This is a genomic window from Hydrogenophilus thermoluteolus, from assembly GCF_003574215.1.
Classification (GTDB): Bacteria; Pseudomonadota; Gammaproteobacteria; order Burkholderiales; family Rhodocyclaceae; genus Hydrogenophilus; species Hydrogenophilus thermoluteolus.
In genome coordinates, this window is record NZ_AP018558.1 from 1151266 (window position 1) to 1208936 (window position 57671).

Sequence of the window (57671 nt, forward strand, 5' to 3'; positions counted from 1 at the left end):
CCAAGTCACGAATCGAGAAAGGAGTGCCAGCCCGGTTTCACCGCTTTTTTCCGGATGAAATTGCGTCGCGATCAGATTGCCGGTTGCCACCGCGCAGGTAAAGGGAATCCCGTATTCACAGGTAGCGAGGGTGACCGCGTCGTCCTCCGGAACGACGACGTAGCTGTGGACGAAATAGTAGCGTTTCCCGGTTTCGCTGGTGGGTAAAACGGGGTGGTCGCGGGTCACGGTGATGGTGTTCCAGCCCATGTGCGGCACCTTGAGGTGCGCATGCCCTGTTGCGAACATCTCGTTTTTGGGAAAGCGCACCACTTTCCCCGGTAAAATACCAAGTCCCGCAACGTCTCCTTCTTCCGAATGGGCAAAGAGGAGTTGCAGACCGACGCAGATGCCCAAGAAAGGACGGTTTGCGGCGGCCCATCGGACCGCGTCGGTAAGTTGCTGCGCGGTCAGAGCCGCAATGCAGTCGGCAAAAGAGCCCTGCCCAGGAAAGACCACCGCGTCGCTTTCATAGAACGCGTCAGCCGTGTGGGCGAGCGTCACTTGCGCATGCGGGGCCACATGTTCGAGCGCTTTTTGCACCGAACGCAAGTTCCCCATCCCATAATCGATCACGGCGATGCGCATCGCAATGGTTCCTCAGCCGGAAAGTGACCCTTTGGTCGAAGGAACCGACCCGGAGCGCCGCTCGTCGATGGCTACCGCAACGCGCAGCGCGCGACCGAACGCTTTGAAGAGCGTCTCTGCCTGGTGGTGGGCGTTGACGCCGTAGAGATTTTCGACATGGAGCGTGATCGCGGCGTGGTTGACGAAGCCTTGGAAGAATTCACGAACGAGCTGCGTGTCGAACCGGCCGATTTTTTCCGCGGTGAACCCGCAATGGAACGTGAGCATCGGTCGCCCGGAGAGGTCGACCACGACGCGGGAGAGCGCTTCGTCGAGCGGGACGTAGGCGTGGCCATAGCGGACGATTCCCCGTTTGTCGCCCAGCGCGCGGGCAAACGCTTGCCCCATCGTGATGCCGACATCTTCGACCGTGTGGTGGTCGTCGACGTGGGTGTCTCCACGCGCTTCGACGCGGAGATCGAACGCGCCATGACGGGCAATCTGGTCGATCATGTGATCCAAGAAGGGCACGCCGGTGGCGATGTGCGCTTTGCCGGAGCCGTCGAGATCGAGATGAACGGTGACGCTCGTCTCAAGGGTGGTGCGCGTCACCTCAGCATTTCGGGCAGTCATCACGTCCTGTATCGGCAAAAAAATCTTCGAGTCGCCATGATACCATTTTCCCGTTTGTCTCTATCCGTGCGCTGAGTATCATGCTCCAACCAAACGCTTCCTCTCCTTACTGGAACCCCCGCATTGCCTCGCTTTCCCCTTACACGCCCGGTGAGCAGCCACGCATTGCCAATCTCATCAAGCTCAACACCAACGAACTTCCCTACCCCCCTTCGCCCCGTGTGGTCGCGGCGATTCAACAGGAGCTGGGTGAGCCGCTCCGCCGTTACCCCGACCCTGAGGCGAAAGCGCTGCGTGAAGTATTGGCCCGACGCTATCGTGTCGATCCGTCATGGGTGTTCGTCGGTAATGGCTCCGATGAAGTGCTTGCGTTCGCCTTTCAAGGTTTGTTGGGCCACAGTGGCCCTGTGCGCTTTCCTGAAATCACCTACAGTTTCTATCCCGTCTATTGCGGGCTCTATGCGCTGCCGTTCGAGACAACCCCGCTCGACGAGGATTTCACGCTCGATTGCGCCGCGCTGAGGGCGGCTGGGCGTGGCGGCGTCGTTTTTCCCAACCCCAACGCGCCAACGGGCATTGCGCTACCCCTTGCCGAAGTGGAACGGATCGTAGCGGCGCATCAGGGAAAAGCGGTCGTGCTCGTCGACGAGGCGTACGTCGATTTCGGTTCGGAGAGCGCCGTGCCACTTACCCACCGCTACGACAATCTTTTGGTGGTCCAAACCTTTTCGAAAAGTCGTGCGCTGGCGGGGTTGCGTGTCGGTTTTGCGATCGGCCAACCGCCGCTCATCGAAGCGCTCACCCGGATCAAAGACAGTTTCAACTCCTACCCGCTCGACCGGTTGGCGCAAGCCGGAGCGATCGCGGCGCTCGAAGACGAAGCCTATTTCGAACAGACCCGGCAGGCTGTGATTGCGGAGCGTGAGCGCCTTGCTACCGCGCTCGCTGCGATGGGTTTTGTGGTGCTTCCCTCGAAAGCCAACTTCCTCTTTGCGCGCCATCCGTCGATCGGTGGCGCAGCGTTGGCGCAATCGCTTCGTGCCCGAGCGATTCTGGTGCGCCATTTCGCAAAACCGGAACGCATCGCGCCGTTTGTACGCATCACTGTGGGGGCACCCGAACAGAACGACGCGTTGCTTGCTGCGCTCAGAGCGATCGGATAATTCACCGGCGCGTCCGTTTCTGCAGCGCAACGCCAGATTCCGGTGCCGAAGCCCTGGCGCGGATCTTATGTTTGAGGTACCACAAAAATCCCACATCGATGAGCGTCAGCACCGCGACGATTTGCCCGATGAGCGAACCGAGCCCAAAAAACGTAACGATTCCGCTTGCAACCAGCAACCACGCCACGATCACTATCGTGATGATGCGCTCCTTCTGGCGCACCGCATCACGCTGACGTTCTTGTTCCTCTGGTCGCGAAATGGTGACGCGCGGTACTGGCTCTGGCGGTGTTTGGGCGCTTTTTGCAAAGGCTTTCGCAAACAGCCAGGCAAAGAGTGGTCCGATCAACGGAACGCCCAATAGTCCCACAGCCGCGCGCCCTTGCACAGCCTCCCACGCGACAGGGCTACTCAGCAAAACCCACAACACGGTGAAAACCAAAAAGAAACGCCGCGTTGCTTCGCGATTGAGCGTCCGCGAATCGGCACTCTGAGCCAAAGCCCCACCGTTGCCGGCAGGATCGGCTGGGTTTTTCGCAGCCAGAATCCAGTAGAACCCAGCAGTAAACAGAATGAAAACGACGCCCACCAAAACCCAAATGATCGACCCCCCTTCGAAGAGTCCAGGAACCAGCACAGCGAAAGCGGGATTGCTCGGGTCATAAAAGACTGTGACCTTCGTCCCGGGTTGATAGCGCGCTACGACTTCTTGTGCCCAACCGCGGGAGGAGCGCCCTTGTTCCTCCACCCAAATCCGGTGCCCCTCGTATTGCACGCCATCGACCGTGTAGCGATAGCGAACACGAGGGAAATAGCTGGCCGAATTGCGGCTCCGATGATAGTCAACCGATGACGCGATGACGGTCCCCACTGTCTGAGGCCATGACTCCGCTTGGTAAGCGATCCAGAGTTGCTGCCCACCATAGGCGATCAATACCAAGCCCACGATAACGAAAAGTAGGAGGAAAAAATCGAGGATTTTCGATTTCGTTCGGCGCAACCCTGGTTGGATCATGAGACTTTCCTTAACGCCAATCCCGAAGGCATCGCGTACCGTTACGTTATACTTTCATTTCGTCGCGAAATCCAAATCCCCACGTTTGTCACCACCGTGCATTTCATCCTCCACGTCAGCAACCGCACCGAAATTCTTCTGGCGCATCTGGTCGATCTGCTCGAGCATGCGCCGCCGCAACCGTTCGAACGCCTGCCCTTCTTGATCGCAGGCCGAGGGATGGAGCGGTGGCTCGAACACCAACTGGCGCGCCACTTCGGGATTTGGGGGAACGGTGAATTCCTTTTTCCCCACCATTTCTTCGACCGGTTGGCCGAAACGTTTGGCGTGACGCTCGATGCCGCGCCGTTGGCTCGGGAACGGACGCGCTGGCGCATCGAGGCAGCGTTGCGCGATCCTGCGTTTGCCGCGACGCTGCCATTCCCCGGGATCGCAGAACCGGATGCCGCGCGGCAGCGTTTTCAGTTGGCCGAGCAGCTCGCCAACCTCTATGACCAGTACCAATTGTTGCGCTCCGATTGGCTCGACGCTTGGTCGCAGGGGCAGAACCCGCTCGCGAACGACCCTCACGCGTCTTGGCAGATGGCGCTGTGGCAAAAGCTTGCGATTGCACCCCACCGCGGGACCTTGTGGCGGCAATTGATCGAACGGCTCGCAGCGCTTTCGGAAGCGGAGGTGGCGCAGCTTCCGCCGCAGATCTTCGTCTTCGGAGTGAGTTATCTTCCTCCGCTCATGCTCGAAGTCTTGCTCGCGCTAAGCGCCCATGTTCCGGTGCACCTGTTCACCCTTTCGCCGTCCGAAACGTACTGGGGCGACATTCCCAAACGGGAAGCGCGGTTTGCTTACCTGAGCGATCCCAACGGCTTACCTGAAGGTACGCACCACCCGTTGCTGATCGCCTACGGGCGGCATGGCGCGTACTTTCAGCGCCTGTTGCTGGAAGCGCAAGCCATGGCCGAACTCACCCATTTCGAACGGCACCAACCCACCGATCGCCCGGTGACCCTGCTCGAGCATCTGCAAAACGACCTCTGCGACAACACGTTATCCCCGCTGCCGCCTGATGTCGAGCGAAACATCCTCTTTCACCGTTGCCATACGCGGCTCAGAGAGGTCGAAGTCCTGCGGGATCGGATCCGAGCCCTGTTGGCGGAGACGCCCGATCTGGTGCTTGACGAAATCGTGGTGATGTCGCCGCAAATCGACCAGTACCGCCCCTTCATCACGCCGCTTTTTGCCGACATTCCGCACACCATCGCCGACCGGACGGTGGTCCATGACGCGCCCGCGCTGCAATGGCTCCTCGATTGGTTCGCGCTGATCCAAGGGGATTTTGCCTGGGACGAGGTATGGGATTTCCTCCACCAACCGTGGGTGATGGCTCGGTTCGACCTCACCGCCGCCGAGCTGGAACTCCTTTCTGAGATGGTCGTCGAGATCGGCGCGGTGCGTTGTGACCTCACGAGCGAGACCCATCGCAACGACTGGCTTTCCGGGCTGCGCCGATTGCTGTTGGGCGCCGTCTGTGATGCACCCGATACCGTTTGGCACGCATTCGCTCCAGTCGGCGCGTGCGAAGGCCAGCGGATGGCGCTCCTTGCTCCGCTTTTCGCGCTGTGGGAACGGATGCGCGAATGGCGCGATCTTGCGCACCACCCAGACGGGTTTTCGCTACCGTTCTGGCAAAAGGAGCTGCGGCGCTTGGCGCAATTTTTCTTTCCTGATGACCCGCAGCGCCTACCGCTCGACGAGGCGATCGAAACATTGGGTGAAGAGGCAGCACCGCTCACCGAAACCGGCACGCCCATCGGGTTTGCCACGATTGCCGCCTGGGTGGAATCTTTGGGGGCGGAACGGCGCAACAGCCGGGGTTTCTTGCAGCGGGGCATTACCTTTTGTGATCTGCTGCCGATGCGTTCGATTCCGGTCCGTGTTCTTTTTCTCATCGGCATGGACGATCAAGCCTACCCCAGGCAACAGCGGGCGCCCGCGTACGATCTGCTGCGGCGCCATTTCCGTATCGGCGACCGCGACCTACGCAGCGAAGACCGCTATACCTTTCTCGAACTGTTGCTGTGCGTGCGCGAACGGCTGGAAATTCTGTGGCAAGGGCTGACCCCGGACACCAACGCCAAGCGGCCGCCTGCACAGGTGGTGACCGAATTGCGGGAAGTGCTGGAATACGGGTATGGGCTGCCGGTTGAGCGCGACGACGCGCTACCTCCGCATACGCTCACCATCAGCCACCGTGCCTTTCCGTTCCACAGCCGTTACTTCGCCGCGGACACCCCGAACGTGCTGCGCGGTCGCGATAGGGACCATTACGCGATCTGCGTCGCGCTGCGTCACGCAGCAGATGCCTCGTTGGCGCCCGCGGTGGGCGATTCCAGACTGCCGCCGTTGCCGTGGCCAACCCAAGCGCTGGCCCTCGAGACGCTCGCCGCTGCGCTCTCCGCACCGATTGCCTGGCGTTTGGCCCAACATGGCGTCGCGACCGATCCCCTTGTGGAACCGCCGATGCCGCGCGCCAAATTGGTGGCGGATGGCCTCGACGAATGGCGTTTGCGCGAACGCCTCAACGAAGGTGCCCAAGCCCGTTCGGCTTCATGCATGGCATGGGACGAAACCCTGCCCAATGCTACCCTACAACGCGCGCAGGCCGAAGGAGTCTGGCCGCTGCACCCAAGTGGCGCGCGCCGCGCACAGGAAGCATTCGCTCACTTTTCGACCCTTTGGCAGGCGTATCGGCACGCCTGTCCGACTTCGCCCACACCACAGACCTATTCGGTGACGATCGACGACTGGACGCTCACCGACACCCTCCCCGTTGCAGGGAATCGGACGTTCGTCGCCTTTCACCCCCACCGAGTCACCAAAAAGAACCGACTTCAGCTCTGGTTGCGCCATCTCCTGCTCTGCGCAAGCGACTCGGGCGGTTGGCACACGCACCTCTACGCGTTCGACCGAACCCCGAAAGCAGACACAGCGGCGATCGTTTTACAACACCCGCCGGTCAGCGCAGCGGAGGCGGCGGCAGAGCTCGCGCAGTGGCTCGCGCTGTTTTCCCGAACGCTTAGCGCCCCCTTACCGTGGCACGCCACGTGGTGGGACACGTGGTGGGACAAATGGCGGTCCTCGCCACCCGAAAACAACGAACGCGATGCGAAGCGGGAAGCAAATTGCCGCGCCGCGTGGTTCGAATCGGCAGAGCGCGCAATGGGCATGCGCCAAGGGCACGATGGGGGAGACCACACCGATCCCTCGCTGCTCTGGGCCTTTGGCAACCGTTCCGAAAGCGCGCTCTATGCGCTATTGCAAGAGAGCTACGCGTTATTGCTACCACGGCTCGAATTTTGGGCACAGAAAAGCCAAGTCATCCCGCTCTCCGGTAGCGCCGAAGCCAACTCGGTTCCAAGCGAAACGGGACGAATGGGGGTGAAACCGTGATGCAGGCTGCGCCGTTCGATCTGTACAACGACCCGCTCCTACCGGGTATCCACGCGATCGAAGCGAGCGCCGGAACCGGCAAAACCTACACGTTGGCTCAACTGCTCGTCCGCCTGGTCGTCGAGAAGGCGATTCCGATCGACCAAATCTTGGTGGTCACCTTTACCCGCGCTGCAGCGGCCGAACTGCGCGAACGGATCCACCGCCGTTTGACCGAGGTGGAACTGGCGTTGCACACACCACTCGACGATCCCTCTATTGTTCCTGATGATCCCTTTTCTCTGTGGCTGGCGCGACTCGATCCCAACGCGGCGCGCGACCGTCTGCGTCGCGCGAAAGGGTTGCTCGATCTGGCGCCGATCACCACGATCGACGCGTTTGCGATGCAGGTAGCGCAAGAGGAAGGGTTCGCGTTGGGCATATCGCCCGCGGCAACGCTGCTCGAGGACGAAGCGCGGTTCGACCGACCGCTCATCGACGCGCTATGGCAAAGGAGCGCCGTGTTGCCGCAACTCCTACAAGACGCGGTGGTTGCGCGTTATCCCACACCGGACAAGCTCGCTTCCGACTTTCGCCGCCTGGGTCCGAACGCGCGGTTCGCCTCCCCTCCCGATTGGCAAACCCTTTGGGAAGCGCATGAGGCGCTGCATGCCGAGTGGCCGCCAGCCCGTTTGCGTGCGCTTGGGGAACTTTCAGAAGAATTGTTATGTAAAATAAACGCGCGCAGCCGCGGAAAAGTCGAACGGGAACTCATCGCGCCCCTTCGTGCTGGCGAATTGCCTATTTTTCGCGACGCCACAGGCGGGGTACTGACGTACCTGGAAGGTACTGCGCTACCCAAAAAGGTCCCGTTCGAGACGGCTTTTTCCCCAGAAAATCGGGCGCATGCCGTTGCCGAATGGCGTGCGCTCGACGCGGCGCTACGCGCCACCCCTCCGCTCGACGCAGTGGTCGAAGCCTGGTTCGCCGCACAATTTCACCGATGGCAGGAGTGGCGTGCCGAAGAGCTGGTCCGAAACGACCGCTTCACGTTCGATTCCCTCAAACGCCGCTTGGCGGATCGACTCACCCAAACACCGCACCCGCCCATCTGCACCCGATTGCAGGAGCGGTTTGCCGCGTGTCTCATCGACGAATTTCAAGACACCGATCCTGATCAGTGGCGGGTTTTTCGCACGATCTTCACGCAGTCCCACCATCGGCTCTTTCTCATTGGGGACCCCAAACAAGCGATCTATGGCTTTCGCGGGGCCAATCTGGAGACCTATTTCACGGCGATCGACACCGCGCACCATCGCCACACGCTCACGACCAACTATCGCTCGCACCCTACCCTGATCTCGGGCTTCAACCAACTCTTCGCAAACGACGCGAACCCGTTCCTCGATTCGCGGTGCGTCGCGCACGAAATCGCCGCTGGGCGTTCGCCCGATGCGCTCGGGTTTCGGCTGGGCGCTACGGAGATGACGCGGATTCGGGTAGTAGCCGTAGAAAACGGCGGCGATAGCAGCGCCGAGGCGCTCCGTCGTGCCGAACTGTGGTGCCTTGCGGCCGATATCGTCACCACGCTCGAAACCGGTTGGTTGTGGGAAACGGAGAACGGCGCCCGGCGTGAACGCCCTGTGCGTCCGGGTGATATCGCGGTGCTCACGCCAACGAACGACAACGCCCTTGCGGTTCAAGAGGCGCTGCGGGCAGCGGGGGTGCCGAGCGTGCTCACCAGCCGCACGTCCGTTTGGCTGAGCGACACCGCCGCGGAACTGATCCGCTTGTTGGAAGTGATCCGCAACCCGGCGCGGTTACCCCAACTCAGAGCGCTGCTCCTGGGGCCGTTTTTCCAGTGGTCGGTAGCGCAGCTCGAAGCCGACGAGGCGGTTGCGACCATTGTCCAAGCGCTGGAAGCAGCGCAGCGCACCTGGCAACGCGAAGGGGTGCTTGCAGCGCTCCTAGCGCTTTTTTCGCAGTGCGGTATTTGGGGGACGCTCGCGCGCTTACCCGATGGCGAACGGCGGGTGGCCGACGCGCGCCACCTCATCGAACTCCTCCAAGAAGAGGCGAGCAGCCGCGGACGAACGCCCGAAGCGCTCCTTAGCTGGGCGCGAGCGCGCCACCATGGGGGTGGCGGCACGGATGACGCGCAACTGCGCTTGGAGCGCGACGACGACGCGGTGACGATCGTCACGATGCACAGCGCGAAAGGACTCGAATACCCGATCGTCTTCCTCTACAACGCCTGGCGGAAGCAGCGATCAGCAAGTACGCCGCTTGCCCTCCCCTTGCCGGATGGCACGCGCGCAAGTTTCACGGAAGCCGACAAAGCGCGCTACAAGACCCTAGCCGAGCAAGAGGCCCGCCGCCTCTTTTACGTTGCGTGTACCCGGGCGCAGCGTCACCTCACGCTCTATTGGCCCCAGCGGTCGAGAGCGGACAACAATCCGTTGGATCAACTGGTCGGCAACCGCCGCTCCCAGCTAGAAGCCTCCTCGGCTTTTTACTTCGAAACGCGGGTTCCCCCCACGCACCTGGCGCGTTGGCAGCACTCCGAAGATCCGGTTACCTTGCAACCGCCAGCGGAACCCCCGCACGAACGCATCACACAAGGCGCGCGGCAACGCACCAGTTTCACTGCGCTTGCGCGCGCGGTCACCCCAGACGAGCGCGAAACCCCGTGGAGCCGCTGGCTGGATGAAGCAACCGACCCGTTTGCGGCAAGTAACGTGGAAAGCGATTCCAGCGGGATTTGTGACCCGCTGCCGGCTGGCACTGCGTTTGGGATCTTTGTCCATGAATGGTTGGAGACCATCGACTTTACCGACCCCGACTGGTCGTGCCTCGAACCTTTGTGGCTGCGCCGCGGCCTCTCTGGCCCCATTCCCGAAGCGGCGCTGCGCACCCGGCTCGCCGCCACTCTCGCTGCCGATTTGGGTGGGTTCACGCTACAGGAGGTGCCGCGTCACGCCACGTTTCGCGAACACCCTTTTCTCTTCGCGGTTGACGCGATCGATCTCGACGCGCTCAACGCTCTGCTTTCGCGCCTCGATCCCGGTTGGCGGCCGTTGCCGACGCGCGACACGCTGCGCGGGTACGTTACGGGGGTGATCGACCTGATCGTCCATCACAAGGACCGCTACTCGATCATCGACTACAAAACCAACCGCTTGGCGCGGTACGACGCCCAAACCCTGGCGCAGGCGGTGGCGCACCACCGCTATACCCTGCAGGCGCTCCTCTACACGGTGGCCGTGGATCGGTTGCTCGCGCGCTTTCAGCCCGGGTACGATCCCCACCGTCATCTGGGGCCTGTTCACTACCTCTTCATTCGCGGAACCGTAGCCGGAACGTCGCACGGAATCCATACGTTCGCGTTCCCACCGCCATTGCTCGACGAAGCGCGGCGGATCCTGGGCGTGGCCGCTGCCGCGTACCGCTAGCGAAAGGAACCCCGATGGAACCGCAAAGCGAAACGACCCAATCGGAACGGGAACGCGAAGAGACGGCAACCACGATTTTGGCGCGCCACCTCGCCCAAACCTTCCAGGCTGTTTCCTCTCCTCCCGCTGGTGCGGATCGAAACGTGGTCGATGAAGCGGAGCGCGCGGGCAAGGCGGTGGAACGCTTCGTGGAGGCGCTTTTGGAAGCCCTTGCCGAGGGCAATACCGCTCTCCAGTTGACTGCCGAAACGGCCGCTTGGTTGCGGCAACAACCGTGGGTTTCGGACGGCTCGCGATTCGCGCCTGTGATCCTTACGGGGACGCTTGCGCAGTTTCACCGCTACTGGCTAGCGGAACAGACCCTGGCCGCTTTTTTCGACGCGCGCGTTGGCATTGGCGCCAATTCCCAAGGGTTACGGAAAGCGGATATCGACCCTGCCGAGACCGCGCCGCTCGATCCCGAATTTCGTGCAGCCGCCGATGCGTTCGCGCTCGAAGCGGAAAAGCGCACGGTGATCGCGCGCGCGCTCACACTGCCGGTGGCCCTCTTGACCGGAGGGCCGGGCACCGGCAAGACGACGACGCTCGCCTGGTTCTTGGCCGCAGCGCTTCGGCGTCATCCTGAGTTGCGGATCGCGCTCGCTGCGCCCACTGGGAAAGCGGCGCAACGGATGGGGGAAGCATTGACGCACGTGTTACCCGAATTGCCGCTTTCGGACGCTGCGAAAGCATGTCTTTGTGCGCTCACCCCACTCACGCTGCACCGTCTCTTGGGCATCGGGCGCAGACCCGAACCGAGCTACCACGCGCAACGGCCACTGCCTTACGACCTGGTCGTGGTCGATGAAGCGTCGATGGTCGATGTGCTGCTTCTTGCGAAACTGGTGCGCGCGCTTCCCGCTACCGCGCAGCTTCTGCTTATTGGAGACCCCAACCAACTCGCCTCCGTGGAAGCCGGCAACGTCTTGGCCGATCTCGTCGCGCGCTACCCGAATTGCCACCTGCCTCTTTCCCGCAGCCACCGCTTCACCGCCGCGATTGGGGCGTTTGCGGATGCGGTGATCGCGGGCAACGGTGACGCGGCGTGGCAGATGCTGTCCCCTGCGGACGAAGCGGTGTTGCGCTCTCTTTTCGCGTCGCATGAGTTCCCCAAAGATCTTCCTCCATTGCGGCTCCAACCGACCGCAGCGGAACTGTTCGCGGCGATCGATCGCGGATTTCAAAGCGTGTTGGCCCACCTTGCCGTTGCGCCCAACGGAAGCGACTTTTCGAGCGTTGCCGCGTACGTGCGCACCCTCTTTGCGCGCTACCGTGTCTTTCGGCTGCTCAGTCCCTTACGCCACGATCGCCGCTATGGCGTGCGTGCCCTCAACGCCCGAATTGCCGAACATTGGCACCGCGCGCACCGCATCCCGTTCGTCGGTACGGGCGCGGGAAGACCGATCCTGCTTGGGCAGCCGATCACGATCGAAAGCAACGACTACAGTCTTTCCCTCTTCAATGGCGACCAAGGGGTGGTCTTTCCGTGGCTAGGGACGCTTTTTGCCTGGTTTCTCGACGCCGACGCGCCGCACGGGGTGCGCCCCGTGCCGCTTGCGCAATTGCCCCATTGGGAGAGCGCGTGGGCGCTCACCGTACACAAAGCGCAAGGGTCGGAATTCGACGCCGTGTTGCTCGTCTTACCTGCCGAGACCGTCACCGTAGCGACGCGCGAACTGCTCTATACCGCGATCACCCGGGCGAAACGCGGGTTCGTTTTCTGGGGTACCGAGGACGCTTTTCGCGCCGCAGTCGCGAATCGGACGGTTCGAGTCAGTGGTTTGGGTGGCGCGGTGGTTGGATCTGGTGCTTCTGCACGTTGATTCTTATGGGCCTTTGGCGGGATTTATTCGTCAAGGCCATGACGGCCAGAGTCACTCGCAGAAGGCGGTCAAAAGCATTGCCGTATCCGGGAAGCAGGTTACCAATTTGCGATCCATGGTCACAAGCTTGATGTCAAGCGCTTTTGCGAGCGCCACAAATTCACAATCATAGGCTGAGCACCCGCTGTGGTGTGTCAGTGAAAGAACGTCCAGCGAGGTTACGTCGTACTCCTTACCCTGAAACAGCGTTTCCATTTCAGCTTGGATTGCCAGCGCCTGGTCGAAACGGATCAACCCTTTGCGCAGGTAGAGCGAAAGCACATTGCGGAATTCGCTGCGCCAGAGAAAAGGAACCACCCAATCCGGGTCTCGAATCAGAAGCCGCTCCGCTGCTTCCGTATAAGGGGACGGCATCACCAGATAGACGATGAGATTGGTATCAGCAACGATCACGGCCGGCCTTCCTCGATCGCCTGTTGGATCTCCTCAGGTGATACGGCAGATTGCGGAATGTCTGCACGAATCTTGCGAAGACGTTCCAACCGTTCCTCGGGTGGTACCTGATGCGGTCTCAGAGCAATCTCAAGACAGTGGATCAACTCGCTGTTGATGGAACGGTGGTTGGCCTTGGCGACGATTTTAAGCCGTTCGTAGAGATCCTCAGGGATATTCTTGAGCGTGATGGTAGCCACAGCAAAAATCTCATCGTCTTATTTGCACAACCATTATGGTTCCACTTCGATGGAAAATCAAGTCTCTTCTGTGCGATCCGATCCCTGCTTCAACAACCCCTCCAACCCCGCTTCCGCGGCGGCGACGATCTCCCGCGGCATGGTGATCGGTCTGCCCCATTCGCGTGTGGTTTCGCCTGGCCATTTGTTGGTGGCGTCGATCCCCATCTTGCTGCCCAAGCCAGCGACGGGGGAGGCGAAATCGAGGTAATCGATCGGGGTGTTTTCGACCACCATCGTGTCGCGCGCGGCGTCGACGCGGGTGGTGAGCGCCCAGATCACCTCCGGCCAGGAACGGATGTCGACGTCGTCATCGACGACGATGATGAATTTGGTGTACATGAATTGGCGCAGGAAACCCCAGACGCCGAACATCACGCGGCGGGCGTGGCCGGGGTAGGCTTTTTTGATCGCAACGAGCGCCAGCCGATACGAACAACCCTCTGGCGGCAGGTAGAAGTCGACGATCTCCGGGTATTGCCGCTGCAAAAGCGGTAGGAAGACTTCGTTCAATGCCATGCCGAGCACCGCCGGTTCGTCCGGTGGCTTTCCGGTATAGGTGGTGTGGTAGATCGCGTCACGGCGCATCGTGACCCGTGTGACGGTGAGCACCGGGAATTCGGCCCGTTCGTTGTAGTAACCGGTATGGTCGCCGTAGGGGCCTTCCTGCGCGGTGTCGCCGGGGTGGATGAACCCTTCCAGGACGATTTCGGCGCGCGCGGGAACTTCCAGGTCGCCAACGCCCGCGGCGGTGAGTTCGGTCTTTTCACCGCGCAGTAGGCCTGCGAACTGATATTCGGAGAGGGTGTCGGGAATGGGGGTGACCGCGGCAAGGATCGTTGCCGGGTCGCAACCGAGCACCACTGCAACGGGAAAAGGTTCGCCCGGGTGGGCTTTTTGGTGTTCGGCAAAATCGAGCGCGCCGCCGCGGTGCGAGAGCCAGCGCATGATCACTCGGTTGCGGTCGATGAGCTGTTGGCGGTAGATACCCAGGTTCTGCCGCTTTTTGTGGGGGCCACGGGTGACGACGAGCCCCCAGGTGATGAGTGGCGCTACGTCCTCTGGCCAGCAGCGCTGGATAGGCAGTTGCGTAAGATCCACCGCGTCGCCTTCCCAGACGACTTCATGCACAGGGGCGCGGCCGACCCGTTTCGGTCCCATGTCGAGCGCGCGGCGCAGAAGCGGCAGTTTTTCCCAGGCGTCGCGCCAACCGCGCGGCGGTTCCGGTTCTTTGAGGTAGGCAAGCAGCCGCCCAAGGTCGCGCAGCGGCTCGCGCCAATCGCCCGATTCGGGGAGCTCTTGCCCCATGCCCCAGACGATGCGTTGTGGCGTGCCGAAGAGGTTGGTGAGTGCCGGAAAATCGTACGCAGTTCCGTCGCTGCGCGCCGGCTGGGTGAAGAGCAACGCCGGCCCTTCCCGTTTGAGCGTTGCGTCGCTCCACGCGGTCATTTCCAGGTCGGGACTGACCGGTTGCGTGACGCGCAACAGTTCTCCGCGCGACTCGAGAAAGGTCAAGAACGCCCTTAGGTCGGGAAAACGGAGTTCATTGGCCATAGCGCTGTTTCGCTTTCGGAACATAGATTTCGATCGGCACGAACCCGATGTTGAGGCCCAGCCGTGTCTGCTGAAGGTTCGCGAACCGGCGGTCGACGAACGCGAGGGTCTTGCGGCGAACCAAGAAGGTGTAGGGCTGTTCTTCGACAAGGATCCGTTCGGCTTGCCGCCACAGTTGCATCCGTTTCGTCTCGTCGATTTTGCTGCGCGCCGCTTCGATGAGGCGATCGAACTCGGGGTTTTGGAACGAGACGAAGTTGTCTCCCCCTGGCCCGGCCTGTGACGAGTGAAAGATTTGATAGAGGTCAACCTCGACGCCAGAGGTCCACCCTAGCGTAATCGCGTCGAACGCCTTCTGGTTGAGGCGTTCGAGCATCACCGACCATTCTGTGGGGTCCGGTTCGAGAAGGATTCCGGCGCGCGCATAGAGATCTTTCAAGAGAAGCACCATGCGGCGCGTATCGTCGTTGTCTTGGAAGAACGTGAGCTTGAAGCGAAAGGGTTCGCCAGCGGCGTTCACCAGGACGCCGTCATTGGCGCGGCGATGCCAACCAGCTTCGGCAAGAAGCGCAAGCGCCCGTTCGAGGTTCGGGGGCTCGGGGCGCAACGACGGGTCGTGTTGTGGACTGCGCGGGTTGAAGGGGCTGACTGCCGGTTCGGCGTACCCGAGGAAGATTTCGCGGATGATGCGATCGCGGTCGGTCAAAAGCGTGAGCGCTTGCCGCACCCGTTTGTCGGCGAAAAACGTCGGTTTGCCGTCGCGAAGTGGGTTCCATGCGATGAAGCTGTAGCCAGCGGTTGGGGCGAGGTATTCGAACCGTGTCGCGCGCGCGGACAAACGCGTGTCGGCTTTCAGGCGTTCGTATTCGACCGGGCGCGCGCCGTAGAGATCGATTTCGCCATTGCGAAACGCGGTAAGCCGCGCCGTTTCGTTGGTGATCACTTTCCAGACGAGGCGCTCGAAAGGTGGCGCCACCGGTCCCCAATAGCGGGGGTTGCGCTCAAGCTCTACGATTCCCAGATCGGGCCGCCACGATTCCGGGTTACGCAAGCGATAGGGGCCGGTGCCGAAGAGCAACGCCCGCGAGCGGTTGAAGGTTTCGGGCTCGGAAAGGTAGCGTTCGTAGTAGTGGCGCGCCAGGATCTCCATCCCGCCTGCGAGCGCGAGTGCGTCGTAATAGGGTTCGCGAAAGCGAAAGCGGACCGTTCGGGGGTCGAGCGCTTCCACCGCTTCGATCTTTTGCAGGTAGGCCCGTGCGCGCGGCGCGGCGATCCGTTCGTCCATCACGAAGCGGAATGTGAAGACGACATCGTCCGCGGTAAGTGGGGTGCCGTCCGAGAAGCGCACGCCCGGACGCAAGCGGAAGGTGAGTGTTGTCCCCGTTTCGTCGAACGACCACGATTCGGCGAGTAACCCCTGCCACGCCAAGGTTTCGGGGTCGCGCACCAAGAGTGACTCCATCACGTAGGATTGCACTTCGGCGGCATAGGCGTCCGACGAAACGTACGGCGTAAGCGTTGCGATTCCCGTTGGTAGCGCCCGGACGAACCAATCCCCTTCGGCAAAATCGGGACGGGTGCGTGCGTGCGCGGCGCGCGCAAATGCGCCGAGCGCTGGCGGAGTTGCTGCGAAATCGTGCGCCGAATCCTGCGCAGAATCCCGCGCATCTGGTGGTGGCGACCCACCGCCCGTTGCCATTGCGCTGACGCTCAACCGGGCAAGCTGTTGGTTGGCGTAGCGCAAGTCCTGTTGCAGCTCGCGTAACTGCCCTTCCAACCGCCCGACCCGTTCCCATAGGCGGTCGTTTTGCCACATCGCAAGGAGCAAAAGGAGCGCGAGCGTCACCCATTCGAGCAGCCGACCCCAGCCGTTCATCGCGCTGGCTCCAAAGTGGCAGTGAGCGGGGTCGTTGTGCGGAGGCGTTGCAGCTGCGGGATGACCCGCAGTGCGTTTTCGGTAGTCGCCGAGGCGATCGCATCAAAGTCCGCTCCGCGCTGTTCGGCCAAAAAGGCCGCGTAGCGCACGAGATCGGCCGGTTCAGTCCGGCGTGTTGGGCGGCTATCGGCCCATGCGGGCGGGATATCGGGGGCGTCGGTCTCGAGCACGATCCCTTCCAGAGGCAGTGTGCCCGCAAGCCGTTGCAGGTGGTTGGCTCGGGGGTGGGTCATCGCGCCGCCAAACCCCAGACAGAACCCGTGCGTGATCAAGTCTTCGGCTTGCGCCACCGAACCATTGAAAGCGTGGATGATACCGCCCGGAAGGTTGGCTTTGCGCACCCGGATGCGAACATCTTCGACGGCGCGGCGTGCATGGCAGAGCACAGGAAGCTGCAGCCGTTCGGCCACCGCCAGTTGCGCCTCGAACCAGACGACCTGCCGTGACCATGCAGGAGTGGTAACGAAGCGGTCAAGCCCGATCTCTCCGATCGCGACAGCGCCGTGCTCAGTAATCCACGCTTCGAGCGCCGCGCACGCGAACGCGGCTGCCGCTGTATCGTCGAGCGGCCGCCCCGCCTCGGCTTCGGCCCAGGCGTGGGCGTGGTCGACGAAACAGGGGTGGATGCCCCAGGCATGCGCGAGCGCCGGAAAATGGGCAAGCCGCGCCCGTTGGCTCGGCCACTGGCGCGGCTCGACCGCCGGGATGACCGCAGCCGCAACGCCCGCGCGCAGTGCGCCTTCCCAGACCGCTGCGCGATCGGTGTCGAACTCGGCGGCGTCGAGGTGCAGATGGGTATCGATGAGGGAAATCGGTGGTGGCATCCGTTACCGCAGCCCCTATGGGTCACACTACGTTTTCGGGTGCAGGCGTGTGCTGGTAGCGCGGGGTCCGTTTTTCGATGAACGCGTCGATCCCTTCTTGGGCATCCGGGTGCATCATGTTGCACGCCATCACTTCGGATGCGAGCTGATACGCCGCGTCGATCCCCATTTCGAGTTGACGATAGAAGAGCGATTTACCCATCGCGATCGAGGCACGCGGTTTGGCTTTGATCGAATCGGTGAGCTTATTGATCTCGTCGTCGAGCGCGTCAACCGCGACGACGCGGTTCACCAACCCGAGCGTCTGCGCCCGCTCCGCGGAGATGAATTCGCCGGTGAGCAGCATTTCCATTGCCGGTTTGCGGCCGATGTTGCGGGAAAGCGCCACTGCCGGAGTCGAACAGAAAAGTCCGACCGTGATGCCCGAGACTGCGAAGCGCGCGACATCGGCGGCAACAGCCAAGTCGCAGGTGGCGACGAGTTGGCAACCGGCTGCGGTGGCAATCCCGTGGACACGCGCGATCACCGGCACCGGTAACGTCATGATCGTTCGCATCACTTTGGTGCAGAGTGCAAAGAGGTCGCGTTGGAATTCCAAGGTGCAGTTCGCGCGCATCTCTTTGAGGTCGTGGCCGGCACAGAAGGCTTTGCCTGCGCCAGCAAGGACCACCGCGCGCACCGCTTCGTCCGTTTTGGCGCGTTCGAGTGCAGCGAGCAATGCTTCGAGCATCGCGCGGGAAAGCGCGTTGAACTGGGCGGGACGGTTGAGGGTGAGCGTCAAGACGCCATCGTCGAGCGTCTCTAACACGAAGGGTGCGTCGTTCATTGGAGCTCCTCCTTGTGGGTTATTCGATCGCTTCTTGCGAACGCGCCTGCTCGCGCAAGATGAATTTCTGAATCTTACCCGTCGAGGTCTTCGGCAGCGGCCCAAAAGTGAATTTCTTGGGAATTTTGTAGCCGGCGAGGAATTGGCGGCAGTGTTGCTGCAACTCCTCAGGGGTGACGGAAGCGCCTTCCCGCAATTCGATGAACGCGTGCGGTACCTCACCCCACTTCGGATCGGGGGAAGCGACGACCGCAACCGCCATCACCGCCGGGTGTTTGTAGAGCGCATCTTCGACTTCGATCGACGAGATGTTTTCCCCGCCGGAGATGATGATGTCTTTGGCGCGGTCTTTGATCTTGACGTAGCCGTCGGGTTCGAGCACGCCCAGGTCACCGGTATGGAACCACCCACCGCGGAACGCCTCTTCCGTTGCGGCCGGGTTCTTGAGGTACCCTTTCATCACCAGGTTGCCGCGGAACATCACCTCACCCATCGTCTGGCCGTCACGCGGCACCGGTTGCATCGTATCGGGGTCGAGCACCGAAATCGCCTCTTGGGCGTGGTACGGCACCCCTTGGCGACCGTTCAAGCGCACCTGCTCGGCAAGGGAAAGCGTCGCCCATTCGTCGTGCTTGGCGCACACTGCGGCCGGTCCGTAGGTTTCGGTGAGGCCATAGACGTGGGTGATTTCGAACCCGATTTCGGCCATCGCTTGAAGGACGGCAGCAGGCGGCGGCGCAGCGGCGATCAGCCCTTTCACGGTTCGGCCCGCTTTGCCGCTCTTCCACGCTGGCGGCGCGGCATTGGCGATCATGCTGTGGACGATCGGTGCGCCGCAGTAGTGGGTCACCCCGTGCGTTTCGATCGCGTCCCAAATCCATTTCGGGTCGACGCGCCGCAAGCAGACATTGACACCAGCGTTCGCAGCGACCGTCCACGGGAAGCACCAGCCGTTGCAGTGGAACATCGGTAAGGTCCAGAGGTAGACCGAATGGTGCGACATCCCCCATGAGACGATATTCGAAAGCGCGTTCAGGTAGGCGCCCCGATGGTGGTAAACCACCCCTTTCGGGTTGCCGGTGGTCCCTGAGGTGTAGTTGAGCGAGATCGCATCCCATTCGTCGTCGGGATAACGGAATGCGAAGTTGGGGTCACCGCCACTCAAGAGCCCTTCGTAATCGAGTGTGCCCAGAAGTTCCCCCGGTCCGGAATATTCGGGGTCGTCGACGTCGATCACCAAAATCTTTCGGTCGATACGCGCGAGCGCGGCTTTGACGGTATGTGCATATTCGCGGTCGGTGATGAGGACCTTCGCTTCCCCGTGTTCCAGGATGAACGCGACCGTTTCGGGGTCGAGTCGGGTGTTGATGGTGTTGAGCACCGCCCCCGCCCCCGGGACCCCGAAATGGCATTCGAGCATTTCGGGGGTGTTGTTGAGCACCACCGCGACCGTGTCGTTCTTCCCGACCCCAAGATGGTGCAACGCAGAAGCCAATCGTCGCGCCCGTTCGGCAAACTGGGCCCAGGTATAACGGCGGTTGCCGTGGATCACTGCCAGCCGATCGGGGTACACGGCAGCGGTGCGTTGCAGGAAGCTGAGTGGCGTGAGCGGCACGTAATTGGCTTCACACCGCTCGAGCCCGACTTCATACGCTTTGGTCATGCGGAGACCTCCTCTGGGTGGGTTAGGCGCAACGAAAAGAGACGGCAGGCATTTTCCGTAGTACGTTCGGCAAAGGTGGCGAAGTCGATTCCGAGAAATTCCGCTAAAAATTCTGCGGTGTGGCGCACAAAGGCGGGTTCGCATCGTTTGCCACGGTGCGGGACGGGCGCCAGATAGGGGGCGTCGGTCTCGACCAGGATCCGGTCGAGCGGAACGTAACGGGCTACCTCCCGGACCGACGCCGCGTTCTTGAACGTGGCGATCCCTGAAAAGGAGATGTAGAAGCCGAGATCCAATGCGGCTTTCGCCGTTTCGCGGCTTTCGGTGAAGCAGTGCATCACGCCGCCGACCGCTTCTGCCCCCTCTTCACGAAGGATTGCGATCGTGTCGTGCGCGGCGGCGCGAGTGTGGATCACGAGCGGCAACTTCAAGGTGCGGGCCGCCTGGATATGGGTACGAAAGCGGGTGCGCTGCCACTCAGGCGCGTCGGTGAGGCGATAATAGTCGAGCCCGGTTTCCCCGATCGCGACGACTTTGGCGTGGTTCGCGAGCGCAACCAAGCGCTCCACGGTCGGCTCCTCGACGCCTTCGTTATCTGGGTGGACGCCGACGGTGGCCCAGATATTGGGGTGGGCTTCGGCAATTTCCAGTACCTCTCGCGCGCGTTCCAGCGTGGTGCCGATCGAAACCGCTGCGACGACGCGGTTTGCTGCCATATTGGCCAGAACTTCGTTCAGTCGTTCTTTGAGTCCGGGGAATTCGAGATGGCAATGGGTGTCGATCAGTTGGGTCATGGTCGTCTTTTCGCTTCCGTTGGGGTCATAACGTGTGGGTGGTTTTGCCGGAGCCGATGAGTGCCCCAAGTTTTTGTTCGATCAGCGCTTTGACTTTGGGCGTGAGTTCGCCATCGTCGAAATGCACGCCTACGCCCTGGACGCGCCCTCCGGCGACGTTCGGCGGGTTGATCCACGCAACGGTACCCGAAAGGAGGATCGGTTCCGGTTCGTCCGGGAGTTGCACGCGAAGAAAAAGGGGATCGCCCAAACCGAATTTCCGGTTGGTCGGGACGAAGAGACCGCCCCGTTTCAGCCAGGGCATATAGGCGGCGTAAAGCGCAGAGACGGCTTCGATGTGCACAGCGAGCACGGTGGCGCGGCTGCTTGCCTTTTCGCCCATTGCGTTGCTGTTCGCTTCACTTGCCGCGTCTGGGGAAACCATCACGAAACTCCGTCGCAGTAATTCAGCCACAGGGTTTCGCAGAGCGACGCCGTGTTGAGGGGATGATCGACCCACGGCGCGATTGCCGTGGCAAGGCGGGCGATGCGAAACCATTCGATGGGCGAGCGCCGTTTGGCCACGGCTGTGATCTGCGCTGCAGCATCGGGAAAGTGTAAGCGTTCCGGACGATTCGCGCAAGCATCTCCCAAGGTGGCGATGGTGAGCAGATCAGCGAGCCAGTACTGGTACCAACGAAAAAGCTCGGCGAAGCGCAGCCCGTTGGGATCCCCCTCTTGCGCTTTGAGGCGCTGCGTCCATTCGCTGGCCACCGCGATCGGTTGCCGCCATGCGCATTCGGCGGCGTCGCGGACGAACGCATCGCGCAGCGCATTTTTTCCGGACGACAAGAAGCGCCATGCCGCAAGCGGCGCACCCCGATGCAGCGCCAAAGCCGCAGCGATCGCCTGTTGGGGGTCCTTGGCGGGTTCTGCCTGCGCGCCGGCCTGCTGCCACGCCGCGCGCAACCACGCTTCGGCTTGCGCGATCGGGGGGGGAAGGATGCGCCACTGTTGGGTCCGACTGAGAATCGTGGGTAACAACCGTCCAGGCGCGTCACTCACCAAGACGAACAGCACCGCCTGCGGCGGCTCTTCCAGAATTTTGAGTAACGCGTTCGCGGTGTAGCGATTCATCGCTTCGGCCGGTTGGATCACCACTGCACGGCGAACCCCGTGCGCAGAAAGCGCAAGGTCCGCTTGCAACGCGCGCACAGCGTCGATCGGTATGCCCTGCGTACCCGATTGCGGGGTCAATTCGAAACGATCGGGATGCGCGGTTTCGTCGTCGAGCGTACAGGCTGGGCATTGGCCACACGGTTCGATTCCGGCTTCGGGGGGGGCAGCGCAGGTCCAGCGACGCGCCAATAAAGCGGCTAGGTGGTGTTTGCCGACCCCTTCGGGGCCTGCCAGCAAAAGCGCTTGCGGCGCCCGCCCCTGACGCCATGCCTGGAAGAAGCGTTCGATCCAGGGCATCAGCCACGGGTAAGCAAAAGCGGCGTCACCCATCGTGCGCCACTCCCTGCGACGGTGATTGTCGGGTCTTGGGTGCAAACCACCGTTGGGCAACGGTCGCCAATACGATTTCGGTGAGCCGCTCGGGTGGTAACTGCGCGTCCAAAACACAGTAGCGTTCGGGGTCTTGCGCAGCGCGCGCCAGGTACGCAGCGCGCACTGCGGCAAAGAATGCTTCCGACTCGCGCTCGAAGCGGTCGCACGCGCTGGGACCGTCAGAGAGATCTCGGTTGGCCCGCCGTTTGGCCGCCGCGGCTACCGGTAGGTCGAACAAGAAGACCAGGTCGGGTTGCCGGCCAGAACGGGTCCATTCGTCGAGTTGGCGAAAACGTTCGCGATCGACCCCTCGTCCGCCAACCTGGTACGCGAACGAGGCATCGGCAAAGCGGTCACACACCACCCATCGTCCCGCAGCCAACGCGGGATCGATCACCGTGAGGAGGTGTTCGCGCCGTGCGGCACAGATCAGCATCAATTCGGTCTCCGCGTGCATATCGTGCGTCAAGACCAACGTACGGATCGCTTCGCCAACGGGGGTGCCGCCCGGTTCACGCGTGGTGACGGTGGCTACCCCCTGCGCTTGCAGCCACTCCGAGAGCGCCGCGATCTGCGTGCTTTTGCCGGCACCGTCGATTCCTTCGAAAACCAAGAAACGGCCGCGCGTGCTCATTGGGTGGACTCCGCATTCCGCATCGCTTGACGATACGCGCGAACCGCGCGATTGTGTTCGGTTAGGGTTCGGGAAAAGATGCTGGTCGCGTCGGTGCCGCTTGCGACGAAGTAGAGATAGTCGGTCTTTTCGGGGTGAGCAACCGCCTGAAGCGACGCCAAACTGGGCAGTGCAATCGGTGAGGGCGGCAACCCCTGCCGGGTATAGGTGTTGTGGGCGGTGTCGTGGCGCAGATCCCGCTTACTGAGCGAACCGTCGTAGCGTTCGCCCAGCCCGTAGATCACCGTTGGATCGGACTGCAATGGCATCCCTTTGCGCAGGCGGTTGAGGAAAACGGATGCGACTTTGCCGCGATCTTCCGGGTGGGCGGTCTCTTTTTCGACGATCGACGCCAAAATCAACAGGGCTTCCGGGGACTCCAGCGGAAGGTCGGGGTCACGTCCTGCCCAAACTTCTGCCAATACGCGACGCATCCGTTCGTGTGCCTGCCGGTAGATCGTCTGGTCTGGCGTCATCCGGTCGAAGAGGTAGGTATCGGGAAAAAACCACCCTTCGGCATACGGAACTTGGGCGCCGATCGCAGAGAGGATCGTCTGTTCGTCCGCGCCTTGCAGGGTATGGGTCAGATAGGGATGCGCGTCGATTGCCGCCTGCATCTGGCGAAAGGTCCACCCTTCGACGATGGTGATGCGGTCGCGGATCACCTCGCCACGAACGACCATCGCGAGCGCCTCTTGCGGCGAGACCGACGGTGGAAATTGGTAATATCCAGCGATCACCCGCTCAGGCCGCTCCCGCCAGACCAGCCAGCGCCACAAAAGCGTTTCGCCGCCAAGCGTTTGCGCCAAGCGCTCCGCGGCGCCGATCACACCGGTTCCGCGGGGAATCTGCACCGAGACCGTTTCGGTGACCGGAAGTGGCGTTGTGCGCCACCGTTCCAGCAGCGTCCAGACGCCACCCAGCGCAACGAGCACAAGAAGGAGCAGTGCAAAACCCAACCGAATGCCACCACGCATCGCAACAGGGGGTGGCGCAACGCACGGTTGGATTTCCAGGTGCGGGCAAAAGCGGGTCGTCATGGGGTCGATTCTAGCGAATTTTGCGATAATACCGTCCCATGGAAAGCGCACACGTTGATTCGACCCAGCCCTTCGCGACGTTGCTGGTCAATGGGCCAGACGCACAACGCTTCTTGCAGAGTTTGACGTGCAATGACGTCACGTCATTGACGACAGATGCGCGGCAGTGGAATGGGCTATGCACCCCCAAAGGGCGGTTGTTGGCCATTTTCTGGTTGGAGCGTGTCGAGGAGACCACTTTTCGGATCCTCATCGATCCCGAAAGTGCGCCGTTTCTCCAAAGCACACTCCTCAAATATCGTTTCCGCAGCAAGGTAACGATCGACCTTGGCGCCGAAACGAGCGGCCTGACGTGGGCAACGTTCGTTGCCGAGGGTTGGCCGTGGATTTTGCCGCCAAACCGGGAGATGTTCTTGCCACAATGGGTGAATCTCGACCTCATCGGTGGCGTCAGTTTCAAAAAAGGGTGTTACCCTGGGCAAGAGATCATTGCCCGTACCCGCTATTTGGGAGAAGTCAAACGACGAATGGTCAAAGTGGTGGGCGCGGGTGACCCACCCGCTGCGGGTACGCCTTGCTTTAGTGCGGCGATGGGCGAACAGACTGCCGGGCGCGTGGTGCTTTCCGTGCCGCACCCGGACGGTTATGCGGCGCTTGTATCGGTCCCGAAATCGGTGATCCCGGAAGGCACCGTGGCGATCGGCGCGCCCGACGGCGCGAAAGCGACCCTCACGCCGCTTCCTTACGCGCTCGACGAGGTCAAAGGATGAACTGGAAGCGCCACGCCAGCCTCATCGGCAACCTGCTCCTTTTTATCGCATTCGTGATGCTCTTTTACTTCGGCGCGCTGTGGGAGCGGTTGGGGGTTGGGGCGTTCCTGCTTTGGATGGCGGTTGCTGCGGCGGGCGTCTTCGCGATCCTCAACGCCGAAACGCCGCACGACCCCAACCTCTGACGCAGTCATGGTCATTGTGGTGACGCTGCGCGCAACACCGTGAGGGGCGGCTGCGCGAGGAGCCCTTTGGCGCGCCACCACCCTAGGATGCCGACCAGCACGGCCACGATCAGCGCAGCAGCCGCAAGCGGCCCCCAGCGTACGGGGAGCAGCAGATCGAAGAGGCGATACGCCAACCACGATCCCAGCAGACTGGCGGCGAGCACCGAAAAGAGCGCGGCAAGCGCGCCAACGGTAGCGGCTTCGCCGAGCAGGAACGGATGGGCAACGCGTTCCTGCAGCCCCAACGCTCTGAGGAGCGCCACTTGCTGCGCGCGCCGCTCGTCTCCAGCAGCCCAACCCAAAAGCAGGACCAGACCGCCTGCTGCCAACGCGAACGCGAAGACGGCTTCGAGTAAGCGGGTGACGTCGTTACTCAACCGTTCGAACTCTGCGCGCAATTGCTCGACGTCGATCACCGTGACGTTCGGAAATTGCGCAACCAGCGTGCGTTCGAATGCTCGCTCATGCGGTGGCAACCGAATCGCAGCCATAAAGATTGCAGGGAAATGTTCCAACGCGGCTGGCGTGGTGATGAAAAAGAAATTGGGGCGCATCGACTCCCACCGCAGCGCACGAATCGAAGTGATCGATACCGTCACCGTTTCGCCTGCGATCCCGAACGTCACCGTATCGCCCACTTTGATGTCGAACAGTTTCGCCAATCCCGCCTCTACCGAGGCTTCGCGCGCCGTGCTGTCACCGTGCCACCGCCCGGCGACGATTCGGTTGTCCTCAGGCAAAGCGGTGGACCAGGTGAGGTTGAACTCCCGATTCGCCAAACGCTCGGCGCGCGGGTTGGCGTCCAAAAGCGCTTGTGGGATCGGTGCGCCGTTGATCGACTGCAATCGACCGCGCACCATCGGCCAAAAGCGCGGCGGAGCGATGCCCGCTTTTTCGAACTGTGCCGTGAGCGGCGCAACCTGATCGGGCATCACGTTGATCACGAAACGGTTCGGCGCATCAGGCGGAGTTTGGTAGCGCCACGCCGCCAGGAGGTCGCTGCGCACGAAGAGCAACAGCCAAATCGCGGTCAATCCCACAGCGAGCGCTGCGACCTGAATCGCCACCGTCAGGGGCTGGCGCACGAGAAAGAGCAAAATGAGGCGAACTGGCGTGGGCGTCCGCTGCGGCAGAAAACGGTAGGCGAAGCGAAGGAGGACAATCGCCAACACACCGAAGCCGCACGTGATCGCAGCAATCACCGCAAGCGCGGTCACTGCGAGCTGCCATTCGCCCGCCAATGCTACCGTGACGCCGGCAAGAGCCCCACTGGTGGCAAGCACCCATCCGAGCCACCCCAAGGGATGGCTGGGCGGCGCGACGTGGCGCAACACAGCGATCGGCGGCAGACGGACCAGCCAGACGAGCCACGGTGTGACAAATGCAGCGACCAGTACGAAACCAAGCAGCGCAGCCGGCCATCCGGCAACGAACGCAGCGGGCGCAAGTCCCGTGTGCGCAACGAGCGCTTGCAGCAATTCGGCAAAGAGCGATTGTGCGCCCCACCCGATCACCAACCCGGCTCCGACTCCCAGTGCCGCCAGAACCAAAAAGCGCAACCCCAAGAGCATGAGGAGGCGCAAGCGGCTGATCCCCAGCGCGCGAACCACCGCAACGCGACGGGTCAATTGCAGTGCGACGCGCCGCGCTGCCAGCGCCACCGCGACTGCGGCAAGTACCACAGCAGCGATGGTACCCAAGCGCAGGAACCGCTGCACCTGCTCGAGGAGCGTCTTGACCGACGGTTGGGCTTCGTCGACTGCGACAAGCCGTTCCCCCGGTTGCAGCAAGGCTTCGATCTCCGCTTTGATCTGGGGTAGCGCTGCTTGCGGCGCGACGATGTGCCAGCGCCAAGTGGCCCGGCTCCCCGGGGCGATCAGCCCCGAACCGTCGAGCGTTTCGGTCGAAACGATGACTTCGGGCAGAAAACTCAAAAAATCGGCCCCTTGTTCGGGAGTCGATTCGAGGATCCCAGCCACCACCACCTCACTGCGCCCCAGGGCGAACGTCATTCCCTCGCGCAATCCCAAGAGCGCTGACAGACGGGCGTCGATCCACGCTTGGTTGCTTGTCAGATTGGCTGCATCGACGATCACGAGTCGAGGATTCTCTTCGGTCGCCGCTTCATCGGTAGATCCCGCTGCACGGAGTCGGATGGTGCCGCGCAGCGGGTACCCTGGTCCAATCGCACGCAGCGCGACGAGTTGTCGATCACCTTGCGGCGTTCGTACCATCGACGTCGTGGTGACCGATTCGGCTACCCGAATTTCCGGATGCTGCGCGCGCCACCCGTGCCAGCGCGCAGCAAAGGGGCGTGACGATGCGATTTGCAAGTCTCCAGCAAGCCACGCTCCGGCCTCGGTCACCAGTGTCGACGTCAAGCGGTCGTTTAGCCACGCAACGGATGCAACGCAGGAGACTGCAACGGCGAGCGCTGCAACGAGCGCCCAGAGTCCACCCGCGCCATCAAGGAGCGCGCGCGACAGCCGCCAATGGTGCCAACCCCGTTGCCACGAACGCATCACCCCTCCGAAGCCAAGCGATCGCGCACCAACCGCCACCAGAACGCTGCGCCCAGGGGCAGGATCGCATCGTTGAAATCGTACCGGCTATTGTGAAGCACGCACCCGCCCTCCCCTGGCCCGTTTCCGATCCAGAGATACGCGCCGGGGCGTTTTTGCAAGAAATAGGCGAAATCTTCCGCCCCCATCGATGGGGGTTGGTCGCGCAGCACACGTTCGGCACCGACGACGGTCGCGGCGGTACGTGCCGCGTTTTCGGCAGCGGTTGCGTCGTTCACGGTCGGCGGATAACCGTCGTGCCAGCGCCATTCGGTTTCGGCGCCGACGCTCGCTGCGATCGCCGTGGCCAAGTGCGTTGCGGTTTCGATGATATGGAGCATCGTCGCGTCGGAAAAGGCACGGACCGTTCCGGCAAGGGTGACGCGATCGGGCAGGACGTTGTACGCGGTTCCCCCGTGGAACTGCGTCACGGAAAAGACCGCGGCTTCTGTTGGCGGGATCCTACGGCTGATCGCACTTTGTACGTACGTGACGAACTGACTGGCGGCAACAATGAGATCGGCACCCAAATGGGGCATCGCTGCGTGGGTGCCCGATGCTCGGAAAGTCAGGTCGAAACTCTTGGTGCCTGCCATCACCGGGCCGGTATGAACCGCAAAGGTGCCAACCGGCAAACCCGGCCAGTTGTGCAGTGCGTAGATCTCGTCGATCGCAAAGGCATCGAGCACCCCTTCTTCGACCATGACGCGCGCCCCCCCGCCCCCCTCTTCCGCGGGTTGGAAGAGGAAAACGACCGTCCCCGCGAAATCGGGTTCTGCAGCGATCGCTTCTGCTGCAGCAAGCAGCATCGCGGTATGACCGTCATGGCCGCACGCGTGCATACGGCCGGGATGGCACGAACGGTGGTCGAAGGTATTGGCCTCTTCGAGCGGCAGTGCGTCCATGTCGGCACGAAGCGCGATCGTAGGCCCTGCACCCATGGTGCCGGTGATCGATGCGACCACGCCCGTTTTCGCCCACCCCGTCTGCGGGGTCAGTCCGATCGCGCGCAACCGTTCCGCGACGAAGGTCGCGGTTGCCTCCTCTTGGAAGGCCAACTCAGGGTGGCGGTGGAGATGTCGCCGCCACGTTTGCCATTCGGCGAACCGGTGGTGCCAGCGGTCATGCCACCGCTGCCATACCGGGCTCTCCAACGTCAAGGGTTCCATCGTCTCCTCCGACTCCGTTCATTCGATCGAGAGGTTGAGTTGCGTCGGTGGCAAACCTTTTTGCCGGCGAACCGCCTCGATCTGTTGCGCAATCGCGGTTTCCCCTTTGCTGAGCGCAAGCGTCACCGCAGTGTATCCGCGGTCAGAACGCGCTTCGGTATCGGCGCCGTGGGTAAGCAGCCGCGCAACGACCGCGGCGTGACCGTTTCGGGCCGCCCACATCAGGGGGGTCATTCCGTTCTCCGAAGCCCGGTTGGGGTTCGCGCCGGCTTTGAGCAACAAGTCGACGATCGCGGTATGGCCTTGCATCGCGGCGTAGATCAGAGGGTTCCAGCCGTCGTGATCGAAGATGGCCCCAGCTTCGATCAGCTGAGCGGCAATCTGGGTATATCCGCCATAAGCCGCCGCCATCAACGCGGTTTCGCCGACGAGGTTGCGTTGATTGACCGAAGCACCGTGACGAAGAAGCGTACTGACGAGCTCCGTTTTCCCTCGACGCGCAGCCCAGACCAGCAAGGGATTGCCTTCACGGTCGCTGACGTTGGGGTCGAGCCCCCGCGCGACGAGCGACGCGACGGTTTCGACATCTTCCTGCGCCAATGCGCGTTGCAGCTGTGCATAGATCGCTGCGCCATTTTCCGCCGTCGCACCGACTGATGCGAAGAATGGCGCGAGGCACGCCATCCAGGTTACGATGATGCGTTTTCCCTCCCAGCGTCTCACGGGGCCTCCTCGTTTTCCTGACCGACGAAAGTAAGCGGTTTGTTCACTTTTTCCCATTGTTCGCGCTCTGCCAGCAACAAGGCATGGGTGAGCGGATGGTTTCTTGCGAAATCGACAGGCAAGCCAATACGATACCCTTTTCCTGCCCGTGCTACTTCGAGTTGTGGAAGCGGCTTTTGGTTTCGCGCGCGCGCAAGGATCACCGCCAACCGGAGCGCCAAGATCGCGTCCCACTCCGGGTCGTACTCGGCCAACTCTTTGAGCCGCGCGAGTTCGCCCCGATGCGCCAAGACCCAACGCGCCAGTCGCGCTTGATCCGATTGCGAAAAACCGGGGAGATCCGCGTTCGCAAGCAAATAGGCACCATGTTTGTGGTAACCACTGTGCGCGACGAAAAGTCCTACTTCGTGCAGCCGCGCTGCCCACGACAGGAATTGGCGCATGGGGTGGTAGGGATCCTGCCATGCGGGTTGTAACTGTCCAGCCAGTCGCAACGCTTCGGCTTCGACCCGCAACGCATGCGGGCGGTCGACCTGGCACCGTTCCATCAACCGTTCGACGCTCGCCTCCCGGATATCGTGATGGTGCGTGCGCCCCAACAGATCGTAGAGCACCCCAAGCCGCATCGCGCCGTTGGCATACCGCGCCTCAGCAATCGCCAACGCTTCAAAAGCCGCTTTCATGATGGCCAAACCTGCAGCGAAGAGATCGGCGCGCTCCGAACGCATACCGGGTAATCGAGCGATGCGCTCGACCGCTTTGGCGTCGAGTATGACGCGTTCGATCTCCTGCAATACCGGCAGCGTGATCGCCTCGTCGGTCAGTTCCATCGCAACCGCAACGTCACGGATCGCGCGGGCCGAACCGCTCGAAACGAAGACCTGCTCCCAGCCGATCGTGCGGTAGGTTTGCGCGATCGCCTCGAGTTCCATGCGCGCAGCGGTGGTCGCTTGAGCGAAACGCCGCGGCGTCACTTCCCCATCGGGAAAAAAGCGAGTGGTGAAACTGACACAACCCATGTAGAGGCTTTCGAGCCATTCGGGCGCAAACCCACGACCGATGATGAATTCAGTGGAACCGCCACCAATATCGAAAATCAAATTCTGCCGATGAGGGTTGGCGATCGAATGGGCAACGCCCAGATAGATGAGGCGCGCCTCTTCGCGACCAGAGATCACCTCGATGGGAAAGCCCAAGAGTTCCTGACCTTCGGCGATGAAATGCGCCGCATTTTTTGCGACACGGAGCGTATTGGTCGCCACGGCACGGAGCGCATCCGGCGGAAAATCGGCAAGCCGCTCCGAAAATTGCGCCAGCGCTTGCCAACCGCGGCTCATCGCTTCCGGCGTCAACCACTTCTCGGCGGTCAGGCCTGCCGCAAGACGGACCGGAACTTTGTATTCGTCACGAGGAAAGACAAGCTCCCCGTCCACGGCGGCGATCGTGAGGCGAAACGTATTGGACCCTAGGTCTACGGCTGCAAGCTTCATCCCGCCATTGTACGCATATCACGGTACAATTGGTCAGAACGCACAGGAGGAGAAGATGCCCACCCCCGTTCCACCACCGGCGAACTACTCAGCCGACCATTTTTTCAACCGCGAATTGTCGTTGTTGCAATTCCAAAGGCGGGTATTGGCGATGGCGGAAAACCCAGCTACGCCGCTCATCGAACGGGTGCGCTATCTCTGCATCGTCTCCAGCAACCTCGACGAATTTTTCGAAATCCGCGTCGCTGGGCTCAAAGAGCAGCAGCACCAAGGACTCACGCGCGCCGGCATCGACGGCATCGCGATCGACGAACTCTTGGAGCGGATCGGCAAAGAGGTCCATTCCCTGGTTTCGCGGCAATATGCGCTGTGGAACGATACCTTGATCCCGGCGCTGGCGCGGGAAGGGGTCGTCTTCGTCCGCCGCAACCACTGGACCGACGCGCAACGGGAGTGGCTCGAGCGCTATTTCGTCGACCAGATCGAACCGCTCCTTACCCCGATCGCGCTCGATCCCGCCCATCCTTTTCCGCGCATCCTCAACAAGAGCCTCAACTTCGCGATCGAACTCGAAGGGAAAGACGCGTTCGGGCGTACCTCGGGCCGGGCCATTTTGCAAGCGCCACGGGCTTTGCCCAGAGTTTTGCGGCTCCCCAAAGGGCTTTCCGAACACCCGTACGCGTTCGTCTTCCTCTCTTCGATCATTCACGCCAACGTGCACCGCCTCTTTCCGGGCATGACGGTAAAGGGGTGTTACCAATTTCGCGTCACGCGCAATTCCGACCTCTTCCTGGACGAAGAGGAGATCAAAGACTTACGGGATGCGCTCTCCGGCGAACTGCGGCAACGCCACTTCGGTGACGCCGTGCGTCTGGAAGTGGCCGACAACTGCTCCGAGCAGATGGCCCGGTTTCTGCTCGAGCAGTTCGGCCTGACCGAGCAGGCGCTCTACCGCGTTCCGGGGATCGTCAATTTGGTGCGGTTGATGGCGATCTGCGACGAAGTCGATCGGCCCGACCTCAAATTCCCCCCCTTCACTCCTCGGGTTCCGAAAGCGTTGGCGCGCCCTCAGGACACCTTTGCCACGCTCCGTCGCCAGGATCTGCTGTTGCATCACCCGTACGAAAGTTTCGAGCCGGTGATCAACTTCCTGCGGATCGCGGCCGACGATCCGAACGTCGTCGCGATCAAAATGACCGTCTATCGCACCGGTATGGATTCGATCCTGATGGAACAGCTGATCCGCGCCGCACAGTTGGGGAAAGAGGTCACCGTGGTGATGGAGTTGATGGCGCGGTTCGACGAAGAGGCGAACATCCGCTGGGCAAGAAGGCTGCATGAAGCGGGCGCCCATGTGGTTTATGGCGTTTTCGGCTTCAAAACCCATGCAAAGCTCTTGTTGGTAATCCGCCGCGAAGGGGGGCAACTGCGTCGCTACTGCCATATCGGTACAGGCAACTACCACCCAAAAACCGCTCGTCTGTATACCGATTTCGGATTGCTCACCGCCAACCCGGAAATCGGCAGCGACGTCGATGCCATTTTCCGATCGATCACGGGCATGGGCGATGCACCGCAATTGCGCCATCTTTGGCAGTCGCCCTTTACGTTGCATGCCAACTTGCTGGCGCACATCCGCGCCGAAGCCGACGCAGCGCAGGCTGGACGTCGCGGGCGAATCATCGCCAAGATGAACGCACTACTCGAACCCCACCTGATCGAAGCGCTCTACGCCGCGTCGCAAGCGGGTGTGGAGATCGACCTCATCGTTCGTGGCCCATGCGCCCTCAAACCGGGCATAGCAGGCCTTTCGGAAAACATCCGCGTGCGCTCGATCGTTGGACGCTTCTTGGAGCATCACCGCGTCTTCTATTTTTATGCGGACGGGGCGCGCAAAGTCTATCTTTCCAGTGCCGACTGGATGGATCGCAACTGTTTCCGCCGCGTCGAAGTCGCGTGCCCGGTGTTGGACCCGGCGCTCAAACGGCGGGTGATCAAAGAGGGTTTGCGCATCTATTTGCTGGACAATGCGCAAGCGTGGGAGTTGGGACCGGACGGGCGCTACCGGCTCAAGCACGCCCGGACGATGCGGCGTGCCGCACAAGAGCTGCTCCTTAGAGAACTCGCGAAAAGCAACTGAGTCAAGACGACTCCCACGTCGCCGGTAATACCCGTTCGGGGTGGACGTGCCGCAGGCGTGCGATCTCCGGACACGCTTGGTGGTGAATGGTGAGCCCGCGGCTGCGGCTCAAAAATGCGACGATCGCATCACCTAGTTGGGGTAAACAACATTTCGCTGGTTGTGCGTAAAAGCCACGCTCCCCGCCGATCACCACAGACGCGACGGCATTCGGGCCCACGTGATCCTGCGGTGCGCGACGGCGCGCTGCGGAAGCCGATTCACTGGCGTCCGGCTTTCCTTCGACCGCTTCGAGCAGCGCTTTGGGCCCTACCTCGCCCCGGGCGAACGCGCGGTAGAGCGCAGCCGGTTCTTTGAATCCCAGTCGTGCCGCCAAATCATCGACTTTGGTCTTCGTTTTCCCAGCACGGGCGAGCGTCTGCTCCACGAGCGTTTTGCCGCGCGCTTCGAGTTGCGCTTGCTCGGCCTGCGCGAACCAGAGTCGAATCTTGCTGCGCGCGTGGCGCGTCACGACAAACCCAGGTTGTAACCAGTCACGCGACGGCCCACCCGTTTTCGCGGTGAGGATCTCGACCGTTTGTCCGGTCGTCAACGGTGTGTTGAGCGGGACGATCTGGCCATCGACCTTCACCCCCCGGCAGCGATGCCCCACGTCGGTGTGGATGCGATAGGCGAAATCGATCGGCGTTGCGCCATACGGCAGGTCGATCACGCGACCTGCCGGTGTGGTCACGTAAATCACCTCCTCTTTGATTGCGCGCTTGACCCGATCGGCCCAAACATTGGCGTCGGCGACCTCGTCGCGCCACGCCAACAACGAACGGAGCAACGCGATCTTTTCGTCGTACGAAGAGGGCTTCGGCGCCCCCTCTTTGTAGCGCCAATGGGCTGCAACGCCGAATTCGGCGGCACGGTGCATTGCGAAGGTGCGAATCTGCACCTCGAGCGGACGTCCGTCTGCTGCGACCACTGCCGTATGGAGCGATTGATAGCCGTTTGCTTTCGGGCGGGCGATATAGTCGTCGAACTCCCCTTCGATCGGCTGGTAACGGGCGTGCACCTCGGCAAGCACGGCGTAACAGTCGGCAACCGTGGGAACCAAGATGCGCACGGCACGCAGATCGTAAATTTCGCGTAGGTCCAACCGTTTGCGCTGCATCTTGAGAAAGATGCTGTACAGATGCTTGGGGCGCCCTGTCACCTCGAACGGCGCAATTTTCATCTGCTGCAACAGCGCGGTAAATTCCGCAATCCGTTCCGTGATGAACGCTTCTCGTTCCACCCGTCGCTCTTCGAGGCGTTTCGCCAACGACTTGTAGGTTTCGGGATCGAGCAGACGGAACGCAAGGTCCTCGATCTCCCACTTGAGTCGCCAAATTCCCAACCGGTTCGCAAGCGGCGCGTAGAGTGTCTGCGATTCGGCCGCATAGGAACGGGCACTTTCGTGCTCCGGGTGCTTCGCAAACCAGCGAAGGGTCATCACCCGAGAGCTCAGCCGCAGTAGCACCACACGGACATCCTCGACCATCGCGAGCACCATCTTGCGCACCGCTTCGATGGTGTCACGCTCCGGCGCGCCGTCGCCACTGCGCAACCGCACCCCATGGAGCCGCTGCAACCCTTTGATGAGCCTCAGGACGTCAGGAGATAAAGATTCTTGAATCGCATCCCACTGTTCCGGTACGCGCGTGGGAACCGGATAGAGCAACGCTGCCAAGCGGCTGGCTAAATCAAGCTTCAGTTCCGCAGCCAATAACGCCATCCCAAGGGCATGGGACCAGACCGGTTCGCCCGTTTCCAGCGTCAAACCCTCCAGCCAGCTCTGGGCATCGCGAGCTACCGTTTCCAACTGTAGGCGCTCTGGCTCGCTCAGCTCGATGCCGAGCGCCGCTTGAGCGGTCTCCCAAGAGGCTACGGCTACGGATGAGGTGGTTGCAACCATGACGATTTGTGCGAAACTTCGATCATGCGATTATCCCATTGCGCTGCAGCTCTGCGTCACGCTTACGCACTCTTGTTTTATACCGTTTCCTTTTGGTCGGGAAACATGGTGTTGGCACGCGCGTTTCGCGACGATTTACCCCCGATCCAGCTCGCGATGGCCCGGTGGGTGATCGCGTTTTTCCTCTGCCTTCCGTTTGCGCTCCCCCTTTGGCGTACGCACTGGCCACAGATAAAAACGCACTGGCGGTTGCTGACCCTTTTGGGCGTGTTGGGGGTCGGTTGCTACAACACTTTTGCGTATATGGCACTGCAATACACGACCGCGATCAACGCCACTTTGCTCAACACGTTGATTCCGATTGCGACGATGCTGCTTGCCGCAGTGCTGGTCCATGAGCCACTCAGCGGGCGCAAAGGGGTCGGCATCGTGCTGGCGTTGTTGGGAGTGGGTACCGTGATCACCCGTGGTGATTGGACGTTGTTTGCGCAACTCGAATTCAACCGGGGTGACCTCTGGATGCTCGCAGCGGTGTTTTCTTGGGCGCTCTACACGGTATTGTTGCGTCGCCGTCCCGCTGGGATCGACCCCCTCGTGCAGCTGCTCTTTTACATCGCGGTTGGTATCGTGGTTTTGATCCCGTTCACGCTGTGGGAACACTACGGGTTGGGCAAAGTCCCCACCCTTTCCCTGACGACGCTTCTGGTGATGGCTTATACCGGTCTCTTTCCCGGTTTTCTCGGCTACATTTTCTACAATGCCGCGGTTGCGGTCGTTGGCGCGAGCACAGGCAGCCTCTTCCTCTACGCGATGCCGGTACTGGCGGCGCTGCTTTCGATTCTCTTTTTGGGCGAAAGTCCGCAGTGGTACCACGCCATGGGGTTTGTCCTGGTCTTTGCTGGGATTCTCATCACCCTTCCTAGGACATCTCCTTCCCGGATAGGGCATTCCCGATGATCCGCTTTTGGCGCGCAACGTTCGGCGCGGTGCGTCGGGCGCTCTTTCCCAGCCGGCAGCAAACAGACGACGGGCGCTTGCCTTATGCAGAGAACGCCACTTTTTGGCGCACGATCGCAGCGTCCTTGCCGTTTGCGGTCACCACGAGTGAATTTGATCGCTTACAACGGCTTGCCGAGGCTTTCCTGCACGAAAAGCGTTTTTGGGGGGCACATGGCTTCGCGATCACAGCGGAAATCGCTGGCACCGTCGCCTGGGGGGCTGCGCTTTTGGCGTATCGTCACGGACTTGCGCTCTATCGCGATTTCGTGGGGGTGATCCTCTACCCGGCCCCGTTCCGAGTCCGCCGCCAGCTCCACACGGAGGCGGGGATCGAAAGCGAATGGGACGATACGCTGGACGGCGAAACCTGGGAACAAGGACCAGTCCTCGTCACCTGGCAGCCTGACCCCACCGAACGCTGGGCGGTGATCCTTCACGAGTTGGCGCACCGCGTCGATTTCGCTTGCGACGGACTCTGGAATCGGCACTGGGAAGCGGCTTGGGATACCGCGCACCGCGCGGTGCGTCAAGGCGGTACGCTGCCGTTCGACGACTACGCGCTCACCGATCCTGCCGAATTCGTCGCGGTAACCGCGGAAGCCTTCTTTTTGACACCCACAAACTTGAAGTATTGGGATGAGCGACTATATTTAGAATGGAGCCGGGTAACCGGGCTCGACCCGGCTCGCAATGGCTCAGAGCCTGTCGTTCCAACGGAAAGGAGTGAGGCATCATGAAAAAAACCTGGGTGGTCGTTGCCAACGCAAGTACGGCGAAAATCTACCAAGCACTGAATGCGAAAGGAGAATTGGCGTTGATCACAACCCTTAGCCACCCGGAAAGCCGATTACGGAATCAAGACCTGGTCACGGACAAACAAAAAGAACACCACAATGGCGGTGCGGCAACGCCGCACGACGGTGAACGGATCTCGCCGAAAGCCGTCGAAGCCCAGCGTTTTGCGCACGAGATCGCCGCGTACCTGAAAGAGGGGCGCGTACAACAACAATTCGAACGGTTGATCGTTGCGGCAGCCCCCCAATTCAAGGGAGTGTTGATCGCAGCGCTCGATGCTGCTACCGCGAAACTCGTCGAAAAGAGCATCGACAAAGACTATACGCAGGAGGATGAGCGCACGCTCGGCGAACGGTTGGCCGAGTCGATCCGGTACGCTGCGTGAACCCTCACCCGAGTACTTCGTAGCGCGCCCCAGCGCGGCCCAGATGCGAACGGTAAAGGAGCGGCCGGATGGGGCGTTGCCAGCGACACGGTGGCAACTCAGGTAACGCGGGGCATGCGCGTACCCCGCGCAACAACGTCAAATGCGGGCGCCAAGGGCGCCCCTTTTCGTCTACGACGCCAAGCGGCTGGAACGCCGCGATGAGCGCCTGGTGATAATCGCGCCAAGCCGCTGGCAACCGATCGGTGGTGAGGACCACGACACGAGCGTTTGACCAAAACGCGATACGATCGAGGACGAGCGGCACGCGCGGTGTCGCAGGTAACCCTTGCACCGTTTCGTGCAACTGCGAAAGCTGAGCGCAGGGCACTTCGCCGAAAAAAAGTAACGTCACGTGCCAATTGCGCGCGGGTACCAGGCGAAAGGTGTGCGCCGCCGTTTGCGCACGAAGCGCTTCGTTCACAAGGCGCACCGCTTCACGGTGCCAAGCGTCCGGTGGGGGAAGCGCCAGAAAAAGACGTATTTTTTCTGAAGCGTCGGGAATCTCCGGTGCCGTCATGACGAAACACCCCGTTACGGCGTTCGCCATAACAGCACTACGGCCTGCGCCGCGATCCCTTCTCCCCGCCCCAATGCGCCCAGCTTTTCGTGCGTTTTCCCTTTGATCTGGATCTGTTCGGTATCGCAGTCGAGCGCGGCAGCCAGTCGCGCCTTCATCGTTGCGACGTACGGCAGGATTTTCGGGCGTTCACAGATCACCACCGCGTCGAGATTCGCGAGCTGCCAACCCAACGCAGCGACACGGCGCCACGCCTGCGTCAGCAGCACAAGGCTGTCTGCGCCTTGCCAGCGCGGATCGTCGTCGGGAAAAAGCGCGCCGATATCGCCCAACGCCGCGGCGCCCAAAACCGCATCGGTGATCGCATGCGCGAGCACGTCGGCGTCCGAATGACCCTTGAGACCGAACGGCGCGGGAATCACGACCCCGCCGATCACGCACTGCCGCCCCGGCACCAACGCGTGGACGTCGTACCCGATTCCCACTCGAAAAGGAGGAGCGTGTACCGGTCGCGCTTCGCGATTCGTTTTGGGATTATCCGACATCAGAAAGCGAATCCTCTTGTAACGACCAAATCGCTTGCGCCAGTTCTAAGTCGCCAGGAAGCGTCACCTTGAGGTTGCTCCAATGCCCTTTCACCAAGATGGGTTGCAACCCAAGGCGTTCGACCGCGCTGGCTTCATCCGTGGCATCGGGAAAACGGTCGAGCGCTTGGCGTAACACGGCCAGACGAAAGAGCTGCGGGGTCTGCGCAAGCCAGATGCGCTCACGTGGCACGGTCCGTTCGACGACGGGGAAACTGTTAGGCGACGTGTGTGGGGTCGCGACCTTGACCGTATCGGTTGCAGGAATCGCGATCAAGCCACCCACATTGCTGTTGCCGACCGATCCGTGGAGATGTTCGATCGTCTCTGTGGTGAGACACGGGCGCGCTGCATCGTGAACGAGCGCCCAATCGTCGTCGCCAAAGCCTTCGGCATGCGCCACGCGCAGGCCTGCACGAACCGAATGGGCGCGCGTTGTACCGCCCAGCCGCACGACGCGGAGCCGTTCGGCGACAGCGAACGCTGGAGGTAGCTGGGCAAGGTGGGGGGTAACGAGCGTATCCCAGTATCGATCATCGGGCGCCAAGACGACGTAACAACGTTCGATCCAGCCCACGCGCAAGAGGCGTGACAGGGTACGCACAAGGAGCGGAGCACCGGCAAAAGGGAGGTATTGTTTGGGAAGCGCTGCGCTCATCCGCGCGCCAATGCCCGCGGCGGGGATCACAGCGAACGTTCGGGTATGCGTCGTCACGACGATTGGGCACAGGTCAAGCGGTGCGGGTGGTGGGTGCTGACGGACTCGAACCGCCGACATTCGCCTTGTAAGGGCGACGCTCTACCAACTGAGCTAAGCACCCGCCGAAAGCCCGCTATTATACCTTAGTGTTTCAAATTTTTGCGTGCACCTCGCTTGCCTTCGTTCCCGCTGGTCAAGACCGCGGAAGACTCTGCCACTTTGGCTGTCAGAGGCTCTTCGACTTTGAGCAGCGGCTCCGGTTTGCGTTCGAGCGCCGCCTCCAAGACCTGCTCGATCCAGCGCACCGGTTGGATTTCCAGCGCATTCTTCACGTTGTCCGGAATTTCCGCCAAGTCCTTGACGTTCTCTTCTGGGATCAGGACCTTGCGGATACCACCGCGGACTGCCGCGAGCAGTTTCTCTTTGAGACCACCGATTGCCAAGACCTCACCGCGCAGCGTGATTTCACCGGTCATTGCGACATCGCACCGCACTGGAATTCCCGTGAGCGATGAGACGAGCGCCGTCGTGATCGCAATCCCGGCCGACGGGCCGTCTTTGGGGATCGCCCCTTCCGGCATGTGGACGTGCACGTCGGTTTTTTCGTAGAAATCCGGCGCAATGCCCCACGCTTCGGCCCGTTTGCGGACGACGGTAAGCGCCGCTTTGATCGACTCCTGCATCACCTCGCCCAGTTTGCCGGTGGTGATCACTTTGCCTTTGCCCGGAAGCGTCACCGCCTCTACCGTCAGGAGTTCGCCACCGACTTCGGTCCAGGCCAACCCGGTCACTTGGCCCACCTGATTCTCTTTTTCGGCGACGCCAAAGGTGTAGCGACGCACCCCCAAGTATTTCTCGAGGTCTTCCGGCGTCACGGTAACCGGTGCTTTGAGCGCTTTGGTAAGGATCCCTTTCACCACTTTCCGGCAAATCTTCGAGATTTCACGCTCGAGATTGCGCACGCCGGCTTCGCGGGTGTAATAGCGAACGATGTCGCGAATCGCTTCCATGGTGACGCTCAATTCGCGCTTTTTCAAGCCGTTTGCTTTCATCTGCTTCGGCAGTAGGTAGCGTTCGGCGATCGCGATCTTCTCGTCTTCGGTGTAGCCCGAAAGCCGGATCACCTCCATTCGGTCGAGGAGCGGTGCCGGAATGTTCAAGGTGTTGGCGGTGGCGACGAACATCACCTCCGAAAGGTCGAAGTCGAGCTCGACGTAATGGTCCTGGAACGCGTGGTTCTGTTCGGGGTCGAGGACTTCGAGGAGCGCCGAGCTGGGATCACCGCGAAAATCCATCCCGATCTTGTCGACTTCATCCAAAAGGAAGAGCGGGTTTTTCACGCCGACTTTGATCAGGTTCTGGATGATGCGGCCCGGCAGCGCGCCGATGTAGGTGCGGCGGTGGCCGCGAATCTCGGCTTCATCGCGCACACCACCCAGCGCCATGCGCACGAATTTTCGTCCTGTGGCCCGCGCGATCGACTGCCCAAGCGAGGTCTTCCCGACACCGGGAGGGCCAACCAGGCAGAGGATCGGCGACTTGACGACGTCGACCCGCTTTTGCACCGCCAGGTACTCGAGGATCCGTTCTTTGACCTTCTCCAGCCCGTAGTGGTCTTCGTCGAGGACTTTTTCCGCTTTCTTGAGGTCGAGCGCCACTTTGGTGCGCTTCGCCCACGGCAATTGCACCAGGGTATCGAGGTAGTTGCGCACCACGGTCGCTTCAGCCGACATCGGCTGCATCAGGCGCAGTTTCTTGAGTTCAGAGAGCGCCTTCTCTTCGGCCTCTTTTGGCATGCCTGCGGCTTTGATTTTCTTTTCGAGTTCGTCGAGTTCCGCCTGTTCGTCGGCTTCGCCCAGCTCTTTCTGGATTGCTTTGACCTGTTCGTTGAGGTAGAAGTCGCGCTGGTTCTTTTCCAACTGCCGCTTCACCCGTTGGCGAATCCGCCGCTCGGTCTCCAGGATGTCGAGTTCGCCTTCGACCAACGCGAGCAGTCGCTCAAGCCGCTGTGCCAAGTCGTCGATCTCGAGGATCTCTTGTTTCTTTTCCAGCTTGACGCCAAGGTGCGCTGCAATCGCGAAGGTGAGCGCTTCGGTCTCTGCGATCTGGCTCACCGAATTGATCAGCTCTTGCGGCAGTTTGTTGTTGAGTTTCGCATATTCGGTGAACGCCGAAAGCAGCGCCCGGCGCAGCGCGGGGATCTCACTGTGGGTTTCGTTGGTGGTCACGAGCGGCTCGATCCGTGCCAACAATACTGCTTCGCTGTCTTCGAGATGAACGAGACGCACGCGCGATTTGCCTTCGATCAGCACCTTCACCGTACCGTCGGGCAATTTCATCATTTGCATGATCTGGCCCAGACAGCCCACACGGTAGAGGTCGTCGAGCGAGGGATTTTCATGTTCTGGCTCTTTCTGAGCGACGAGCACGATTTGCCCGCCTTCCTCCATCGCCAGCTCCAGCGCTTTGATCGACTTCGGCCGGCCGACGAAGAGCGGGATCACCATCTCCGGATAGACGACTACGTCGCGTAGCGCCAACACCGGATAGTGCTCGATTTGCTCGATCATCGTTTGTTCGCTCATCGTGGATTCCTTCTCATCTGTGGGTTCGTTACCCGTTATCATGGGGGTCTGGTTCTCTGAATTCAAGTCGCCCGAAAAGGTTCCGTCGAGGTGTAAAAAGCCCGGGAGCGGCAAGACGCTCTCGGGCTGCGAAAACGCAAATTACCCACGGTGGAAAGGTGCGCCGTTCAACTCGCTTGTCGGTCGGAGGGTGCAGTTGCCGCTTCGGTTTCTGATGACTCCGAGTCACGGGGAATCCGTTTTGGCGGAGCGCCTTCTCGCACCACCGCTTCGTCGATCACGATCTTCGCAATGCCCGTGCGCGACGGCAATTCGTACATTTCGTCCAACAGCAACGCTTCGAGAATGGAGCGCAGACCGCGCGCGCCGGTCTTGCGTTCGATCGCCCGTTGCGCAATCGCGCGAATCGCCCCTTCGGTGAATTCGAGCTCGACCCCTTCCATCGCGAAAAGCGCTTGGAACTGCTTCACCAGCGCATTTTTGGGTTCGACCAAAATGCGCATCAGCGCCGATTCGTCGAGTTCTTGCAGCGGGACGATCACTGGCAGGCGCCCGATCAGTTCTGGGATCAAACCAAAACGCACCAGGTCTTCGGGTTCGACCATGCGCAGGAGTTCATCGCGTTTGCGTTGCTGGCGACTTTTCACCGTAGCCCCGAAACCGATGCCGCCTGCTTCGGCACGTTGTTCGACGATCTTTTCCAACCCCTCGAACGCGCCGCCACAGATGAAGAGGATGTTCGAAGTGTCGACCTGGATCATCTCACCGTGGGGGTTTTTCCGCCCCCCTTGCGGCGGGACGTTCGCAATCGTTCCTTCGATGATCTTGAGGAGCGCTTGCTGCACCCCTTCACCCGAAACGTCGCGGGTGATCGAGGGATTCTCCGATTTGCGGGCGATTTTGTCGATCTCGTCGATGAAGATGATGCCGCGCTGCGCGCGTTCGACATCCATGTCACACGTTTGCAGCAGACGCAACAGGATATTTTCGACGTCTTCACCGACATAGCCAGCCTCGGTGAGTGTGGTCGCATCGGCAATCGCGAAGGGAACGTCGAGTTTGCGCGCGAGCGTCTGCGCGAGCAGCGTCTTGCCGGATCCGGTTGGGCCGATCAGCAGAATGTTGCTTTTTTGGATCTCGACCTCGCTGCCTTGACTTTGGCTACGAAGCCGTTTGTAGTGGTTGTAGACGGCCACCGACAAGACTTTTTTGGCGTAATCCTGGCCGATCACGTATTGATCGAGGTACGCAACCAGTTCGGCAGGAGTCGGCAGCTTTTGTTGCTCGAACGGCGCCGTTGCTGCGCCGCCGTCCAGTTCGCCTTGGCCCAAATCGTCGTCCAAAATCGCCTGATAGGCGTCTTGAACACAGTAGTTGCAAATGTAAAGGCCGCTTGGCCCCGCCAAAAGGTGATCGACTTCGTCTTGGGTGCGGCCGCAGAACGAACATTTGAGGTCGCGGTTTCGAGATCGCGCCATCGTTTACTCCTCGCCGCGGCGGGTGAGCACTTTGTCCGCGAGACCGTACTGCACCGCTTCTTCGGCCGACATGAAGTTGTCCCGCTCGGTGTCGCGTTCGATCTTTTTGATGCTCTGCCCAGTGTGGTGCGCAAGCAGTTCGTTCAACCGTGCCTTGAGTTTGAGGATTTCTCGGGCGTGGATTTCGATGTCGGTGGCCTGCCCCTGAACACCGCCCAACGGTTGGTGGATCATCACGCGGGCGTTGGGCAGCACGAAACGCTTCCCTTTGGCGCCCGCAGCAAGAAGGAATGCCCCCATACTCGCGGCTTGGCCGATGCAGAGCGTGGAGACGTCGGGTTTGATGAACTGCATGGTGTCATAGATCGCCATACCAGCCGTCACCGAACCTCCGGGGGAGTTGATGTAGAAGTGGATATCCTTGTCGGGGTTTTCGGACTCCAGGAAAAGCAGCTGCGCAACAACCAGGTTCGCAACCGCATCGTTTACGGGCCCCACCAGGAACACCACCCGCTCTTTGAGAAGCCGCGAGTAGATGTCGTAGGCCCGTTCGCCCCGACCACTTTGTTCGATCACCATGGGCACCAGGCCCAGGTTATAGAGATCCAATCCCAGAGGTTCGCTCATACCGGTTCACTTTCCTTTCGTTGTTCAAGCGGCGACGTTGGGGTTCATGAACGATTCGAAATCGCGCGGTTCCTCTTTCACCGTCATCCGCTCGAGCGCCCACCCGACGACGTTGTTTTCGATCACCACCGCTTCGGCGTTACCCAGGCGCTGCGGATTTTCATAGTACCACTTCACGAGCGCCTGTGGGTCGTCGTAGTTTTGCGCCATCTCTTCGATGAGCGCGCGCACCTGATCCGGTTTCGCAACGAGTTCGAACTGTTTGACGATCTCCGCAATCAGTAGGCCAAGACGCACACGGCGCTGCGCTTCTTCTTCGAACCACTTGGGATCGACGGGGAGGTTATCCACCTTCATCCCGCGCATTTGAAGGTCGCGCTTCGCGTTTTCGGCCAACGTTTGGGCTTCGCTTGCCACCAAACTTTGCGGGACGGGGAAATCGTGTTTCGCCAACAGGTGGTCGAACACTTGACGCTTGACCTCGCTGTCGATACGCGCTTTGACCTCCCGCTCGAGGCTCGCGCGAATCTCGTCGCGCATTTTTGCGACGTCACCGTCTTCGATTCCGAGCGATTTCGCGAACTCGGCGTCCACTTCGGGCAACTGCGGCGCTTCGACTTTCTTCACGGTCAGTTCGAATTGCGCCGTCTTGCCAGCCAAGTGTTCGGCGCCATAATGTTCTGGGAAGGTGACGTCGAACGTCTTTTTTTCACCCGCTTTGAGACCGACTGGTGCGGTATCGAATTCGGGCAGCAGGCGGCTTTCGCCGATCACGTAAACGTAGTCGGTTGCGCTGCCCCCTTCGAAGGGTTCCCCGTCGAGCGTACCGACGAAATCGACGGTGACGCGATCCCCTTTTTCGGCGGGCCGATCCACTTCGACAAACGTCGCGCGTTGTTTGCGCAGCACCTCGATCGTGCGCTCGACCGCGGCATCATCGACTGTGACCACCGGCTTGACGACTTCGACCTCTTTGAGATCGACGATCTCGATTTCGGGGTAGATTTCGAACGCGGCTTCGACGACGAATTCCCCTTCCGCAGCGGGTTCATCACCCACTGGATCGATTCGATAGCCACCCGCTACCCGGTATTCGCCTTGCTGGATCGCTTCGGTGAGCGCCTTTTCGATCGCTTTGGAGAGCGCCTCCGAACGGGCTTCGCTGCCATACATCCGCTCGACGAGTTTGAGTGGCACCTTCCCGGGGCGAAAACCCGGCATTTTCACACTGCGCGCATACTGTTTGATGAGCCGCTGCGTTTCGTTCGCGATCTGTTCAGCCGGAATGCGAAGCGTCACTTTCCGTTCCAACGGGTTCGCTGCCGCTTCCGCCGCAGGGGCCGCTTCCGTGTTCGGTTCCAAGTTCTGAACGTTTTGGTCTTCCATCCGTTTTTCCTTGCTTTGCGGTATGCTAAGCGGATAATTTTAGCATAAGGAAAATGGCGAAAGTGACGGTGAAACGAGAAGCACGGCTGTTGCTGACGGTGAACGCGATTCGGGCGCTCGAAGCGCGTTTTCTGCCGCACATTCCATTGATGCAACGGGCTGGCGCGGCGCTCGCGAACCACTTGCGCCGGTGGGCCGAACAGGGTCATCGCATCGTCTTGCTTTGCGGCCCGGGCAATAATGGCGGTGACGGACTCGTTGCCGCTACGCGCTTGCACGAGCTAGGGTTTTCCGTGACGGTCGTGGCCCTTGAACCATCCGAACGCATCTCCCCGGAAGCGAGAACTGCCTGGCAGGATTGGCGTGCTTCTGGCGGCGAGACACACAACGCGCCGCCACCACTCGTGGCCGATCGCCCACCGGTAATCGTCGATGCGCTCTTTGGTATTGGTCTGACACGACCGATCACGGGCCCATACCGGGAGTGGATTCATTGGGCATTGAGCCAAACGGCGATTCGGGTTGCGGTCGACGTGCCGAGCGGGCTGGACGCCGACACGGGCATGCGGGTCGGTGATGCCGTTTTTGAAGCCCACGAGACCGTGACCTTTCTTGCCGACAAACCGGGGCTCCATACCCACGACGGGCCGGACGTCGCCGGAGTGGTTACCGTTTACCCTTTGGGTCTGAATGACGAGATCGCCGCACAATGCAGCCAACAACAGTATGCCTTGTTTGCGAATGAGGAATCGTGGGACGAAACCGCTTCGTCCGCGCCAGCCAGTGCAGGAATCCTGCTTGACCGAGCCCTTTTCTCCCCATGGCTGACCCCGCGCAAACGCAATGTCCATAAAGGCTGCTTTGGCCACGCCGTGATCATCGGTGGCGCATCCGGTATGCACGGTGCGCTCCACCTGGCGGCACGCAGCGCTCTTTACCTGGGTTCGGGTAAAGTCTCCGCGATCACTCTGGCAAAAGAGGCTCCGCGTTTCGACCCGACCCTACCCGAGGTGATGTGGCCCACGGCACTTCCCCAAACGGTTTCCGCAATCGCGATCGGACCCGGACTGGGGCAGACGAGCGATGCGGTGCGCTGGCTTGAGGAGGCGCTAGCTGTATCCGTCCCATTGGTAATCGACGCCGACGGGTTGAACCTTCTTGCACAGCACGCGACCCTGCAACGCGCCGTGACCGAAAGACGCGCTCCCACGGTGCTCACGCCGCATCCCGGCGAAGCGGCACAGCTTTTGCAGACGCCGCCGCGTGAGGTTCAGAAAAACCGAATCGCCGCCGCGGTGGCGATCGCGCGCCGCTACCGATGTGTCGTGATCCTCAAAGGGTGTGGGAGCGTGATCGCGACCCCGCACGGTCACTGGGCGATCAACCCCACAGGGCACGGCGGGATGGCAAGCGGCGGGATGGGAGACACCCTCACCGGAATCCTCGTGGCGCTGCTTGCGCAAGGCTGGCCGTGCGTCGCTGCGGCGGCGTTTGCTGCGTACTTACATGGCAGAGCGGCAGAGGATGCTGCGCAAATGGAGGTCGGCCCCGTTGGTCTTACTGCGAGCGAAACGGCGGCGGCCGCCAGACGGCTCTTCAACCGCTGGATTGCTGATGGTGCGCCCAGAGCGCAACCAGTTCGGCCACTTTCCGACACCCCATCTTTTCCATGACGCGCGCTCGATAGACCTCGACCGTTTTGATCGAAATCGCGAGTTCGTCTGCGATCTGTTTGTTGAGATAACCCGAAACGACGCGATCGAACACTTCCCGTTCGCGTGGCGTCAGTTTGGCAAGCCGCGCGGCGAACGCCTCTTTGGCGGCACGCTCCGAACATTCGGCAGCAAGACGCGCCAACGCCTCCTCGATACGGGCCAGCAGCACCATTTCATCGACCGGTTTTTCGAGAAAATCAATCGCACCGGCACGAAGCGCACCGGTAGCCATGGGTACGTCGCCATGACCGGTGAGGAAGATGACGGGGAACGGCACGTCGCGCGCCTTGAGCGCATCGAACAGTTGCAGACCGCTCAATCCCGGCATACGGATGTCACTGACCATACAACCGGGTTCGATCACGGAAAGGGCGTCGAGAAACGATTCGGCGTCCGGGTAGGCGTTCACCGCGTAGCCGGCCCCTTCGATCAGCCAAACCAGCGAATCCCGTAGAGCATCGTCGTCATCGACGACATGCACCGTGCGATAGCAGCACTCATCCTTGCGCGTCATGGCTCGCTCCTCCTTGCGCACGCGGCAACCATACCTCGGCAACCGTACCACCGCCCGGTCTGGCCAACAGTGCCAAGCGTCCTTTATGGGCTTCCAAGATGGCGCGGCAAATGCGCAACCCCAACCCCAAACCGTCCGGTTTGGTCGTAAAAAACGGCGTATCCAGGCGGCTTCGAACCTCTTCGCTGATGCCAACCCCACGGTCGGCAATGCGATAACAGACCTCCTCATCCGTTTCTGAAACCATCAAGGTCAATTCCCGTTGTTTCGGCGGAACGGATTGCATCGCGTCGAACGCGTTGCGAATGAGATTGACCAGCACCTGCTCGAGCAAAATTTTGTCCGCGGAAATCATCACCCTATTCTGAGGCAATTGCGTCCGCACGGTAATCCCACGCCGTTGCGCGTCGACACGCAGCAGTTCGATCGCTTCACGCGCGATCGTCACCGCGTCGACCCACTGTTGTTGTGGTGCCGATTGCCGGGCAAAAGCCCGAATGCGGCGGACGATGGTACCTGCTCGTTCCGCCTGTTCCGCCGCTTTTTGCAACACCTCACCCACCACCTCCGAATCGAGGCGGCCTTGCCGCCACCGTAACAGCGCACCACGACAGTAGTTGGCGATCGCTGCGATCGGCTGGTTCAACTCGTGCGCCAGCATCGAGGCCATCTCACCGAGCGTGATGAGACGCGCCGTCTGGTGGAGTTGCGCCATTTGCTGCAACTCCGCTTCGATCGCTTCACGCTGTGCCGTTATGTCGGTAGCGACGACCATCCGCACCACGCGACCATCGACCCATGCCGTCAATTGTTCGCGCAGATGGTACCAACGTCCGCTCGTGGGGTGCTGCCAGTCTCCTTGCCAAACACCTTCTGGAACATGCTCCGCAGTATTCATCGGTTTCGGCGGATCGCTCTCCGGAGGCGGGATGGCGGGTGCCCCCAGATCTCGCGCGCGTTTCCCTAACGCATCGAAACCGAAGACCCGTTTGAACGCACGGTTGACAAAGAGGAGCTCATCGGTGTGCCAATCGGCAGCGAAAACCAGTGCGTCGACACCATCGAGCACCGTTTCGAACCGCTGTTGGGCCGCTTCCAGTGCCAAACGGGTTCGCTTCTGTTCGGTGATGTCGAGAATTGCCGCCATCCATCCGCTCTGTTTGCCACTCTCGTCGATCAGCGGGGAAACGTAAAAGCGGGCGATACGCCGCTCACCGTTTTTGTGTTTGATGCGCATCTCGTACCCTTCGGGTGGCGTTTGCCCCGCCAACACCATCTGCAGGGTACGTTGGCACAAATCCCAATCCTCTTCAGGCCAGTAGGGAAACGGTGGCATTTTGCCTTCGAGCTCATCGCGGTCGAAGCCCACCATGCGACAAAAGGCTGGGTTGGCAAACGTGATGCGCCCTTCGAGGTCGGTCGCGCGCAGTCCAAGGCTCACCGACGATTCCATGGCTCGGCGAAACGCCATTTCGGAGCGCAACGCAGCTTCTACCTCTTTTTGTTGGGTGACATCGTGGGCAGCGGCAAACCAAACCCCATCGTCTGGCGCCGGGTTGATGTGCCAAGAGAGCCAGCGATGCGCGCCGTTGAGGGTCTTCATGCGAACCGTGAAGGAAGCCGGTTCGCCTTGCCGCAGAAAAGCCATTGCTTCGTCGACGTGCGGCCAATCGTCACGCACCGTGAGATCGAAGAGCGATTTCCCCAGCAGCAACCGCTCGGTATAACCCAACACCCGGGTAAATGCAGCGTTACATTGCTGGAACTCCCCTTTAGGGGTCAAGAGCGCCAACAAATCCAAAGAAAAGTGGAAGAGCCGATCGCGCTCCCGAAGCAGCCGTTGCAGCCGAAGGTGTTGCCGGCGCTGGAGCCAACTCAACCAAACCACGGCCGCCGTCAACAGCGCAATCGCGACCATCGCGAAGGTATCGGGCTGATTCATGCCCATTCCTTGTTACGTCTCATTGCATCATCGAATGGTTTTTGCTTTCGGGTGCCGCGAATCCTATCATGGGGGGCATGGAAACTGCGGCAACGCGATTGCTGCACTGCAGTATTGCATATCGTGGAATTTTGTTTTAGCATACGGAATGACCACCAGTAAGACCTAGGAGGGACCACCATGGCTGAACGTCATCGTCAAATCATTCTGCAAAACGATCCCGATCCTGAAGAGACCCAAGAATGGTTGGAAGCGCTCGATGGCGTGATCGAGCACGAAGGGCCGGAGCGCGCGCACTATCTGATCGAATCGCTGATCAGTGAAGCGCGCGAACACGGTGCCGACATCCCCTATTCCGCCAATACGGCATACGTCAACACGATCCCTGCCGATAAACAACCCCCGTACCCGGGTGACCCGGATCTCGAAATCAAAATCCATTCCTACATCCGATGGAATGCGATGGCGATGGTTGTTCGCGCCAATCGCGACAGCAACGTGGGTGGCCACATCGCCTCGTTTGCTTCGGCAGCGGTGCTCTACGACGTTGGCTTCAACCACTTCTTCCACGCGCCAACCGAAGACCACGGCGGCGACCTCGTCTACTTCCAAGGGCACTCGGCCCCGGGAATCTATGCACGTGCTTTTCTGCTTGGGCGATTGACCGAAGAGCAGATGATCAACTTCCGGCGCGAAGTCGACGGGAAAGGGCTCTCTTCCTATCCGCACCCCTGGCTGATGCCTCAGTTCTGGCAGTTTCCCACGGTTTCGATGGGGCTGGGCCCGATCCAAGCCATCTACCAAGCCCGTTTCATCAAATATCTGATCACCCGTGGCCTGGTCGATCCGGCAAAACACGAACAGCGCAAAGTGTGGTGCTTCATCGGGGATGGGGAAACCGACGAAGTCGAAACCCTTGGCGCGATCGGAATGGCAGCACGGGAAAAGCTCGACAACCTGATTTTCGTGATCAATTGCAATTTGCAACGGCTCGACGGGCCGGTGCGCGGCAACGGAAAGATCATCCAGGAGCTCGAAGCGGAATTCCGGGGTGCGGGTTGGAACGTGATCAAAGTGATCTGGGGTACCCATTGGGACGCGCTCTTTGCTCGCGACAAAACCGGTGCCCTCCGACGGCGGATGATGGAGCTCTGCGACGGGGACTACCAGACGTTCAAAGCGAAAGACGGTGCGTACGTCCGGGAGCACTTCTTCAATACCCCCGAACTGAAAGCGCTCGTTGCCGACTGGACCGACGAAGAGATCTGGCAGCTCAACCGCGGCGGTCATGACATTTTCAAAGTCTTTGCCGCGTACAAAGCTGCGGTCGAACATAAAGGGCAACCCACCGTGATCCTTGCGAAGACAATCAAAGGATACGGAATGGGACAAGCGGGCGAAGCGATGAACATCGCCCACCAGGCAAAGAAGATGGATCACGACGCGATCCGCCGCTTCCGCGATCGTTTCCAACTGCCTGTGCCCGACGACAAACTCGATGAACTGCCGTTCCTGACCTTTGCACCCGACTCGGCTGAATACCGCTACATGCAGGAGCGGCGGCAAGCGCTTGGGGGCTATCTCCCGCAGCGTCGAACGAAATCCGAAATCACCTTGCCGGTTCCCCCGCTCGATGCATTCAAAAGTTTCTTTGCCGGAACGGGACCGGGGCGGGAAATCTCCACGACGATGGCACTCGTGCGCATCATGATCCAACTGATGCGCGACAAACAGCTCGGCAAACACATTGTCCCCATCGTACCCGACGAATCGCGGACGTTCGGGATGGAAGGGATGTTCCGTCAGTTCGGGATCTGGAGCCAAGAGGGGCAAAAATACGTTCCCGAAGACCACGACCAGTTGATGTTCTACAAAGAGTCACGCGACGGCCAAATCCTTCAAGAAGGGATCAACGAAGCGGGAGCCGTCTGCGACTTCATCGCCGCTGGAACGAGCTACAGCGTCCATGGCGTGCCGATGATCCCGTTCTACATCTTCTATTCGATGTTCGGCTTCCAGCGCACCATGGACCTCATTTGGGCCGCAGCGGATCAGCGCACCCGCGGGTTCCTGATCGGCGGCACCTCGGGTCGAACCACGTTGAACGGTGAAGGGCTGCAGCACGAAGACGGCCACAGCCATCTGCTCTCTGCCGCTGTCCCCAATTGTGTAAGCTACGACCCCACCTTCCAATACGAAGTCGCCGTGATCGTTCAAGAAGGGTTGCGGCGCATGGTCGCAGAACAAGAGGATGTTTTCTATTACATCACGGTGCTCAACGAAAACTACGAACATCCGCCGATGCCGGAAAGCGAGACGGTCCGTGAGGATATCCTCAAAGGGATGTATCTCTTCCAGGCCGCGCCGGACAACCTCGACGGTCCGCGTGTCCAGCTCATGGGGTCGGGGGCGATCCTACGCGAAGCGATCGCTGCCGCAGAGTTGCTCGCGCGTGACTGGAACGTAGCCGCAGACGTCTGGAGCTGCCCAAGTTTCACCGAATTGGCGCGCGATGGCCACGACTGTGTCCGCTGGAACCTCCTCCACCCGTTGGAAGCGCCCCGCAAGTCCCACGTCGAGCAGAAGCTCGAGAACCATCCGGGGCCGGTCGTAGCGGCAACCGACTACGTCCGTCTCTTTGCCGAACAGATTCGGCCTTTCGTCAAACGAACGTATCTCACACTGGGTACCGACGGGTTTGGGCGTTCCGATACCCGCGAGAAGTTGCGCCACTTCTTCGAAGTGGATCGACACTGGATCACGATCGCCGCATTGAAAGCGCTTGCCGACGATGGGGAGATCGATCGCAAGCTGGTTGCCGCAGCACTCGTCAAATACGGCATCGATCCTGAAAAACCCAACCCCCGCCTGGTGTAAGGAGGAGCGGCGATGAGCAAATTGGTAACCGTTACCGTCCCCGATATTGGCGACTTTCACGACGTTCCCGTCATCGAGGTTTTGGTCACGCCCGGACAACGCGTCGCTGTGGATGACCCCCTCTGTACGCTGGAATCCGAAAAAGCGACGATGGACGTCCCGTCCACCGTTGCCGGTATCGTCAAAGAAGTGAAGGTGCAGGTCGGCGACAAAGTCAATGAAGGCACGCCATTGGTCGTGATCGAAACCGAGGCCTCTGGGGAGGCCGAATCCGCGACGTCGGCCACAGCGACAGCAGCGCAAGCCAGCGACGCGGCACCAAGCAGCGCAACCGAACCCAGCGCAGTCTCTGCACCCGCCGCATCTGCCCCAGCGTCGGCCGAATCGCCTGCAGCCGCAGGCGCAACCGTACCCCCCTCGACCCAACCGCAAGAAGTCGCGCTCGTGATTCCCGATATCGGGGACTTCCACGACGTACCGGTGATCGAAGTGATGATTGCCCCGGGGCAAAGGGTCGCGGTCGATGATCCGATCTGTACGTTGGAATCCGAAAAGGCCACGATGGATGTCCCAGCTACGGTCGCGGGGGTCGTGAAAGCAGTGCGCGTCAAAGTGGGCGACAAGGTCAACGAAGGGGACGTGGTTGCGATCGTCGTCCCGGACGAAAGCCACGTTGCGCCCCCAGAGGCTTCCCCAAGTACCTCCGCACAACCCAAAACAGAATCTTCGCCAACGCCAGCCACGTCAGCTACGCCAGCGCCCACGCCCGCGCAAACGGTGTCGGCTTCGTCTTCAGTGGGCACAGCCGCCGCACCCGCGTCGCGAGCGCCGGCCGCGCCGTCACTGGCCGAGCCGTTACCCGGCGTTTCGTTGGGTGCGAAGGTCCATGCGAGTCCCGCCGTTCGCGCTTATGCCCGGGAGCTGGGCGTAGACCTGCGCTTTGTCACCCCAACCGGTCCGAACGGCCGGATCCGCAAAGAGGATGTCCGCAATTTCGTCAAAGCGGCGATGACGAGCGGCGTGGTCCCAGGCAAAACCCCCGCGGTAACCAGTGGCGGTTTTGCGCTCGACTTGCCGCCGTGGCCGAAGGTCGACTTCGCCAAATTCGGTCCGATCGAAATCAAAGAACTGCCGCGAATCCGCAAGATCTCCGCAGCGAATTTGGCGCGCAACTGGGTTGCGATTCCCGCGGTCACCTACCATGACGAAGCGGATATCACCGAACTCGAGGCGTTCCGCAAACAACTGAACCGCGAATACGAACGCGAAGGCGTGAAGTTCACGCTCCTTGCGTTCCTCATCAAGGCCTGCGTTGCGGCGTTGAAGCGGTTCCCGGAGATGAACGCGAGCCTCGATGGGCACAACATCGTGCTCAAGCACTATTGGAATATCGGCTTTGCGGCGGATACTCCGCACGGGCTTGTCGTGCCGGTGCTCAAGAACGCCGACCAAAAGAGCTTGGTCGAGATCGCACGCGAAACCGCGGAGTTGGCTGCGAAAGCGCGCGCCGGCAAGCTCGCGCCCGCTGAGATGCAAGGGGCAACCTTTACCGTCTCGAGCCTGGGCGGCATCGGTGGAACGGGGTTCTCCCCGATCGTCAATGCCCCAGAAGTGGCGATCCTGGGCGTCAATAAAGCGGTGATGAAACCAGTCTGGAACGGCGAAACGTTCGTTCCTCGCCTGATCGTGCCGCTTTCGCTTACCGCGGATCACCGGGTGATCGACGGCGCGTACGCCACCCGCTTCACGACATTGCTCACGCAACTCCTTGCCGATTTCCGGCGGGTGCTCCTCTAACCGAGACGGGAGAAGACGATGAGCATGAAAACCCAATTGCTGGTGCTTGGTGGCGGTCCAGGCGGTTACTCTGCCGCATTTCGCGCAGCGGATCTTGGTCTTGAGGTAACGATCGTCGAACGTTACCCCGTCCTTGGGGGCGTTTGCCTCAATGTGGGCTGTATCCCATCGAAAGCACTGCTGCACGTCGCTGCGGTGATCGACGAAGCGCGTCATCTCGACCGAGCCGGCATCACCTTCGGCGCGCCGCAAATCGATCTCGACCGCCTGCGTAACTACAAAGCCCAAGTGGTGCGAAAACTCAACCAAGGCCTGGCGGGAATGGCCAAAGCGCGCAAGGTCAATCACATCCAGGGCATCGGGAAACTCACGGGGCCCAGCACGTTGGCGATCGAACGGACCGAGGGTCCGAACGGCCGACCGACGGGTGAAACGCTCACGCTCACCTTCGAGCAAGCGATTCTCGCTGCCGGGTCGGAGCCGATTCGTCTCCCCTTCCAACCCCAAGACCCCCGTGTGGTGGATTCCACCGGTGCGCTTGCGCTTCCCTTCTTACCCAAGCGGATGCTGGTCGTTGGTGGCGGCATCATCGGGCTGGAGATGGGCACCGTCTACGCCACCCTCGGTGCACAGGTCGATGTCGTCGAAGCGAGCCCCGATCTCATCCCGGGGGCCGATCGTGATCTGGTGCGGGTGTGGGAAAAGGTCAACGGCAAGCGCTTTGCTGGACTCTACCGCAACACCCGCACAACGGCGCTCGAAGCCAAAGACGACGGCATCTGGGCCAGTTTCGAAGGCGCGAACGCACCCGAAGGAGCCCAACGCTACGATCTGGTGTTGGTTGCGGTCGGTCGGCGGCCGAATGGGCGAGCGATCGGCGCGGAAGCGGCCGGTATCACCATCGACGAACGGGGATTCATCCCGGTAGATGCCCAGCGCCGTACCAACGTGCCGCACATCTTCGCGATCGGGGATTTGGCAGAAGCGCCGATGCTCGCGCACAAAGCCGTGCATGAAGGGCACGTTGCGGCCGAGGCTGCGGCCGGACACAAGCGGGCGTTCGACGTATTGCAGATCCCGTCGGTCGCCTACACCGACCCAGAGATCGCCTGGGCCGGTTTGACCGAAACCGAGGCGAAAGCGCAGGGGCGCGCAGTCGAAGTGGCCACTTTCCCGTGGGCCGCATCGGGGCGGGCGATCGCCAACGGCCGCGACGAAGGGTTCACCAAGCTCATTTTCGATGCCGAAACGAAGCGGATCGTCGGCGGTGCCGTCGTTGGGGTGAATGCTGGGGAATTGATCAGCGAAATCTGTTTGGCGATCGAAATGGGCGCAGAGGTCGCCGATATCGCGCACACGATCCATCCCCACCCCACCCTCTGTGAGTCGGTGGGGATGGCGGCAGAGGTAGCCGAAGGGAGTTGTACCGACCTACCGCCCAAACGCAAACGCTAACGAGCCGCTATTGCCACCGTTGCCAGACGGGAACGAGGTCGTCTGGCAACGTGTGGCCCAGAGCGCCCAAATCCCACGGTGATTCCTCTGGCGCGTGGAAGTCGCTCCCTTGGGACGCAGCGAGACCGTAGCGGCGGCAGATATGCACCCAATGGTTGGTGGCGTTTGGATCGTGCGCCGAGGTAATCACCTCGATCGCGTCACCCCCCAGATCGACGAATTCGGCAAGAAGTGCGTTCCATTCGCGTTCGCTCAAGCGGTAACGCCCTGGATGCGCCACCACCGCCACGCCGCCAGCGGCATGAATCCACGAAACCGCTTCTTGGAGTGTTGCCCAGTGGTGGTCCACGTACCCCGGTTTTCCTTTCGCCAAGTAATGGGCGAAAACCGCGTTCATCGACGGAAAATGGCCCGCATGCACGAGGTAGCGCGCAAAATGGGCCCGGCTGATCAGATCGGGGTTACGCACGAACCGCAAAGCCCCTTCCCAGACACCGGCAAAGCCACACGCTTCGAGTGCGGCGGCCATCTTGCGCGCGCGCGCCGTGCGGCCCCGCCGTACTTGCTTGAGCCCCGCAGTCAACGCTGGCGCCGATTCGTCGATACCCAGTCCAACAACGTGAATGGTCTCCCCGGCGAACGAAACGGAAATTTCCACACCCGCGACAAAGGGAAGCCCCAATCTCTTGGCCGTTAGCCGGGCCTCTGCAAGACCAGACACCGTGTCGTGATCGGTGAGCGCAAAAAGGGCCACTCGGTTCTGGGCAGCCCTTTTGACGAGCTCGGACGGGGTCAAAACCCCGTCCGACGCGGTCGAGTGGCTGTGCAGGTCGACGCGCTGCGCCTTCCTCATCGGCCACCCGTCCCGATTTATGCGGCGCGATCAGCCGCCACCAACTCGATTTCGAACGTCAGGTCGTGGCCCGCAAGCGGATGGTTCGCGTCGATCGTCACGTGCGTTTCGGTCACTTCGGCAACCACGACCGGAATCTGCTGGCCGTCTGCGCGCTGCATCACCAGTTGCAGCCCAACCTCCGGCTCGATTTCGGGTGGCAGTTGTTCACGCGGCACTTGCAGCATCGCGCGCTCCGAACGCTGCCCGTAGGCTTCGTCGGCAGGAATCGTAATGGTCTTGCGCTCCCCTACCTGCATCCCTTCGACCGCCTTCTCGAAGCCGGGGATCACCTGTCCAGCCCCCAGTGTGAACTGGAGGGGATCGCGACCTTCGGAGCTATCGAAGACGCTGCCGTCGGCCAGTGTCCCTTTGTAATGCACCTGGACGGTATCGCCCGCTTGGGCGGCTTGTTGCGTGGTCATACTCACTTTCCTTTCAAACAGTCAGATCAACGTGGCGAGCCGCACGTGCGTTTTTTGCCCACCACTTCGCTACAATACTCCTTTCGTTTCTTTTTCACAACCCTTTGAGGCAAAAAAGTGCAGACGACCAACGCCATTGCGGATGACCGGATCTATTTGCCCACGCACCAATGGTTGCAACCCGAAGGCGAAGGGCTGTGGCGTATGGGGATCACCCCTTTTGCGGCCGAACAGCTTGGTGACGTCGTCTTCGTCGAACTTCCGGATCGTGAAGTTCGGGTAAACGAAGACGAAACCCTCTTCGTCGTCGAGTCGGTCAAAACTGCGTCCGACGTCCCGGCACCGGTTGACCTCGAAGTCCTCGACGTCAACCGCGCGTTGCACGACCACCCCGAGTGGCTCAACGAAGCGCCTTTGCACCATTGGATTGTGCTCTTTCGCGCGGAAAAACCGATCGATCCGGAGAAATGTCTCACGGCGGAAACGTATGCGCAGCGAATCGCGGCAGAACGATGAAGCGCCCGCTCCCGTTTTCGCGCGCTCTGGTAGCGCTCTGGTTGCTGGTGGTCGCGTTCTTCGTGGTCTGGTACCACGGTGAAACGGTTCCGCAACCCCTTCCTGATGGGCCTGCGCGTCCCAACGCTGACGCACGCCTTCCCTGTGTCTCGTACAGTCCCTACTTCCGTGCGGGCGTCACACCACTTGACCCCAATACCCAGATCCCACCGGAATGGATCGACCTGGACCTCCAAGCGTTGGCCAAAATCACCCGCTGTGTGCGCACCTATTCGGTCGACCAGGGGCTCGATCGAGTGCCCGAGTTCGCGGCGCGCCATGGCCTCACCGTTTGGCTGGGTGCGTGGATCGGACGGGACGACAAGAAAAACGCGCAGGAACTCGCGCGCGCGATCGCGTTGGCCAATCAATATCGCGGCGTCGTAACACGCCTGATCGTCGGCAACGAAGTCTTGCTACGGCGCGAACAGACACCAGAAAATTTGGCGCGCTACCTGGAACAAGCAAAAACACAAGCGCAGGTTCCCATCACCTACGCCGACGTCTGGGAATTCTGGTTGCGTTACCGCGGCGCTTTGTTGCCGCATGTCGACGTCGCAACGATTCATATCCTTCCCTACTGGGAAGATCGACCGCAGCCAATCGACTCGGCTGCAGAACATCTCTTCCGCATCCGAACGATGGCCCGCC

Annotated in this window: 47 protein-coding genes and 1 tRNA gene (2 of these 48 only partly in view); 16 read left to right on the plus strand and 32 right to left on the minus strand. The window is 61.1% G+C overall.

The window, feature by feature from the left end; genetic code table 11:
• Together hisH and hisB are read right to left on the minus strand one after the other, a co-directional pair.
• Window positions 1–627, minus strand: the 5' portion of a protein-coding gene (gene hisH / locus HPTL_RS05610) for an imidazole glycerol phosphate synthase subunit HisH (RefSeq protein ID WP_119335092.1). It extends 33 nt beyond the left edge of the window; the window shows 627 of its 660 coding nt (coding positions 1–627); the start codon lies at window positions 625–627; its stop codon lies off the left edge, out of view.
• Between the two features lie 12 nt (window positions 628–639).
• The gene (hisB, locus tag HPTL_RS05615) at window positions 640–1239 is read right to left on the minus strand and encodes an imidazoleglycerol-phosphate dehydratase HisB (protein WP_119335093.1); all 600 of its coding nucleotides are present in this window, start codon (window positions 1237–1239) and stop codon (window positions 640–642) included.
• 80 nt (window positions 1240–1319) lie between these two features.
• Here hisB and hisC point away from each other — a divergent pair, with 80 nt between their 5' ends.
• The gene (gene hisC, locus HPTL_RS05620; RefSeq protein WP_119335094.1) at window positions 1320–2402 is read left to right on the plus strand and encodes a histidinol-phosphate transaminase; all 1083 of its coding nucleotides are present in this window, start codon (window positions 1320–1322) and stop codon (window positions 2400–2402) included.
• A gap of 1 nt (window position 2403) precedes the next feature.
• On the opposite strand, the gene HPTL_RS05625 is transcribed toward hisC, so the two are convergent.
• Window positions 2404–3417: a DUF3592 domain-containing protein gene (locus HPTL_RS05625; RefSeq protein WP_119335095.1), complete on the minus strand. Its 1014-nt coding sequence runs from the start codon at window positions 3415–3417 to the stop codon at window positions 2404–2406.
• Between the two features lie 96 nt (window positions 3418–3513).
• Here HPTL_RS05625 and HPTL_RS05630 point away from each other — a divergent pair, with 96 nt between their 5' ends.
• Genes HPTL_RS05630 through recD form a run of 3 tightly spaced genes read left to right on the plus strand, consistent with a single transcriptional unit; the run spans window position 3514 to window position 12157 of the window.
• Window positions 3514–6864, plus strand: a complete 3351-nt coding sequence (locus tag HPTL_RS05630; RefSeq protein ID WP_170141285.1) for an exodeoxyribonuclease V subunit gamma — start codon at window positions 3514–3516, stop codon at window positions 6862–6864.
• On the plus strand, window positions 6864–10295 hold the full coding sequence (locus HPTL_RS05635) for a UvrD-helicase domain-containing protein (RefSeq protein WP_119335097.1): 3432 nt from the start codon (window positions 6864–6866) through the stop codon (window positions 10293–10295). The genes HPTL_RS05630 and HPTL_RS05635 overlap by 1 nt, the downstream gene beginning before the upstream one ends.
• A 14-nt stretch (window positions 10296–10309) precedes the next feature.
• Entirely contained in the window at window positions 10310–12157 is a 1848-nt protein-coding gene (gene recD / locus HPTL_RS05640) for an exodeoxyribonuclease V subunit alpha (RefSeq protein ID WP_119335098.1), read from the plus strand.
• Window positions 12158–12208: 51 nt separating this feature from the next.
• On the opposite strand, the gene HPTL_RS05645 is transcribed toward recD, so the two are convergent.
• The 12 genes from HPTL_RS05645 to mltG are packed head-to-tail and all read right to left on the minus strand — an operon-like array spanning window position 12209 to window position 23728.
• The gene (locus tag HPTL_RS05645; protein ID WP_119335099.1) at window positions 12209–12610 is read right to left on the minus strand and encodes a type II toxin-antitoxin system VapC family toxin; all 402 of its coding nucleotides are present in this window, start codon (window positions 12608–12610) and stop codon (window positions 12209–12211) included.
• Entirely contained in the window at window positions 12607–12849 is a 243-nt protein-coding gene (locus tag HPTL_RS05650) for a FitA-like ribbon-helix-helix domain-containing protein (protein WP_119335100.1), read from the minus strand. The genes HPTL_RS05645 and HPTL_RS05650 overlap by 4 nt, the downstream gene beginning before the upstream one ends.
• Window positions 12850–12906: 57 nt before the next feature.
• Window positions 12907–14442: a 4-hydroxy-3-polyprenylbenzoate decarboxylase gene (ubiD, locus tag HPTL_RS05655; protein ID WP_119335101.1), complete on the minus strand. Its 1536-nt coding sequence runs from the start codon at window positions 14440–14442 to the stop codon at window positions 12907–12909.
• Window positions 14432–16318 (minus strand): peptide-binding protein, encoded by a 1887-nt coding sequence (locus tag HPTL_RS05660; protein WP_119335102.1) that lies wholly within the window; start codon window positions 16316–16318, stop codon window positions 14432–14434. Before HPTL_RS05660 ends, ubiD begins: the two co-directional genes overlap by 11 nt.
• Window positions 16315–17202, minus strand: a complete 888-nt coding sequence (locus HPTL_RS05665; RefSeq protein WP_119335103.1) for a TatD family hydrolase — start codon at window positions 17200–17202, stop codon at window positions 16315–16317. Before HPTL_RS05665 ends, HPTL_RS05660 begins: the two co-directional genes overlap by 4 nt.
• 22 nt (window positions 17203–17224) lie before the next feature.
• Complete coding sequence (locus HPTL_RS05670) at window positions 17225–18028, minus strand: enoyl-CoA hydratase (protein WP_119335104.1); 804 nt, start codon at window positions 18026–18028, stop codon at window positions 17225–17227.
• Window positions 18029–18047: 19 nt separating this feature from the next.
• Window positions 18048–19691 carry an acyl-CoA synthetase gene (locus HPTL_RS05675; RefSeq protein WP_119335105.1) on the minus strand — a complete coding sequence of 548 codons (1644 nt, stop codon included), beginning with the start codon at window positions 19689–19691 and terminating at the stop codon, window positions 18048–18050.
• Entirely contained in the window at window positions 19688–20485 is a 798-nt protein-coding gene (locus HPTL_RS05680; protein WP_119335106.1) for a TatD family hydrolase, read from the minus strand. The genes HPTL_RS05675 and HPTL_RS05680 overlap by 4 nt, the downstream gene beginning before the upstream one ends.
• Window positions 20486–20510: 25 nt before the next feature.
• Window positions 20511–20909 (minus strand): PilZ domain-containing protein, encoded by a 399-nt coding sequence (locus HPTL_RS05685; RefSeq protein ID WP_119335107.1) that lies wholly within the window; start codon window positions 20907–20909, stop codon window positions 20511–20513.
• A complete protein-coding gene (locus tag HPTL_RS05690) occupies window positions 20909–21973 on the minus strand; it encodes a DNA polymerase III subunit delta' (RefSeq protein ID WP_119335108.1) in 1065 nt (354 codons plus the stop codon). Before HPTL_RS05690 ends, HPTL_RS05685 begins: the two co-directional genes overlap by 1 nt.
• The gene (tmk, locus tag HPTL_RS05695; protein WP_119335109.1) at window positions 21966–22649 is read right to left on the minus strand and encodes a dTMP kinase; all 684 of its coding nucleotides are present in this window, start codon (window positions 22647–22649) and stop codon (window positions 21966–21968) included. The genes HPTL_RS05690 and tmk overlap by 8 nt, the downstream gene beginning before the upstream one ends.
• Window positions 22646–23728 carry an endolytic transglycosylase MltG gene (gene mltG / locus HPTL_RS05700; protein ID WP_197713607.1) on the minus strand — a complete coding sequence of 361 codons (1083 nt, stop codon included), beginning with the start codon at window positions 23726–23728 and terminating at the stop codon, window positions 22646–22648. Before mltG ends, tmk begins: the two co-directional genes overlap by 4 nt.
• 38 nt (window positions 23729–23766) lie before the next feature.
• On the opposite strand from mltG, the gene ygfZ reads away from it, so the two are divergent.
• Both ygfZ and HPTL_RS05710 read left to right on the plus strand, forming a co-directional pair.
• Window positions 23767–24498: a CAF17-like 4Fe-4S cluster assembly/insertion protein YgfZ gene (gene ygfZ, locus HPTL_RS05705; RefSeq protein ID WP_119335110.1), complete on the plus strand. Its 732-nt coding sequence runs from the start codon at window positions 23767–23769 to the stop codon at window positions 24496–24498.
• Window positions 24495–24683 carry a hypothetical protein gene (locus HPTL_RS05710; protein WP_119335111.1) on the plus strand — a complete coding sequence of 63 codons (189 nt, stop codon included), beginning with the start codon at window positions 24495–24497 and terminating at the stop codon, window positions 24681–24683. Before ygfZ ends, HPTL_RS05710 begins: the two co-directional genes overlap by 4 nt.
• A gap of 11 nt (window positions 24684–24694) precedes the next feature.
• Here HPTL_RS05710 and HPTL_RS05715 read toward each other — a convergent pair whose 3' ends face one another.
• From HPTL_RS05715 to HPTL_RS05730, 4 genes are read right to left on the minus strand one after another with little or no spacing between them, the layout of a single operon-like run.
• Window positions 24695–27247, minus strand: coding sequence for an ABC transporter permease (locus HPTL_RS05715; RefSeq protein WP_119335112.1), 2553 nt, complete (start codon window positions 27245–27247; stop codon window positions 24695–24697).
• A complete protein-coding gene (locus tag HPTL_RS05720) occupies window positions 27247–28455 on the minus strand; it encodes an amidohydrolase (RefSeq protein WP_119335113.1) in 1209 nt (402 codons plus the stop codon). Before HPTL_RS05720 ends, HPTL_RS05715 begins: the two co-directional genes overlap by 1 nt.
• Window positions 28456–28473: 18 nt before the next feature.
• A complete protein-coding gene (locus HPTL_RS05725) occupies window positions 28474–29178 on the minus strand; it encodes an ankyrin repeat domain-containing protein (RefSeq protein WP_170141286.1) in 705 nt (234 codons plus the stop codon).
• Window positions 29175–30611 (minus strand): Ppx/GppA phosphatase family protein, encoded by a 1437-nt coding sequence (locus HPTL_RS05730; RefSeq protein WP_197713608.1) that lies wholly within the window; start codon window positions 30609–30611, stop codon window positions 29175–29177. Before HPTL_RS05730 ends, HPTL_RS05725 begins: the two co-directional genes overlap by 4 nt.
• 112 nt (window positions 30612–30723) lie before the next feature.
• On the opposite strand from HPTL_RS05730, the gene ppk1 reads away from it, so the two are divergent.
• Complete coding sequence (gene ppk1 / locus HPTL_RS05735) at window positions 30724–32808, plus strand: polyphosphate kinase 1 (protein ID WP_119335116.1); 2085 nt, start codon at window positions 30724–30726, stop codon at window positions 32806–32808.
• Window position 32809: 1 nt separating this feature from the next.
• Here ppk1 and HPTL_RS05740 read toward each other — a convergent pair whose 3' ends face one another.
• Window positions 32810–34750, minus strand: coding sequence for a RelA/SpoT family protein (locus HPTL_RS05740; RefSeq protein WP_119335117.1), 1941 nt, complete (start codon window positions 34748–34750; stop codon window positions 32810–32812).
• Window positions 34751–34774: 24 nt separating this feature from the next.
• Between HPTL_RS05740 and HPTL_RS05745 the strand changes: the two genes are divergently transcribed.
• The 3 genes from HPTL_RS05745 to HPTL_RS05755 are packed head-to-tail and all read left to right on the plus strand — an operon-like array spanning window position 34775 to window position 36929.
• Window positions 34775–35707 carry a DMT family transporter gene (locus HPTL_RS05745; protein WP_119335118.1) on the plus strand — a complete coding sequence of 311 codons (933 nt, stop codon included), beginning with the start codon at window positions 34775–34777 and terminating at the stop codon, window positions 35705–35707.
• Window positions 35704–36486, plus strand: coding sequence for a M90 family metallopeptidase (locus HPTL_RS05750; protein WP_119335119.1), 783 nt, complete (start codon window positions 35704–35706; stop codon window positions 36484–36486). Before HPTL_RS05745 ends, HPTL_RS05750 begins: the two co-directional genes overlap by 4 nt.
• A complete protein-coding gene (locus HPTL_RS05755) occupies window positions 36483–36929 on the plus strand; it encodes a host attachment protein (protein ID WP_119335120.1) in 447 nt (148 codons plus the stop codon). The genes HPTL_RS05750 and HPTL_RS05755 overlap by 4 nt, the downstream gene beginning before the upstream one ends.
• 4 nt (window positions 36930–36933) lie before the next feature.
• Here the strand turns inward: HPTL_RS05755 and thpR are convergent, their stop codons facing one another.
• The 8 genes from thpR to tig all read right to left on the minus strand — a co-directional run bounded on the left by thpR (window position 36934) and on the right by tig (window position 44848).
• On the minus strand, window positions 36934–37488 hold the full coding sequence (gene thpR, locus HPTL_RS05760) for an RNA 2',3'-cyclic phosphodiesterase (RefSeq protein WP_170141287.1): 555 nt from the start codon (window positions 37486–37488) through the stop codon (window positions 36934–36936).
• A 14-nt stretch (window positions 37489–37502) separates the two neighbouring features.
• Complete coding sequence (gene ispF / locus HPTL_RS05765) at window positions 37503–38033, minus strand: 2-C-methyl-D-erythritol 2,4-cyclodiphosphate synthase (RefSeq protein ID WP_119335122.1); 531 nt, start codon at window positions 38031–38033, stop codon at window positions 37503–37505.
• Window positions 38023–38850 (minus strand): 2-C-methyl-D-erythritol 4-phosphate cytidylyltransferase, encoded by an 828-nt coding sequence (gene ispD / locus HPTL_RS05770; protein WP_119335123.1) that lies wholly within the window; start codon window positions 38848–38850, stop codon window positions 38023–38025. The genes ispF and ispD overlap by 11 nt, the downstream gene beginning before the upstream one ends.
• Window positions 38818–38893, minus strand: a tRNA-Val gene (locus HPTL_RS05775). The genes ispD and HPTL_RS05775 overlap by 33 nt, the downstream gene beginning before the upstream one ends.
• Before the next feature lie 22 nt (window positions 38894–38915).
• Complete coding sequence (gene lon, locus HPTL_RS05780; protein WP_119335124.1) at window positions 38916–41357, minus strand: endopeptidase La; 2442 nt, start codon at window positions 41355–41357, stop codon at window positions 38916–38918.
• A 167-nt stretch (window positions 41358–41524) separates the two neighbouring features.
• Window positions 41525–42835 (minus strand): ATP-dependent protease ATP-binding subunit ClpX, encoded by a 1311-nt coding sequence (clpX, locus tag HPTL_RS05785; protein WP_119335125.1) that lies wholly within the window; start codon window positions 42833–42835, stop codon window positions 41525–41527.
• A 3-nt stretch (window positions 42836–42838) separates the two neighbouring features.
• Entirely contained in the window at window positions 42839–43462 is a 624-nt protein-coding gene (gene clpP, locus HPTL_RS05790) for an ATP-dependent Clp endopeptidase proteolytic subunit ClpP (protein WP_119335126.1), read from the minus strand.
• Between the two features lie 24 nt (window positions 43463–43486).
• Window positions 43487–44848, minus strand: a complete 1362-nt coding sequence (gene tig, locus HPTL_RS05795) for a trigger factor (RefSeq protein ID WP_119335127.1) — start codon at window positions 44846–44848, stop codon at window positions 43487–43489.
• A gap of 53 nt (window positions 44849–44901) precedes the next feature.
• On the opposite strand from tig, the gene HPTL_RS05800 reads away from it, so the two are divergent.
• Window positions 44902–46521: an NAD(P)H-hydrate dehydratase gene (locus HPTL_RS05800; protein WP_119335128.1), complete on the plus strand. Its 1620-nt coding sequence runs from the start codon at window positions 44902–44904 to the stop codon at window positions 46519–46521.
• On the opposite strand, the gene HPTL_RS05805 is transcribed toward HPTL_RS05800, so the two are convergent.
• Together HPTL_RS05805 and HPTL_RS05810 are read right to left on the minus strand one after the other, a co-directional pair.
• Window positions 46445–47077, minus strand: a complete 633-nt coding sequence (locus tag HPTL_RS05805; protein WP_119335129.1) for a response regulator transcription factor — start codon at window positions 47075–47077, stop codon at window positions 46445–46447. The genes HPTL_RS05800 and HPTL_RS05805 overlap by 77 nt on opposite strands.
• Complete coding sequence (locus HPTL_RS05810; RefSeq protein WP_170141288.1) at window positions 47061–49019, minus strand: PAS domain-containing sensor histidine kinase; 1959 nt, start codon at window positions 49017–49019, stop codon at window positions 47061–47063. Before HPTL_RS05810 ends, HPTL_RS05805 begins: the two co-directional genes overlap by 17 nt.
• 180 nt (window positions 49020–49199) lie before the next feature.
• On the opposite strand from HPTL_RS05810, the gene aceE reads away from it, so the two are divergent.
• Genes aceE through lpdA form a run of 3 tightly spaced genes read left to right on the plus strand, consistent with a single transcriptional unit; the run spans window position 49200 to window position 55148 of the window.
• A complete protein-coding gene (gene aceE, locus HPTL_RS05815) occupies window positions 49200–51896 on the plus strand; it encodes a pyruvate dehydrogenase (acetyl-transferring), homodimeric type (RefSeq protein ID WP_119335131.1) in 2697 nt (898 codons plus the stop codon).
• A gap of 12 nt (window positions 51897–51908) precedes the next feature.
• Complete coding sequence (gene aceF, locus HPTL_RS05820; protein ID WP_119335132.1) at window positions 51909–53693, plus strand: dihydrolipoyllysine-residue acetyltransferase; 1785 nt, start codon at window positions 51909–51911, stop codon at window positions 53691–53693.
• Between the two features lie 18 nt (window positions 53694–53711).
• Complete coding sequence (gene lpdA, locus HPTL_RS05825) at window positions 53712–55148, plus strand: dihydrolipoyl dehydrogenase (protein WP_119335133.1); 1437 nt, start codon at window positions 53712–53714, stop codon at window positions 55146–55148.
• A gap of 7 nt (window positions 55149–55155) precedes the next feature.
• Here the strand turns inward: lpdA and HPTL_RS05830 are convergent, their stop codons facing one another.
• Window positions 55156–56001 carry a 3',5'-nucleoside bisphosphate phosphatase gene (locus tag HPTL_RS05830; RefSeq protein ID WP_119335134.1) on the minus strand — a complete coding sequence of 282 codons (846 nt, stop codon included), beginning with the start codon at window positions 55999–56001 and terminating at the stop codon, window positions 55156–55158.
• Between the two features lie 17 nt (window positions 56002–56018).
• A complete protein-coding gene (locus HPTL_RS05835) occupies window positions 56019–56465 on the minus strand; it encodes an FKBP-type peptidyl-prolyl cis-trans isomerase (protein WP_119335135.1) in 447 nt (148 codons plus the stop codon).
• A 117-nt stretch (window positions 56466–56582) separates the two neighbouring features.
• Between HPTL_RS05835 and HPTL_RS05840 the strand changes: the two genes are divergently transcribed.
• On the plus strand, window positions 56583–56981 hold the full coding sequence (locus tag HPTL_RS05840) for a glycine cleavage system protein H (RefSeq protein ID WP_119335136.1): 399 nt from the start codon (window positions 56583–56585) through the stop codon (window positions 56979–56981).
• On the plus strand, window positions 56978–57671 hold the beginning of the coding sequence (locus HPTL_RS05845; RefSeq protein ID WP_179949073.1) for a glycoside hydrolase family 17 protein. Its footprint extends 860 nt past the window's final position; 694 of the gene's 1554 nt are visible here — the first part of the coding sequence; its start codon is at window positions 56978–56980; its stop codon lies off the right edge, out of view. The genes HPTL_RS05840 and HPTL_RS05845 overlap by 4 nt, the downstream gene beginning before the upstream one ends.

What these genes read in the sequence shown, in the direction of transcription:
- HPTL_RS05675 (WP_119335105.1), bottom strand. Translation starts at nt 19,691, where the DNA reads ATGACCAAAGCGTATGAAGTCGGGCTCGAGCGGTGTGAAGCCAATTAC.
- tig (WP_119335127.1), bottom strand. Translation starts at nt 44,848, where the DNA reads ATGGAAGACCAAAACGTTCAGAACTTGGAACCGAACACGGAAGCGGCC.
- HPTL_RS05810 (WP_170141288.1), bottom strand. Translation starts at nt 49,019, where the DNA reads ATGAATCAGCCCGATACCTTCGCGATGGTCGCGATTGCGCTGTTGACG.
- clpP (WP_119335126.1), bottom strand. Translation starts at nt 43,462, where the DNA reads ATGAGCGAACCTCTGGGATTGGATCTCTATAACCTGGGCCTGGTGCCC.
- HPTL_RS05625 (WP_119335095.1), bottom strand. Translation starts at nt 3,417, where the DNA reads ATGATCCAACCAGGGTTGCGCCGAACGAAATCGAAAATCCTCGATTTT.
- hisB (WP_119335093.1), bottom strand. Translation starts at nt 1,239, where the DNA reads ATGACTGCCCGAAATGCTGAGGTGACGCGCACCACCCTTGAGACGAGC.
- HPTL_RS05740 (WP_119335117.1), bottom strand. Translation starts at nt 34,750, where the DNA reads ATGGTTGCAACCACCTCATCCGTAGCCGTAGCCTCTTGGGAGACCGCT.
- HPTL_RS05635 (WP_119335097.1), top strand. Translation starts at nt 6,864, where the DNA reads ATGCAGGCTGCGCCGTTCGATCTGTACAACGACCCGCTCCTACCGGGT.
- recD (WP_119335098.1), top strand. Translation starts at nt 10,310, where the DNA reads ATGGAACCGCAAAGCGAAACGACCCAATCGGAACGGGAACGCGAAGAG.
- lon (WP_119335124.1), bottom strand. Translation starts at nt 41,357, where the DNA reads ATGAGCGAACAAACGATGATCGAGCAAATCGAGCACTATCCGGTGTTG.
- HPTL_RS05745 (WP_119335118.1), top strand. Translation starts at nt 34,775, where the DNA reads ATGCGATTATCCCATTGCGCTGCAGCTCTGCGTCACGCTTACGCACTC.
- HPTL_RS05665 (WP_119335103.1), bottom strand. Translation starts at nt 17,202, where the DNA reads ATGCCACCACCGATTTCCCTCATCGATACCCATCTGCACCTCGACGCC.
- aceF (WP_119335132.1), top strand. Translation starts at nt 51,909, where the DNA reads ATGAGCAAATTGGTAACCGTTACCGTCCCCGATATTGGCGACTTTCAC.
- HPTL_RS05800 (WP_119335128.1), top strand. Translation starts at nt 44,902, where the DNA reads ATGGCGAAAGTGACGGTGAAACGAGAAGCACGGCTGTTGCTGACGGTG.
- HPTL_RS05715 (WP_119335112.1), bottom strand. Translation starts at nt 27,247, where the DNA reads ATGCGTTCGTGGCAACGGGGTTGGCACCATTGGCGGCTGTCGCGCGCG.
- mltG (WP_197713607.1), bottom strand. Translation starts at nt 23,728, where the DNA reads ATGACGACCCGCTTTTGCCCGCACCTGGAAATCCAACCGTGCGTTGCG.
- HPTL_RS05835 (WP_119335135.1), bottom strand. Translation starts at nt 56,465, where the DNA reads ATGACCACGCAACAAGCCGCCCAAGCGGGCGATACCGTCCAGGTGCAT.
- thpR (WP_170141287.1), bottom strand. Translation starts at nt 37,488, where the DNA reads ATGACGGCACCGGAGATTCCCGACGCTTCAGAAAAAATACGTCTTTTT.
- ispF (WP_119335122.1), bottom strand. Translation starts at nt 38,033, where the DNA reads ATGTCGGATAATCCCAAAACGAATCGCGAAGCGCGACCGGTACACGCT.
- HPTL_RS05750 (WP_119335119.1), top strand. Translation starts at nt 35,704, where the DNA reads ATGATCCGCTTTTGGCGCGCAACGTTCGGCGCGGTGCGTCGGGCGCTC.
- HPTL_RS05660 (WP_119335102.1), bottom strand. Translation starts at nt 16,318, where the DNA reads ATGAACGGCTGGGGTCGGCTGCTCGAATGGGTGACGCTCGCGCTCCTT.
- ppk1 (WP_119335116.1), top strand. Translation starts at nt 30,724, where the DNA reads ATGCCCACCCCCGTTCCACCACCGGCGAACTACTCAGCCGACCATTTT.
- aceE (WP_119335131.1), top strand. Translation starts at nt 49,200, where the DNA reads ATGGCTGAACGTCATCGTCAAATCATTCTGCAAAACGATCCCGATCCT.
- ubiD (WP_119335101.1), bottom strand. Translation starts at nt 14,442, where the DNA reads ATGGCCAATGAACTCCGTTTTCCCGACCTAAGGGCGTTCTTGACCTTT.
- HPTL_RS05685 (WP_119335107.1), bottom strand. Translation starts at nt 20,909, where the DNA reads ATGGTTTCCCCAGACGCGGCAAGTGAAGCGAACAGCAACGCAATGGGC.
- HPTL_RS05755 (WP_119335120.1), top strand. Translation starts at nt 36,483, where the DNA reads ATGAAAAAAACCTGGGTGGTCGTTGCCAACGCAAGTACGGCGAAAATC.
- ygfZ (WP_119335110.1), top strand. Translation starts at nt 23,767, where the DNA reads ATGGAAAGCGCACACGTTGATTCGACCCAGCCCTTCGCGACGTTGCTG.
- HPTL_RS05830 (WP_119335134.1), bottom strand. Translation starts at nt 56,001, where the DNA reads ATGAGGAAGGCGCAGCGCGTCGACCTGCACAGCCACTCGACCGCGTCG.
- HPTL_RS05690 (WP_119335108.1), bottom strand. Translation starts at nt 21,973, where the DNA reads ATGGGTGACGCCGCTTTTGCTTACCCGTGGCTGATGCCCTGGATCGAA.
- HPTL_RS05680 (WP_119335106.1), bottom strand. Translation starts at nt 20,485, where the DNA reads ATGACCCAACTGATCGACACCCATTGCCATCTCGAATTCCCCGGACTC.
- lpdA (WP_119335133.1), top strand. Translation starts at nt 53,712, where the DNA reads ATGAGCATGAAAACCCAATTGCTGGTGCTTGGTGGCGGTCCAGGCGGT.
- tmk (WP_119335109.1), bottom strand. Translation starts at nt 22,649, where the DNA reads ATGAGCACGCGCGGCCGTTTCTTGGTTTTCGAAGGAATCGACGGTGCC.
- clpX (WP_119335125.1), bottom strand. Translation starts at nt 42,835, where the DNA reads ATGGCGCGATCTCGAAACCGCGACCTCAAATGTTCGTTCTGCGGCCGC.
- HPTL_RS05805 (WP_119335129.1), bottom strand. Translation starts at nt 47,077, where the DNA reads ATGACGCGCAAGGATGAGTGCTGCTATCGCACGGTGCATGTCGTCGAT.
- ispD (WP_119335123.1), bottom strand. Translation starts at nt 38,850, where the DNA reads ATGTCGGCGGTTCGAGTCCGTCAGCACCCACCACCCGCACCGCTTGAC.
- hisC (WP_119335094.1), top strand. Translation starts at nt 1,320, where the DNA reads ATGCTCCAACCAAACGCTTCCTCTCCTTACTGGAACCCCCGCATTGCC.
- HPTL_RS05710 (WP_119335111.1), top strand. Translation starts at nt 24,495, where the DNA reads ATGAACTGGAAGCGCCACGCCAGCCTCATCGGCAACCTGCTCCTTTTT.
- HPTL_RS05670 (WP_119335104.1), bottom strand. Translation starts at nt 18,028, where the DNA reads ATGAACGACGCACCCTTCGTGTTAGAGACGCTCGACGATGGCGTCTTG.
- HPTL_RS05720 (WP_119335113.1), bottom strand. Translation starts at nt 28,455, where the DNA reads ATGGAACCCTTGACGTTGGAGAGCCCGGTATGGCAGCGGTGGCATGAC.